The organism is Brevibacterium sanguinis, assembly GCF_039528855.1.
GTDB lineage: Bacteria > Actinomycetota > Actinomycetes > Actinomycetales > Brevibacteriaceae > Brevibacterium > Brevibacterium sanguinis.
Window position 1 is genome coordinate 353,925 of record NZ_BAAAMB010000005.1, and the last position, 50,980, is coordinate 404,904.

41 protein-coding genes and 1 tRNA gene are annotated in these 50,980 nt (G+C 69.7%); 11 read left to right on the forward strand and 31 right to left on the reverse strand.

Annotation, left to right across the window (positions count from 1 at the left end; all coding sequences use genetic code 11):
• Positions 1-44: 44 nt before the first annotated feature.
• The 17 genes from ABD154_RS06430 to mraZ form a co-directional block, all read right to left on the reverse strand.
• Positions 45-848 carry a DivIVA domain-containing protein gene (locus ABD154_RS06430; RefSeq protein ID WP_198498996.1) on the reverse strand — a complete coding sequence of 268 codons (804 nt, stop codon included), beginning with the start codon at positions 846-848 and terminating at the stop codon, positions 45-47.
• 203 nt (positions 849-1,051) lie between these two features.
• On the reverse strand, positions 1,052-1,351 hold the full coding sequence (locus ABD154_RS06435; RefSeq protein WP_137826374.1) for a YggT family protein: 300 nt from the start codon (positions 1,349-1,351) through the stop codon (positions 1,052-1,054).
• An 89-nt stretch (positions 1,352-1,440) separates the two neighbouring features.
• On the reverse strand, positions 1,441-1,959 hold the full coding sequence (locus tag ABD154_RS06440) for a cell division protein SepF (RefSeq protein ID WP_198498997.1): 519 nt from the start codon (positions 1,957-1,959) through the stop codon (positions 1,441-1,443).
• A 116-nt stretch (positions 1,960-2,075) separates the two neighbouring features.
• Positions 2,076-2,807, reverse strand: a complete 732-nt coding sequence (gene pgeF / locus ABD154_RS06445) for a peptidoglycan editing factor PgeF (protein WP_198498998.1) — start codon at positions 2,805-2,807, stop codon at positions 2,076-2,078.
• Between the two features lie 3 nt (positions 2,808-2,810).
• Positions 2,811-4,001 (reverse strand): cell division protein FtsZ, encoded by a 1,191-nt coding sequence (ftsZ, locus tag ABD154_RS06450; RefSeq protein ID WP_198498999.1) that lies wholly within the window; start codon positions 3,999-4,001, stop codon positions 2,811-2,813.
• A gap of 165 nt (positions 4,002-4,166) precedes the next feature.
• Entirely contained in the window at positions 4,167-4,913 is a 747-nt protein-coding gene (locus tag ABD154_RS06455) for a cell division protein FtsQ/DivIB (RefSeq protein ID WP_198499000.1), read from the reverse strand.
• A gap of 5 nt (positions 4,914-4,918) precedes the next feature.
• Entirely contained in the window at positions 4,919-6,319 is a 1,401-nt protein-coding gene (gene murC / locus ABD154_RS06460; protein ID WP_198499001.1) for a UDP-N-acetylmuramate--L-alanine ligase, read from the reverse strand.
• A gap of 2 nt (positions 6,320-6,321) precedes the next feature.
• Positions 6,322-7,425 carry a UDP-N-acetylglucosamine--N-acetylmuramyl-(pentapeptide) pyrophosphoryl-undecaprenol N-acetylglucosamine transferase gene (locus ABD154_RS06465; RefSeq protein ID WP_198499002.1) on the reverse strand — a complete coding sequence of 368 codons (1,104 nt, stop codon included), beginning with the start codon at positions 7,423-7,425 and terminating at the stop codon, positions 6,322-6,324.
• 1 nt (position 7,426) lies between these two features.
• The gene (gene ftsW, locus ABD154_RS06470) at positions 7,427-9,040 is read right to left on the reverse strand and encodes a putative lipid II flippase FtsW (RefSeq protein ID WP_198499003.1); all 1,614 of its coding nucleotides are present in this window, start codon (positions 9,038-9,040) and stop codon (positions 7,427-7,429) included.
• A 1-nt stretch (position 9,041) separates the two neighbouring features.
• Positions 9,042-10,577: a UDP-N-acetylmuramoyl-L-alanine--D-glutamate ligase gene (murD, locus tag ABD154_RS06475; protein WP_198499004.1), complete on the reverse strand. Its 1,536-nt coding sequence runs from the start codon at positions 10,575-10,577 to the stop codon at positions 9,042-9,044.
• Complete coding sequence (gene mraY / locus ABD154_RS06480) at positions 10,567-11,658, reverse strand: phospho-N-acetylmuramoyl-pentapeptide-transferase (protein WP_198499005.1); 1,092 nt, start codon at positions 11,656-11,658, stop codon at positions 10,567-10,569. The genes murD and mraY overlap by 11 nt, the downstream gene beginning before the upstream one ends.
• Positions 11,655-13,121: a UDP-N-acetylmuramoyl-tripeptide--D-alanyl-D-alanine ligase gene (locus ABD154_RS06485; RefSeq protein WP_198499006.1), complete on the reverse strand. Its 1,467-nt coding sequence runs from the start codon at positions 13,119-13,121 to the stop codon at positions 11,655-11,657. Before ABD154_RS06485 ends, mraY begins: the two co-directional genes overlap by 4 nt.
• 1 nt (position 13,122) lies before the next feature.
• Positions 13,123-14,664, reverse strand: coding sequence for a UDP-N-acetylmuramoyl-L-alanyl-D-glutamate--2,6-diaminopimelate ligase (locus ABD154_RS06490; protein ID WP_198499007.1), 1,542 nt, complete (start codon positions 14,662-14,664; stop codon positions 13,123-13,125).
• Positions 14,661-16,427, reverse strand: coding sequence for a peptidoglycan D,D-transpeptidase FtsI family protein (locus tag ABD154_RS06495; protein WP_198499008.1), 1,767 nt, complete (start codon positions 16,425-16,427; stop codon positions 14,661-14,663). Before ABD154_RS06495 ends, ABD154_RS06490 begins: the two co-directional genes overlap by 4 nt.
• A gap of 62 nt (positions 16,428-16,489) precedes the next feature.
• Positions 16,490-17,032, reverse strand: coding sequence for a cell division protein FtsL (gene ftsL / locus ABD154_RS06500; RefSeq protein WP_232623619.1), 543 nt, complete (start codon positions 17,030-17,032; stop codon positions 16,490-16,492).
• Positions 17,029-17,991: a 16S rRNA (cytosine(1402)-N(4))-methyltransferase RsmH gene (gene rsmH / locus ABD154_RS06505; protein WP_198499009.1), complete on the reverse strand. Its 963-nt coding sequence runs from the start codon at positions 17,989-17,991 to the stop codon at positions 17,029-17,031. The genes ftsL and rsmH overlap by 4 nt, the downstream gene beginning before the upstream one ends.
• A 205-nt stretch (positions 17,992-18,196) precedes the next feature.
• The gene (gene mraZ, locus ABD154_RS06510) at positions 18,197-18,628 is read right to left on the reverse strand and encodes a division/cell wall cluster transcriptional repressor MraZ (protein WP_040342214.1); all 432 of its coding nucleotides are present in this window, start codon (positions 18,626-18,628) and stop codon (positions 18,197-18,199) included.
• A 397-nt stretch (positions 18,629-19,025) separates the two neighbouring features.
• On the opposite strand from mraZ, the gene ABD154_RS06515 reads away from it, so the two are divergent.
• The 3 genes from ABD154_RS06515 to ABD154_RS06525 are packed head-to-tail and all read left to right on the forward strand — an operon-like array spanning position 19,026 to position 23,738.
• Positions 19,026-20,015, forward strand: a complete 990-nt coding sequence (locus ABD154_RS06515) for an AAA family ATPase (protein WP_198499010.1) — start codon at positions 19,026-19,028, stop codon at positions 20,013-20,015.
• Between the two features lie 4 nt (positions 20,016-20,019).
• The gene (locus tag ABD154_RS06520) at positions 20,020-21,168 is read left to right on the forward strand and encodes a DUF58 domain-containing protein (RefSeq protein ID WP_344250669.1); all 1,149 of its coding nucleotides are present in this window, start codon (positions 20,020-20,022) and stop codon (positions 21,166-21,168) included.
• On the forward strand, positions 21,165-23,738 hold the full coding sequence (locus ABD154_RS06525) for a transglutaminase TgpA family protein (protein ID WP_232623620.1): 2,574 nt from the start codon (positions 21,165-21,167) through the stop codon (positions 23,736-23,738). Before ABD154_RS06520 ends, ABD154_RS06525 begins: the two co-directional genes overlap by 4 nt.
• 816 nt (positions 23,739-24,554) lie before the next feature.
• Here the strand turns inward: ABD154_RS06525 and ABD154_RS06530 are convergent.
• Entirely contained in the window at positions 24,555-24,968 is a 414-nt protein-coding gene (locus ABD154_RS06530; protein WP_198499012.1) for a DUF3040 domain-containing protein, read from the reverse strand.
• A gap of 295 nt (positions 24,969-25,263) precedes the next feature.
• On the reverse strand, positions 25,264-26,499 hold the full coding sequence (dinB, locus tag ABD154_RS06535; protein WP_198499013.1) for a DNA polymerase IV: 1,236 nt from the start codon (positions 26,497-26,499) through the stop codon (positions 25,264-25,266).
• A gap of 58 nt (positions 26,500-26,557) precedes the next feature.
• Here dinB and ABD154_RS06540 point away from each other — a divergent pair, with 58 nt between their 5' ends.
• Positions 26,558-27,076, forward strand: coding sequence for a hypothetical protein (locus ABD154_RS06540; RefSeq protein ID WP_232623621.1), 519 nt, complete (start codon positions 26,558-26,560; stop codon positions 27,074-27,076).
• Complete coding sequence (locus ABD154_RS06545; RefSeq protein ID WP_198499014.1) at positions 27,073-28,251, forward strand: polyprenyl synthetase family protein; 1,179 nt, start codon at positions 27,073-27,075, stop codon at positions 28,249-28,251. The genes ABD154_RS06540 and ABD154_RS06545 overlap by 4 nt, the downstream gene beginning before the upstream one ends.
• Before the next feature lie 5 nt (positions 28,252-28,256).
• On the opposite strand, the gene ABD154_RS06550 is transcribed toward ABD154_RS06545, so the two are convergent.
• Positions 28,257-28,607, reverse strand: a complete 351-nt coding sequence (locus ABD154_RS06550) for an Rv2175c family DNA-binding protein (RefSeq protein ID WP_137826473.1) — start codon at positions 28,605-28,607, stop codon at positions 28,257-28,259.
• Positions 28,608-28,735: 128 nt separating this feature from the next.
• On the opposite strand from ABD154_RS06550, the gene ABD154_RS06555 reads away from it, so the two are divergent.
• Together ABD154_RS06555 and ABD154_RS06560 are read left to right on the forward strand one after the other, a co-directional pair.
• Positions 28,736-29,851 carry a lytic transglycosylase gene (locus ABD154_RS06555; protein ID WP_232623622.1) on the forward strand — a complete coding sequence of 372 codons (1,116 nt, stop codon included), beginning with the start codon at positions 28,736-28,738 and terminating at the stop codon, positions 29,849-29,851.
• The gene (locus ABD154_RS06560) at positions 29,848-32,067 is read left to right on the forward strand and encodes a protein kinase domain-containing protein (RefSeq protein WP_198499015.1); all 2,220 of its coding nucleotides are present in this window, start codon (positions 29,848-29,850) and stop codon (positions 32,065-32,067) included. Before ABD154_RS06555 ends, ABD154_RS06560 begins: the two co-directional genes overlap by 4 nt.
• A gap of 154 nt (positions 32,068-32,221) precedes the next feature.
• On the opposite strand, the gene ABD154_RS06565 is transcribed toward ABD154_RS06560, so the two are convergent.
• The 4 genes from ABD154_RS06565 to gcvH are packed head-to-tail and all read right to left on the reverse strand — an operon-like array spanning position 32,222 to position 35,399.
• Positions 32,222-33,616 carry a class II 3-deoxy-7-phosphoheptulonate synthase gene (locus ABD154_RS06565; protein ID WP_198499016.1) on the reverse strand — a complete coding sequence of 465 codons (1,395 nt, stop codon included), beginning with the start codon at positions 33,614-33,616 and terminating at the stop codon, positions 32,222-32,224.
• A 13-nt stretch (positions 33,617-33,629) separates the two neighbouring features.
• Entirely contained in the window at positions 33,630-34,082 is a 453-nt protein-coding gene (locus ABD154_RS06570) for a bifunctional nuclease family protein (protein WP_232623623.1), read from the reverse strand.
• A 40-nt stretch (positions 34,083-34,122) separates the two neighbouring features.
• Positions 34,123-34,995, reverse strand: a complete 873-nt coding sequence (locus ABD154_RS06575) for an FHA domain-containing protein (RefSeq protein ID WP_344250675.1) — start codon at positions 34,993-34,995, stop codon at positions 34,123-34,125.
• Positions 34,995-35,399: a glycine cleavage system protein GcvH gene (gcvH, locus tag ABD154_RS06580; protein WP_198499018.1), complete on the reverse strand. Its 405-nt coding sequence runs from the start codon at positions 35,397-35,399 to the stop codon at positions 34,995-34,997. Before gcvH ends, ABD154_RS06575 begins: the two co-directional genes overlap by 1 nt.
• A 232-nt stretch (positions 35,400-35,631) precedes the next feature.
• Here gcvH and ABD154_RS06585 point away from each other — a divergent pair.
• Positions 35,632-35,705 (forward strand) — tRNA-Pro (locus ABD154_RS06585).
• A gap of 182 nt (positions 35,706-35,887) precedes the next feature.
• Here the strand turns inward: ABD154_RS06585 and ABD154_RS06590 are convergent.
• The gene (locus tag ABD154_RS06590) at positions 35,888-37,090 is read right to left on the reverse strand and encodes an MFS transporter (RefSeq protein WP_198499019.1); all 1,203 of its coding nucleotides are present in this window, start codon (positions 37,088-37,090) and stop codon (positions 35,888-35,890) included.
• 338 nt (positions 37,091-37,428) lie between these two features.
• Here ABD154_RS06590 and ABD154_RS06595 point away from each other — a divergent pair, with 338 nt between their 5' ends.
• On the forward strand, positions 37,429-38,850 hold the full coding sequence (locus ABD154_RS06595) for a sugar porter family MFS transporter (protein ID WP_198500992.1): 1,422 nt from the start codon (positions 37,429-37,431) through the stop codon (positions 38,848-38,850).
• Between the two features lie 82 nt (positions 38,851-38,932).
• On the opposite strand, the gene ABD154_RS06600 is transcribed toward ABD154_RS06595, so the two are convergent.
• Both ABD154_RS06600 and ABD154_RS06605 read right to left on the reverse strand, forming a co-directional pair.
• Positions 38,933-39,616, reverse strand: a complete 684-nt coding sequence (locus tag ABD154_RS06600) for a DedA family protein (RefSeq protein WP_198499020.1) — start codon at positions 39,614-39,616, stop codon at positions 38,933-38,935.
• A gap of 119 nt (positions 39,617-39,735) precedes the next feature.
• Entirely contained in the window at positions 39,736-40,950 is a 1,215-nt protein-coding gene (locus ABD154_RS06605) for a metal-dependent hydrolase family protein (RefSeq protein ID WP_198499021.1), read from the reverse strand.
• A gap of 199 nt (positions 40,951-41,149) precedes the next feature.
• Here ABD154_RS06605 and ABD154_RS06610 point away from each other — a divergent pair, with 199 nt between their 5' ends.
• Together ABD154_RS06610 and ABD154_RS06615 are read left to right on the forward strand one after the other, a co-directional pair.
• Positions 41,150-45,085 (forward strand): Pls/PosA family non-ribosomal peptide synthetase, encoded by a 3,936-nt coding sequence (locus ABD154_RS06610; protein WP_198499022.1) that lies wholly within the window; start codon positions 41,150-41,152, stop codon positions 45,083-45,085.
• Complete coding sequence (locus ABD154_RS06615) at positions 45,033-46,403, forward strand: M1 family metallopeptidase (RefSeq protein ID WP_232623624.1); 1,371 nt, start codon at positions 45,033-45,035, stop codon at positions 46,401-46,403. The genes ABD154_RS06610 and ABD154_RS06615 overlap by 53 nt, the downstream gene beginning before the upstream one ends.
• Here the strand turns inward: ABD154_RS06615 and ABD154_RS06620 are convergent.
• From ABD154_RS06620 to ABD154_RS06635, 4 genes are all read right to left on the reverse strand, one after another.
• Complete coding sequence (locus ABD154_RS06620; protein WP_198499023.1) at positions 46,374-47,078, reverse strand: GNAT family N-acetyltransferase; 705 nt, start codon at positions 47,076-47,078, stop codon at positions 46,374-46,376. The genes ABD154_RS06615 and ABD154_RS06620 overlap by 30 nt on opposite strands.
• Entirely contained in the window at positions 47,075-48,391 is a 1,317-nt protein-coding gene (locus ABD154_RS06625) for an MATE family efflux transporter (protein WP_198499024.1), read from the reverse strand. The genes ABD154_RS06620 and ABD154_RS06625 overlap by 4 nt, the downstream gene beginning before the upstream one ends.
• Positions 48,392-48,441: 50 nt before the next feature.
• Entirely contained in the window at positions 48,442-49,641 is a 1,200-nt protein-coding gene (locus ABD154_RS06630) for an acetyl-CoA C-acyltransferase (RefSeq protein ID WP_137826483.1), read from the reverse strand.
• A gap of 90 nt (positions 49,642-49,731) precedes the next feature.
• The gene (locus ABD154_RS06635) at positions 49,732-50,475 is read right to left on the reverse strand and encodes an SDR family oxidoreductase (protein WP_198499025.1); all 744 of its coding nucleotides are present in this window, start codon (positions 50,473-50,475) and stop codon (positions 49,732-49,734) included.
• Positions 50,476-50,980: the final 505 nt, after the last annotated feature.

Sequence of the window (50,980 nt, forward strand, 5' to 3'; positions counted from 1 at the left end):
GACTCGAATGAGTCCTCCGGCCCCGTGGGACGCGGCGCGTCAGATCAGAGCTTGTTGCTCGAGGATCCGAACGAGTTGCCGTCGAGGGTCTCGGGGGCGAGGCTCGTCGAGTTCTCGAGGTCGCGGAGCTGATCGTTGAGGTAGCTCTTCAGGCGCGTGCGGTACTGGCGCTCGAAGTTCGAGAGCTGGTCGATCGAGCGCTCGAGCTGCGACTTCTGCGTCTCGAGGCTCGACAGGGTCTCGTCGCGCTTGGCCTCGGCCTTGCCGACGATGTCCTGAGCTTCCTTCTCGGCACCCTTGATGAGCTCGGCGCGCTTGCGCTCGCCTTCGGCGACGTGCTCGTCGTGGACGCGCTGGGCCAGCGCGATGAGTCCGTGCGAGTCGTTCTCGCCGGCCGAAGCCGCGGCAGCGCCGGCTCCGGCAGCGGGAACGGCAGCCGAGACGGCGGGAGCCGAGTCGTTCTGCTTCGGAGCGGGAGCCGCTTCCTTGACGACGGGAGCCTTGGGCTCCTCGGCGGCAGGGGCGGACGGGGCAGCGGGGGCCTGCTCGGCCTTCGGTGCAGGAGCGTCCTTCGAGGTGTCCGGCGCCGGCACGGCGGCGGGCATCGCCTGGGTGGCGTCGATGTCCTGGGCGGGGGCGGCCTTCGCGGCGCCACCGGATTCGAGCTCCTTGACCCGCTGTTCGGCAGCGGAGAGCTTCTGACGCAGTTCGTCGTTCTCCTGGTAGAGGCGTCGAAGTTCGACGACGACCTCGTCGAGGAAGTCATCGACCTCATCCTGGTCGTATCCGTCGCGGAACTTCACATGCTGGAACCGCTTGTTTACTACGTCTTCAGGCGTGAGCGCCATGAGGTCACCTTTGGTCGATCTGCATTCATTTCACTGCCGTCCGCACGGGACGGCTTCAACGTCACAATAGCGTAACACCAGAGCATTTGTCGTGCAGAAATGCTCCGCCACGCCGGGTCGAAGCGGAAATTCCGCGAGGCGTCCTCGCAGATCACGTCGCTGACCGACGGAGCGGCTGACCGTGACGGCCGGCCCCGGGAGTCTCAGACGGAGCTCTGCGAGAGGCTGAAGAGGACCGAGGCGAGGATCTGGATGCCGATGAGGAGGACGATGAAACCGAGATCGAGCGAGATCTGGCCCAGGCGCAGCGGCGGAATGACCTTCCGCAGGAGCTTGAGCGGCGGATCGGTGAGCGTGTAGACGATCTCGGCGAGCACGAGGAAGAAGCCCTTGGGCCTCCACTCGCGGGAGAACACCTGGACGAGGTCGAGCACGACCCGAGCCAGGAGCACGTACACATAGAGGCTGAGCGCCGTGCCGAGGATGTAGAAGATGATGGCCACGTGGGATCCTCGCGTCTTTCGTCGTTGCTGATCTGACTGCAGGCCCCAGCCTATACGCTCCAGCTGAGGAACCGCTCAGACCGGATCCGTCAGCTCTGGTTGAAGAAGCTCGCCTGCGAGTCTCCGTCGGCTTCGCTCTCACCGCTGACTTCGATGTTCTCCGGCGTGAGGAGGAACACCTTGTTCGTCACGCGCTCGATCGATCCGTGGAGTCCGAAGATCAGACCCGCGGAGAAGTCGACGAGGCGCTTCGAGTTGTTCTCGTCCATCTCGGAGAGGTTCATGATCACGGGCGTGCCGTCGCGGAACGCGGCGCCGATGACCATGGCGTCGTTGTAGCTGCGGGGATGGATGGTCTTGATGCGATTCATGGAGCTCCCTGGCGCCGGAGTGTCGACTGGACGAATCGGAGTCGGGTGAATGGGGGTCACCTGTGCCGGCGGCCGCTCCTCCCGGGCGACGGGCTCCTGCTCGGGCTGTTCGAAGGTCTCGATGACCTCGCGTCCGCGGCGCTCCTCACGACGGTCGTCCCGGGTCTGGCGCTCGACGGTCTCGTCGTCCTCTTCGACGAATCCCAGGTACTCGAGTGTTTTCTTGATTGCTGACATTCTCAACGCTCCTCGGCCTTCAGCGGTTCCACATCTGCGGCAAAACTATCGCACCGGAGGGCACGCGTCCCGGTGCCCCGCCGGTGTGTCGCCGGGAAATCTCCCCGACTTCCGGCTCACTGGAGCCAGATGACTCCCGCGAACCGACCGGTGCGCTGCTGGCGGCGGTAGGAGTAGAGGTCCTCGGATTCCTTCGTGCACGTCCGGGAGAAGTGGTCGATGACCGCTCCCTCCCGGCGCAGCTGCTCGGCGACCGCGCCGGCGACGTCGAGGGCGGGAGTCCCCGACACCGACACCGAGGCGGCCACGGGTTCGACGGCGGCCACCGCGTCGCGCAGCTCGGCGGGGACCTCGTAACAGCGCGGGCAGACCGAGGGCCCGATGATCGCATGGATGGTCTCGGCCCCGAGGGCGCGCATCCGCGCGAGCGTCTCCGGGACGACGCCGGCGGCCATGCCGGGGCGCCCGGCGTGGACGGCACCGATGACCCCTGCGTCGGTGTCGGCGAGGAGCACAGGTGTGCAGTCGGCGACCATGATGACGAGCCCGATTCCCGGCTGGGCGGTGACCTGGGCGTCCGCCTCGGCGCCGGCGCGGGCGTCGGCGAGTTCGGCGACCTCGTGGACGGCGGTGCCGTGGACCTGGGAGACGAAGCTCAGGCGCTCGGCGCTGAGGCCGAGCACCTGGGCGAGCGCCGACCGGTTGGCGGCGACGAGCTCCTCGCCGTCACCGACGTGCCGGGCGAGGTTGAAGGAGGAGAAGTCCCCGCTCGAATATCCGCCGTGCCGGTCGGTGAAGGCGACGTGAGCCGTCTGCCGACCGGGCACGACGAACCTCGAGTGCAGCATGGCTTACTTGAGGAAGTCGGGGATGTCGAGGTCGTTGTCGAGGCTCGAGGTGCTCCGCTCGTTCGGCAGCGACGTGGGGATCTGGTGCTCCTCACGACGCGGCTCGGGAGCGGCGGCGGGCTCGGGCTCGGTGACCTCGACGCTCTCGGATTCCGATTCGATGACCGGCGAGGACGACGCGGCACCGCCGGAGACGGCACCGACCCCGGCGGGCACGGCCTCGACGACGTTGCCGTCCTGGCCGGGCACGGTGTTGTCGAAGCCGGCGGCGATGACGGTGACACGGCACTCGTCGCCGATGTTGTCGTCGATGACGGCGCCGAAGATGATGTTCGCCTCGGGATGGGCGGCCTCCTGGACGAGGCGCGCAGCCTCGTTGACCTCGAAGAGGCCGAGGTCGGCGCCGCCCTGGATGCAGAAGAGCACACCGTGGGCGCCGTCGATGCTCGCTTCGAGCAGCGGCGAGGCGATCGCGGACTCCGCGGCCTGCACGGCGCGGTCGTCGCCGGTCGCGGCGCCGATGCCCATGAGCGCGGTGCCCGCGTCCTGCATGACGGACTTGACGTCGGCGAAGTCGAGGTTGATGAGTCCCGGCACGGAGATGAGGTCCGTGATGCCCTGGACACCGGAGCGCAGGACCTCGTCGGCGGAGCGGAAGGCCTCGACGACGGAGACGCTGCGGTCGGAGATCGAGAGCAGGCGGTCGTTGGGGATGACGATGAGGGTGTCGACCTCTTCGCGCAGCGCGGCGATGCCGGCTTCGGCCTGTGCCGAGCGGCGGCGGCCCTCGAACGTGAAGGGGCGGGTGACGACGCCGATCGTCAGGGCGCCGAGCGAGCGGGCGACCCGGGCGACGACGGGTGCCGCACCGGTTCCGGTGCCGCCGCCCTCACCGGCGGTGACGAAGACCATGTCCGCGCCCTCGAGGGCGTCGCGGATCGCGTCCTCACTCGATTCGGCGGCCTTGCGGCCGATCTCCGGGTCCGCGCCGGCGCCGAGCCCGCGGGTCTGGTCGCGGCCGATCTCGAGCTTGACGTCGGCATCGGAGAGGACGAGGGCCTGCGCATCGGTGTTGATCGCGATGAATTCCACGCCCCGCAGGCCGACGTCGATCATCCTCTGGACAGCGTTGACACCGCCGCCGCCTGTGCCGGCGACTTTGATATCCGCTCCGGATTGTGGGAATTCAGCCAAGTCGGTTCCTCTTCTCACGCGCATCGTCCACGCGGTCTCAAGCGTGCATTGTTCGACGTCTCTCATCCTTCAGGCTAGTGGCCCAAGGCGATGACACTGCAACCATTCTCCCCGGAGTGTCGGAGTTCGGCCAGTTTCCTCCCCGGTGTGTCGGAGCCAATCGGGTCAGTCGGTGACGGGCACCGAGGGCACGGAGACGTCGATCTCGGTGCGGCCCTCGGCGGCGAGCTGGAGCGCGGTGCGCATCTTCAGGCTCGCGTCCTCGCTGTCGCCGAAGACGACGGAGGCCTCGGTGTCTCCGGTGTCGATCGTCCCGGACAGCCCCTGCTCCCTGTCGGCCCGCACCGTCGTCAGGCTACCGCGCAGGTCAGCGCCGAGGGTCGACATGAAGCGAATGACCGCGCTCACGGTCTCCTCGTCGGGGGCATCGGCTTCGAGGACGGTGAGACCCTCAGGGGCCGTGTCGACGGACCCGAGGTCGACCGCCTCGGCGTCGTAGAGGACGAAGCCGCCGGCCGAGGAGATCGCGACGACCGGGGTCCGGTCGGTGATCGTGATCCGCAGGCTCCGCGGTCCCGCGTAGTGGACGGAGGCGTCCTCGGCGCGGGGGAACTGCGTCTCGACCTCGGTCTCGATCGTGCCCGGGCGCAGCTGCGGCAGCGGCGTGCCGCCGTGTTCGGTCAGGACGAAGTCCGAAACCTGCGCACCGGTGACGAGCTCGGTGTCCTCGACCTCAACGGTCGACAACGCGAGGACGGGCGAGAACCAGGCCACGGCCGCCAGCGCGAGCACCGCGACGACGATGCCGATCGCGGTCAGCCGTTTGGCCCACACCTTCCGGCGGCGGGCGCGGATGATCCCGGTGAGGTCGGCCGTCGAGTCGTCGCCGACTCGTGGGGGTGCGAGCGGCACGGGTCTCACTTCTCCAGGGCGGCGAGGATCTCGGGGCCGAGGATCGTCACATCGCCGGCGCCGACGGTGAGCACGAGGTCGCCGGGGCGCACCCGCTCGGCGACGAAGGGCACGGCGTCGGCGAAGGATTCGAGGAACGTGACATGCGAGTGGGGGACGCGTTCGGCGATGAGGTTGCCGGTCACCCCGGGCACCGGGTCCTCCCGGGCCGGGAAGACGTCGAGGACGACGACCTCGTCGGCGAGTCCGAGGGCCTCCCCGAACTCGGCCTTGAACTCCGCGGTGCGCGAGTAGAGATGGGGCTGAAACACCGCCCACACGCGTCCCTCGTCGGTGACGACCCCGCGGGCGGCGGTGAGCACCGCGCGCAGCTCGGTCGGGTGGTGGGCGTAGTCGTCGATGACCCGGACGCCGGCCGCGATCCCCCGCTCCTCGAAGCGGCGGCGGGTGCCGCCGTAGCCGGCGAGTCCGGCGGCGGCCTTCTCGACGTCGGCGCCGAGCGCGTGGGCGACGGCGACCGCGGCGGTCGCGTTGCGGGCGTTGTGGGCGCCGGGCTGGCGCAGGGTGATCGGCAGCGGAGTCCCCCGACCGGCGATGACGAGCCCGAACTCCGAGCCGAGGCCCGAGACGAGGTCGACGATGCGGATGTCGGCGTCGTCCGCGGTGCCGTAGAGGACGACGGCGGTGCCCTGCCGGCGGGCCTCCTCGGCGACGTCCCGGGAGCCGGGGTCGTCGGCGCAGGCGATGACGGTGCCGCCGCGGGCGCCGATGCCGGCGGTGAAGTCGACGAAGGCCTGCCGGACGTTCTCCGCGGTGCCGTAGTGGTCGAGGTGGTCGGCTTCGACGTTGGTGAGGATCCCGATCGCCGGTTCGTAGAGGAGGAACGAGCCGTCCGATTCGTCCGCCTCGGCGACGAAGACGTCACCGGTGCCGAGGTGGGCGTTCGTGCCCGTCGTCGAGAGCACCCCGCCGATGACGAACGAGGGGTCGAGCCCGCAGGCCTGGAGCGCAACGGTCGTCATCGACGTCGTCGTCGTCTTCCCGTGGGTGCCGGCCACGGCCACGGCGGTCCGCCCGGCCATGAGGGAGGCCAGTGCCCCGGAGCGGTGGAGGATCCGCAGGCCCCGCTGGCGGGCGGCGACGAGTTCGGGGTTGTCGGCCCGGATCGCCGAGGACACGACGAGGGTGTCGGCATCGCCGAGATGGTCGGCATCGTGGCCGATGTCGACGCGGGCGCCGAGGGCGCGGAGGATGTCGACGACGGCGGACTCCTTGGCGTCGGAGCCGGAGACCGCGACGCCGTTCATCGCCATGATCCGGGCGATCCCGGACATGCCCGACCCGCCGATGCCGATGAAGTGGACGGCTCCCAGTTCGGTGACGGGGACGATCTCGGTCTGGCTCATGGTCATCCTCTCAGGGCGGCGGTCGTGATGTCGGCCATCGTGGCCGCGGCGTCGGTGGGGTAATGGAGGCCTCTGGCGGCGCGGCTCATCTGCGTAAGGCGCGCCTCATCGGCGATGAGCGGAAGGACGACGTCGGTGACCGTCGCCGCCGTGAAGTCGGCGTTGTCGACGATCTGCGAACCGCCGGCGGCCGCGCTCGAGGCGGCGTTGAGCCGCTGTTCGCCGTTGCCGATCGGCAGCGGGACGTAGATCGCCGGGACCCCGACGACGGTCGTCTCGGCGACCGTGGCGGCCCCGGACCGGGCGACGAGGAGGTCGGCGGCCGCGTAGACCTTCTCCATGCCGTCGACGTAGTCGACGACGTGGTAGTCGGGCAGCTCGGCCGTGGCCTGCCGCAGGGCCTCGCCCTTGCCGGCGCCGGTGATGTGGAGGACCTGGATGCCGGCGGCCTGGCATGCCGCGGCCGCCTCCTCGAATGCCTCGTTGATCCGCTGGGCCCCCGAGGAGCCGCCGGTGACGACGAGGACGGGCAGGTCGGGCCGCAGGCCGAGCGCCGACCGGGCGGCGGCGCGGACGCCGGGGTCGCTGCGATCGAGGGTGGAGATCTGCGCGGGCATCGGCATCCCGACGAGTGCCGAGTTCCTCAGCGTCGTGTCGGGGAACGTCACCCCGACCCGTCCGGGCTTCGTCAGCATCGCGCCGAGGCGGTTCGCCATTCCCGGCTTCGCGTTCGCCTCGTGGATGATGATGGGCACCTTCGCCTGCTTCGCGGCGAGGTAGGCCGGCGGGCACACGTAGCCGCCGACGCCGACGACGGCGTCGACACCGCGCTCGGCGATGATCCGGCGCACGGCGGCGATGTTGTCGGCGAACGACTTCGGGAAGCGCAGGAGACCGGGGGTGAGCCGCCGCGGCATCGGCACCTTGTCGATCGTCAGCAGCTCGAACCCGGCGGCGGGCACGATCGAGGTCTCGAGTCCGTCGGCGGTGCCGAGGGCGAACACGTCGGCGCCGTCGAGGCGCTGCCGCAGTTCCTCGCCGATGGCCAGCATCGGCGAGATGTGGCCGGTGGTGCCGCCACCGGCCAGCAGGATGCTCGTCGTCATCTCACTCCTTCTTCTTCCGGCCGGGAGCTCTCCTGGCCAGGACGGCGAATGAGGACCGCACGCGGTCCTTGTGGGCGCGGATCGCCTCGGCGGCACCCTTCTCCGTGCGCGCGAAGGAGAGGATGACTCCGACGGCGAGCAGGGAGGCGATGATCGAGGATCCGCCGTAGGACACGAACGGCAGGGGCAGCCCGATGACGGGCAGGAGTCCGGCGACGACGCCGACGTTGATGGCCGCCTGGCCGATGAGCCATGCGAAGAGGCCTGCCGTGGTGATCTTCGCGAACAGGCTCTCAGCGCGCAGCATGACGCGGATGAGGCCGAAGGCGAGGACGGTGAAGACGAGGAGGACGAGAATCGTGCCGACGAGGCCGAGCTCCTCGCCGATGATGGCGAAGATGAAGTCGTTGTGCGCTTCGGGCAGCCACGACCACTTCTCCCGGCTCGCCCCGAGGCCGACGCCGAACCAGCCGCCGGAGGCGAGGGAGAAGAGCCCGTGGTTGGACTGCCATGCCTGACCCGTCGTGTCGATCGCCGCCTGGTCGGCGTGCCCGGTGATCGCAAGGGCGAGGCGATTGAGCCGGTTCTCGGAGCTGAGCACGTAGAACGCGGTGACCGCCCCGAGGCCGCCGATGAGGAGGAGGAAGTATTTCATCGGGAAGCCGCCGATGAAGAGGCAGGCCAGGGCGATGGCCATGAGGACGAGCGCGGTGCCGAGGTCGTTGCCGGCGACGACGAGGCCGATGGCCACGGCGATGCCGGGCACGACGGGGATCATCGCGTGCGTGAACGTCGTCATCTTCCCGAACTTGTTCGCGAGCACGCAGCCGAGCCACACGGCCAGGGCGATCTTGAGGAACTCGGAGGGCTGGAGCTGGAAGGAGCCGATCTGGATCCAGTTCGCGTTGCCCTTCGTCTCCTTGCCGAAGCCCGGGATGAACACGGCGGCCTGCATGAGCACCCCGAGCCCGATCGCCGGCCACGCGAGCTTCTTCCACAGGCTCAGCGGCACGAAGGACGCGGCGATGAGAAGGGCGAAGCCGACGGCCGCGAAGCCCGCCTGCTTGTTGAAGTACTCGAACGAGGAGCCCTCTCCCCCGTCGTACGACGTGATCGAGGAGGCCGAGAGCACCATGACGAGGCCGAGGCCGGTCAGCGCCACGACGGAGATGAGGATGAGGTAGTACGTCGCGAGCGGGTTCGCGGAGATCGTCCGGTATTCGGCGACGACGGCCCGCAGCAGCTGCTTGCCGGGGATCCCGCGTCGCCATGTCGTCTCCGCCGCCGAGGCGGTCCCGGAGACGGGTGCGCCCGTCACGTGTGCCTGCCCGCCGGTGGTCGTCTTCGCGCTGGACTTCTTCGCGCTCGACTTCTTCGCCCAGGGCATCGCCGCTCGGGGCTTCTTCGCGGCAGACTTCTTCGCGGCGGGCTTCTTGGCTGTGGGCTTCTTCGCGGCAGGTGTCTTCGCGGCAGGCGATTTCGCACGCGGTGTCCCGCTCGGCGCCGTCCCGCCCGCGGAGGTCGTCGGCGCGGACGTCGGGTCGGTCCTGGTCGGGGCGTCGACCGGAGCCGAAGCCGCGCTCGGCCGGCGTCGCGTCGTGCTCTGCCGTCCCATGTCAGCGTCCCGGCAGCTGCTCGACGGCGTGGGCGAAGAGCTCGCCTCGGGTGCTGTAGTTGAGGAACTGGTCCATGCTCGCCGCGGCGGGGGCGAGCAGGACGGTGTCACCGGGGACGGCGATCGTCGCGGCGGCGGCGACCGCGGCGTCCATGACGGCGGCGCCGCGCACGGCGGGGTCGGCCGCCGCGTCCTCGGGCAGCGGGTCGATGCGGACGATGTCGAGATCGGGGGCGCCTGCGGCGGCGGCCGCGCGGAACGCCGCGTCGTCGACGCCGATGAGGATGAGCGCCTTGAGCCGGTCGGCGTTGGCGGCGAAGAGCTCGGTGAAGTCCGCGCCCTTGGGCAGGCCGCCGGCGATCCACACGATGGGGTCGAAGCTCGCCAGCGACGCCGCGGCGGCGTGGGTGTTCGTCGCCTTCGAGTCATCGACCCAGCGGACGCCGTCGGTCTCGGCCACGGTGACCATGCGGTGGGCGCCGAGGGCATGGTTCTTAAGGCCCGCGGCGATCGCCTGGCCGGGCACGTCGATGCTGCGGGCGAGGGCGGCGGCGGCCAGCGCATTGGCGATCTGGTGGTCGGCGGGACGCTGTCCGGGGGTGCCTGCGGCCCGGGCGACGTCGGCGAGCGAGGCGATCTCGGCGGCAGCCGTGTAGCGCTGCGGGATGAACGCGCGGTCGACGAGGAGGTCGTCGACGACGCCGAGCTCGCCGGGAGCGGGGATCCCGGTGGTGAAGCCGATCGCCCGGGCCCCGGCGACCACCTCGGCGTTCTCGACCATCGTCTTCGTCGCCGCATCGGCGACGTTGTAGACGCAGGCATCGCGGACGTGCTCGTAGATCTTCGCCTTGTCGCGGGCGTAGGCATCGACGCTGCCGTGCCAGTCGACGTGGTCGGGGGCGAGGTTGAGGACGACCGCGGAGGTCGCCGACATCGAGAACTCCCAGTGGAGCTGGAAGCTCGAGAGCTCGATCGCGAGCACCTCGAGTCCGGGTTCGAGGACGGCTTCGAGCAGCGGGGCGCCGATGTTGCCGCATGCCTTCGCGCGCAGTCCCGCGGCGAGCAGCATCGATTCGAGCATCGTCGTCGTCGTGGTCTTCCCGTTCGTGCCGGTGATCGCCAGCCACGCCGCGTCGTTCGTCCCGCGGATCCGCCACGCGAGTTCGACCTCCCCGATGATGGGGATGCCGGCGGCGATCGCCGCGGCGAGCACCGGCTGGTCCGGGGTCCATCCGGGTGAGGTGACGACGAGGTCGAACGTGCCCTCGGGCAGTCCGGCCACGGCCTCGGGTCCGCGGCGGATGTCGACGTCGAAGACCTCGAGGATCGCGGTCTTCTCCGCCATGTCCTTCGTCGCGTCACCGTCGACCAGCACCACCTCGGCGCCGCGTTCGGCGAGGTGGACGGCGGCGGGGAACCCGGTGACGCCGAAGCCGGTGACGAGGATCCGCAGCCCGGCCAGCGACGACGTCGGTCCGCTCAGGGCCGCGGGGATCCGGTCGGCCAGCGGGTAGTCGGCTGCGAGGTCATCCGCCAATGCGCGCCACCCATTCGGCGTAGAAGAGGCAGACTCCGGCGATGACGAAGAGCGCGGCGATGATCCAGAACCGGACGACGATCGTCACCTCGGCCCAGCCCTTGAGCTCGAAGTGGTGCTGGAGGGGCGCCATGCGGAAGACGCGCTTGCCGGTGGTCTTGAACGAGGCGACCTGGATGATCACCGAGAGGGTGATGATGACGAAGAGGCCACCGAGGACGACGAGGAGCAGCTGGGTCCGGGACATGATCGCCAGGCCGGCGATGGCGCCGCCGATCGCCAGCGACCCGGTGTCGCCCATGAAGATCTTCGCGGGAGAGGTGTTCCACCACAGGAAGCCGAAGCAGGCCGCGGCCATGGCGCCGGCGACCATGGCGAGGTCGCGGGGGTCGCGCATGTAGTAGCACGCGTTCGTCGCCTCGGACATGAGATTGCAGTTCTGCGTCGACTGCCACGTGCCGATGACGACGTAGGCGGCGAAGACGACGGCCGAGGCGCCGGCAGCGAGGCCGTCGAGGCCGTCGGTGAGGTTGACGGCGTTCGACACGGCGGTGACGATGAGGTTCGCCCAGATGATGAAGAGGACGAGGCCGACGGCGCCGCCGGCGAAGGCGAGATCGAGGTTCGTGTCCCGGATGAAGGAGATCTTCGTCGACGCCGGGGTCTCCCCGAACGAGTTGGGGAACTGGAGGGCCATGACGGCGAACGAGATGCCGACGAAGGCCTGGCCGAGCAGCTTCGGCACGGGGCGCAGACCGAGGGAGCGCTGCTTCCTGATCTTGATGAAGTCGTCGAGGAAGCCGACGATCCCGAGGCCGGCGGCCAGCCACAGGACGAGGAGTCCCGAGGCGGTGGGCACCGAACCGGTGACCAGGTGGCCGAGCAGGTAGGCGATGATCGCGGCGCCGATGATGACGACACCGCCCATCGTCGGGGTTCCGCGCTTCGTCGCGTGCGTCGTCGGACCGTCGTCACGGACGAACTGACCATAGCCGCGCTTGACGAGGACCCGGATGAAGAGCGGGGTCCCGACGAGCGCGAGGACGAGTGCGACACAGGCCGCGAGCAGCACCGCGATCATTGGGCCCCCGAGACGCCGGCGATGTCGTCCCCGAGATACCGCAGGCCGGCATCACGTGAGGACTTGAACAGAACGATGTCGCCGGCGGCGAGCTCTGCGGTGAGCAGGTCCTTCGCCTCGGCGACCGTGGCCACCCACGTCGCCTCGTTGCCCCACGAGCCCTCGAGGTTCGCGGCGTTGAAGATCGGCTTGGCGCCCTCGCCGACGACGATGGTGCGGGTGATGTTGAGACGGACGACGAGTTCGCCGATGTCGGCGTGGGCGCTGATCGACTCGTCGCCGAGTTCGAGCATCTCCCCGAGCACGGCGAAGGTCCGCCGGGGGCGGGACTCCTCGTCGCCGCGGCCCATCGCCGCGAGCGCCTTGAGCGAGGCGCGCATCGATTCGGGGTTGGCGTTGTAGGCGTCGTTGAGCACGGTGACGCCGGTCGGCGAGTCGATGAGCTCCATCCGCCACCGGCTCGCTGCCGAGGAGGTCGCGAGCGTCGTGACGATCGACTTCACGCCGACGCCGCAGGCGGACGCGACGGCCGCAGCGGCCAGGGCGTTGCCGACGTGGTGTTCGCCGACGAGGGCCAGGCGCACCTCCTGCGGTTCCTCACCGGGCAGGTGGAGGAGGAACGAGGAGTGGCCGGAGGCGTCGGTGGAGACTCCCGTCGCCCGCACCACGGCGTCGTCGGTCCCGACCCAGTCGGGCAGCGACTCGCGCTGGGAGAACCACAGCGTCTCGACGTCAGCGGCGAGCACCTCGTGCATCGCCGCGACCCGGGGGTCATCGGCGTTGAGCACGGCCGTCCCGCCGGCGATGAGGGATTCGACGAGTTCGGCCTTCGCCCGGGCCGTGTTCTCGATCGACCCGAACACACCGGAGTGGGCGGTGCCCACGGCGAGCTCGACGGCGATGTCAGGACGGACGAGGCTCGTGAGGTAGGCGAGGTTGCCGATCGAGCGGGCGCCCATCTCGAGGACGAGGAAACGGGTCTCCTCATCGGCGCGCAGGGCCGTGAGCGGAACCCCGACCTCATTGTTGTACGAGTTCGGGGGCCACACGGTCGGGGCCTCACCGGCGAGGAGATCGGCGGCGAGGTCCTTGACCGTCGTCTTCCCGACGGAGCCGGTGATCGCGATGACGGTGAGCTCACCGGAGGCCCGCAGCGCCTCGACGCTCGCACTCGCGAGCCGCCCGAGCGCCTCGGTGGCGTCGGAGACGAGGACGGTGGGCAGGGGCTGGTCGTCGACGGTGGGCACGGATTCGCCGATGATCAGTGCGGAGCCGGCCTCGACGGCAGCGGCGGCGAACTCGATGCCGTCGACGTTCTCGCCGCGGCGGGCCACGTAGATGTCGCCGGGTCCGACTTCGCGGGAGTCGGTGACGACTCCGGCACTCAACAGGGATTCGGGGTCTACGCCGTACAACTCGCCGTTGACGGCGGTTGCGATGTCGGCTGCACTCAGTCGCTTCATATCAACTGTGAACTTTACCCGTTTCCGGACCGCCGAGTCGCGCAGTCAGCGCCGAGCGTGTCCGGGTGCGGTCGTCGAATTCGGTGACGACGGCGCCGATGGTCTGGCCGGTTTCATGCCCCTTGCCCGCGATGAGCACGGTCGTTGCAGGGTCTGCTGTCGCAATCGCCGAGTCGATGGCCTCGCCCCGATCGGCGATTTCGATGACCTTCTTCACACGCGCGTCGCCGGACGCGACAGCCGCATCGATTCCCTCCCGCACGGCCGCTCGGATCGCGGCGGGATCCTCGGTGCGCGGGTTGTCGTCGGTGAGAACGATCACATCGGCTCCGCGCGCCGCCGCCTCACCCATGCCGTAGCGCTTGCCGGGGTCGCGGTCGCCGCCGGCGCCGAAGACGAGGACGAGCTCATCGCTGTCGGCGTCGAGGGAGGCCAGGGCCTTCTCGATGGCATCGGGGGTGTGCGAGTAGTCGACGATCGCCCGGGGCAGCCCGGTCGCCGGTGCCTGGTTGACGTCGATGATCTCCATGCGCCCGGGCACGGCGGCGGTGAAGGTCCGGCCGATCTCCGCGATGTCGGCGGGGGCGAGACCGGCTTCGACGAGCATGGCCGCAGCCAACGCGGTGTTCGTCACGTTGAAGTCACCGGGCAGCGGTGAGCGCAGGGGGATCTGCGTCCCGTCGCCGAGGCGGAGGGTGAAGTCGGACTCCCCCGGCACGTGGTCGATGCGCAGTTCGCTGCGGTCGTCGCGGCCGAGCGTGCGCACGGGGATCTGCGCGGCCTCGGCCATCCGCTCCCCCCAGGCGTCCTCGATGACGATGACGGCACGGTCGGAGAAGGCGCGGGTGAAGAGCAGGGCCTTGGCCGCGAAGTACTCGTCCATCGAATGGTGGAAGTCGAGGTGGTCCTGGGAGAGGTTCGTGAAGCCGGCGACGGCGAAGTGGGCGCCGTCGACGCGGTGCTGGGTGAGCGCGTGCGAGGAGACCTCCATCGCGCACGTGTCGACGTCAGCGGCGCGCATCTTCGCGAACAGGGCGTGGAGTTCGGGAGCCTCGGGGGTCGTGCGGACGCTCGGCACCGCGGTGCCGGCGATGAGGGTCGCGACGGTGCCGATGACCCCGGTGCGCCGGCCGAGCGCCTCGAGCAGACCGGCGAGCAGGTACGTCGTCGTCGTCTTCCCGTTCGTCCCGGTGACGCCGAGGAGCTCCGGGGTCACCGAGGTGCCGTAGATCGCGGCGGAGACGTAGCCGAGCACGCCCCGGGGGTCATCGACGACGAGCCCGGTCACCTCGGCGAGCTGGTCGTCGGGCACGTCCGTGCCGATGATCTCCCAGCCGGCGGGGTCGGTGAGGATCGCCGTGACCCCGCGGGCGACGAGGTCGGCGGCGAACCGGGCGCCGTGGACGTTCGCGCCGGGCAGGGCGGCGTAGAGCTGGCCCGGGGCGACGGTGCGCGAGTCGTGGGAGACCCCGGCGACCTCGCGTTCCGGGTCGCCGTGGATCGTGCCGGGGGCTGCGGGGAGCAGCTGGGAGATGCGCATCATTTCCATTCTCGTGGCGGGAGCTGGGGCTGTTCCGTGGATGGGGGGATCTTGTAGTGCCGCATCGCGAAGCCGGCGACGTCGGAGAACACGGGCGCGGCGGCGGTACCACCGTAGTAGCCGTCGCGGGGACGCTGCAAAGTCACGGAGATCGCGAACTTCGGGTCCTCGGCGGGGATGACGCCGACGAACGAGGCCGTGTAGCCGTCGTAGCCGCTGCCGTCGGCGGCCGGTGCCTGGGCGGTGCCCGTCTTGCCGGCGACCCGGTAGCCGGACACGGCCGCCGACTTGCCGGTGCCCTCGGCGACGACGCCCTCGAGCATCGCCAGGGTCTGGTCGGCGGCCTTCTCGCTGACGACCCGCGTGGGCTCTCCGGCGGGCACCGGGATGGTCCTGCCCGACGGCGAGATCGTGCCGTCGACGAGGCGGGCGGGAACGCTCACTCCCCCGTTGGCGATCGTCGCGATCACCGAGGTGGTCTGCAGGGCGTTCGCGGCCATGCCCTGTCCGAACATCACCGTGTACTTCGTCCGTCCGTCCCAGTCCGCGTAGGGGTGGAGGATGCCGCCGGTCTCGCCCGGGAAGCCGACCGCGGACTTCGAGCCGAAGCCGAACTTCTTCAGGTACTCGTAGCGCTGGGCCTCGGTGAGCGCCTGACCGGCGAGGATCGTTCCCGTGTTCGAGGATTCGGCGAGGATGCCGGCGAACGTGAGCTTCTGATCGGGGTGCGGGGAGGAGTCGCGGAACTCCTCGTCGTTGGGCGCCTTCCACGTGTCGGGGACCGTGAACTCCTGGTCGGGAGTGACGAGTCCCTGGTCGAGGAGGGCAGCGGCGGTGACCATCTTCGCCGTCGACCCCGGCTCGAAGACGTCGGTGAAGATCCGCGAACCGCGATCATCCCCGTCGACCTTGCCGGGGTTGTTCGGGTCGACGGTCGGGGCGTCGGCGGCGGTGATGATCCTGCCGGTGCCGATCTCCTCGATGACGATCGAGCCGGATTCGGCCTTGCGGGCCTTGACCTGCTCCTCGATCGCCTGCTGGGCGTAGTACTGCACCGCGGGGTTGATCGTCGTGCGGATGCCGGAGCCGTCGACGGCGTTCTCGATGTTGTTGTCGCCGAGCGGGATGATCTCCCCGCGTGCGCCGCGCTCGTACTGCTGCTTGCCGTCGCGGCCGCTGAGCTCCTCGTCGAAGGAGAGCTCGAGTCCCGCCTGCGCCTGGCCGTCGGAGCTGAGGAACCCGACGAGGTTGCCGGCGATCGCCCCGGACGGGTACGAGCGCACCGCGTACTCCTCGGCGGAGATGCCGAGGATGCCGAGGTCGTCGATCTCCCGCCACGTCTCCGAGGTCAGGCCCTTGGCGACCGGGTTCCATCGTTTGTCCCCGACGAGTTCGGGATAGAGGAGACCCGGGTCGGTGTCGAGAGGGCCGGCGAGCGCCTCGGCGGCCCCCCACGCGCCGACGAGCTTGCCGTCGACCTTGTACTGGGCGACGTTCTGCTGATCGGCGACGACCTGGTAGCGGGAGACGCTGTCGGCGAGCACGGTGCCGTCGGAGGCGACGATCTGACCGCGGTCGGCGGGCAGGGTGCGGGTGACGAGGCGGTTGGCGAGTGCCTGTTCGGCGAGCTTCATCGAATCCATGCCCTGGATCGAGATGAGGCGCACGCCGGTGATGACGAGGACGAGAGCCGAGAAGGCTGCGATGACCGCGACACGGCGACGGAGGTTGGGAGTCTTCTTCGCCTTGCGTGTCCGCGGGGCCATACTTCGTCCTTACCTCATCGGCTCAAATCTCTGTCACTGCCGTCGCCTGCCGTACGTGCCGCTCACTTGGGAGCGACCTGCGCGGGAGGCGCGATGTCCTTGCTCGGGCTGCCGCCGACGACGGGCAACGTCTCATCCGATCGTAGATTGGGCCGGAGGTCATCCCTGGTATCGGCGCGCGGGCCGGGCACAACTGCCGGCTCCTTGTCTCCGCTCTCGTCGATCGGCGGGGCGTCGATGACCTTCCCGGTCTTCGCGTCGAGGAACTCCGGGGAGGTGTCGCGGACGAGTCCGAGCTCCTCGGCGGCCTTCGCGATGTTCTGCGGGGACTCGCGGTAGGAGTTGTCCTCGACGAGGCGGTCCTTCTCCTCGGCGAGCTGCTCCTTCTGCGCCCCCAGCTGATCGATCTGGTACGAGGTGTTGGAGATGTAGATATTGAGCAGGAGGACGGCGACGAGAGCGGTGACGAGGATGCCCAGGCACAGCAGCGAGAAGGGCAGCTTCGACTTCGGCAGCTCGAACTTCAGCAGCCGCAGGCGCGGGGCCGGCGTCGTCGTCGCCGGTGTGCGGTGCTGTGGCCGGGTGACGGCTGGGGCGTGACTCACGGCTGTGCCTCCCTGATCTTCTCGACGGCGCGCAGGCGCACGCTCTTGGCGCGGGGATTGCTCTCCGCCTCTTCCTCATCGGCGACTTCGGCGCCGCGCACGATCTCCCGCAGCCACGGCTGCATGTGCTCGGGCACGACGGGCAGGTCCGGTGGGGCCTGGGTGTGGGTGCCGGCGCGGAAGATCTTCTTGACGATCGTGTCCTCGAGCGACTGGTAGGACTCGATGACGGCAACGCCGCCGAGGTGGAGGGCCTCGAGCGCTGCCGGCAGCGCGGTGCGCAGCACCCCGAGTTCGTCGTTGACCTCGATCCGCAGCGCCTGGAACGTCCGCTTGGCCGGGTGGGAGCGCTTCTTCGTGTCGGGCAGGACGCGGGTGAGCATCGCCGCGAGCTGATCCGAGGTCGTCCACGGCGTCTCCGCGCGGTCGGCGACGATGATCTTCGCGATCTTCCCGGCCATCTTCTCCTCGCCGTAGTCCTTCAGGATGCGACGGAGGTCGGCTTCGGAGTAGGTCGCGAGCACCTCGGCGGCGGTCAGTGCCTGGGTCTGGTCCATCCGCATGTCCAGCGGCGCCGGACGGGAGTAGGAGAATCCGCGCTCGTCCTCGTCGAGCTGGAGGGAGGAGACGCCGAGGTCGAGGAGGATCGCGCTGATCGCCTCGATCCCGAGGTCGTCGAGGACGCTCGGGAGCTCGTCGTCGACGGCGTGGACGATGTCGGTGCGGTCGGCGAACGGCTGCAGGCGAGCACTCGCGATCGCGATGGCGTCCCGGTCGCGGTCGAGGCCGACGAGGTGGACGTCGGGGAAGGCCGTGAGCACCGCCTCGGCGTGACCGCCCATGCCGAGCGTGCCGTCGACGACGACGGGGGTGATGCCCTGTGCCCGGGCCGCCGCGACGCCGACGCCGATGAGCTCGACCACGCGGGCCAGGAGCACTGGCACATGCTGTGCGTTCATGGTCGGGCCCTTCGTGCGTGGTCGTCGGTGTGCGTCGGCGGCTGGCTGCGTCGACCGGCCTGCCGGCCGGGCGTCCTGCTGGAGCCGGAACCTTGTCCGCCGTGGCCCTGGCACCGGGGAAGTGTGTCAGGACTGGTGTGCTTCGGAACCGGGGAAGTGCCCCGAAACCCCATGCACGGCGGGCAAGGATCGAGCCCGAGCAGAATCAGATCACTCCGGGGATCACCTCGTTCTCGCGTTCGGCGAAGGCCTGCTGCGCGCCGACGAGGTACTCCTCCCATGTCGGGGCATCCCAGATCTCGACTCGGTTTCCCATGCCGATCACCGCGACTTCCCGGTCGAGTGATGCGTACTGCCGCAATATGTGCGGAACGGTGATCCGTCCCTGCTTGTCCGGCTGGTCTGCGAAGGCCGCTGACAGGAACACGCGCTGGTAGTCGCGTGCCTCCTTGTTCGTCTTCGGCGCGTTCTGGATCCGCTCGTGCTCGGCTTCGAACTCCGTGGTGGGGAACAGGGTGAGGCAGTTCTCCTGGCCACGTGTGAGAACGAGTCCGGGCGAGAGCTCGTCGCGGAACTTCGCGGGCAGGATGAGGCGACCCTTGTCGTCGAGCTTCTGCATATGAGTGCCCAAGAACATGTCGTCTCACCCCTTTCGAAACCAATCGGCTCCGATAGCAACCACAGTACTCCACTTCCCTCCACCCATTCCAGCACCTGACCCCACTTTCGCCTGTGAACCCTATAAAAGCCCAGGTCAGACCCGTGGAGGAAAGTGGAAGAAATCTCCCGTCCGCGCGTCTCCGGGGGTCCTGAACTGGGCGATCTCGGACTCGGACGACCGCCTCGGCGCGCACCTCTGCCCCGAGAATCCGGGGATCGTCGCCGAGGTGGGGCGACGTGGGGAGGAATGTGGGGAATCCGGTGGGGCGAAGTGGAGGAGGTGGTGGAGGGCGGTGGGGAGGGAAGTGGGGAGGCCGGAGATCCTGAGAGGCGCCCGTGTGCGGACCGGGCCCCTAATAAGGGACAATGGACGCATGTCGACGAGCCAGGAAGCCACACAGACCAATTCAGTCATCGGTGCCGAGCACATCGAGTGGGTACAGCAGCTGACATCACGGGCGCGCACTGCGATGAACTCAGTGCTCGAGGGCAAGGACGAGGCCGTGGGCCTCTCCCTCATCGCCCTCCTCGCCGGCGGCCACGTGCTGCTCGAGGATGTGCCGGGCGTCGGCAAGACCCTGCTCGCGCGGGCGATGGGCAAGGTCGTCGACGGCTCGGTGCGCCGCATCCAGTTCACTCCGGACCTGCTGCCCACCGATGTCGTCGGCGTCAACCTCTTCAATCAGGAGACCCGGCACTTCGAGTTCCGCCGCGGTCCCGTGTTCGCCAACATCATCATCGCCGACGAGATCAACCGCGCGTCCCCGAAGACGCAGTCGGCGATGCTAGAGTGCATGGCCGAGGGCCAGGCGACGATCGACGGCGAGACGCACATGATGCCCTCGCCGTTCATCGTCGTCGCCACTCAGAACCCCATCGACATGGAGGGCACGTACGCTCTGCCCGAGGCCCAGCGCGACCGCTTCATGACGCGCATCTCGCTCGGCTACCCGTCGACGGCCGATGAGGTCGACCTGCTCGACAACCAGATCGAGCACGATCCGCTCACCGCGGCGCAGGCGGTGACGAGCCTCGAGCAGATCAAGCAGGCCCGCGACATCGTCCGCCACGTCTCGGCGAGCCCGGCGCTGCGCGAGTACATCGTCGCGATCCTCCAGGCGACGCGCAATGACCAGGCGATCGTGCTCGGCTCCTCGCCGCGCGGCGGCGTCCACCTGCTGCGCGCCGCGAAGGCCAGGGCCGCCCTGTCGGGTCGAACCTTCGTCACGCCCGACGACATCCAGGCGCTCGCGCCCTTCATCCTCGCCCACCGCATCATCCCGCGCGACGGCGACGACTCGGAACTCGCGGCCGACCTCATCGCCCGCGTGCTCGCGCGAGTGCCCGTCTCGACGAATCAGTGACGGCATGCGGCTTTCGACCTCGGGAATCATCTTCATCATCGCCGGAGCCGCGCTCATCGTCGGCGCCTACCGGTTCGCTCTGCCCGGCCTTCTCCCGGCGGGACTGCTCCTCATCGGGCTCGTCGGCCTCTCCGCCGCCCTCATCGGCTGGGGCACGCGCCGGATCTCGGTGACCCTGCACACTCCCCTGCCCGAGGTCCGGCTCCAACCCGGAGACGAGCGCTACCCGCTGGCGCCCGAGGGCAAGGAGGTCGAGATCGACGCCGTCGTCCGCAACACCGGTCACCTCGCGGTGCCTGCGTCGACGATCGACTTCGTCGCCGCCGACGGCTTCGGCGACTCGACCGTCGGCGAGGTGCCGCCGCTGGCCGGGGGCCGCTCGCAGAACGTCGTCACCTCCTTCACCCCGAACCGTCGCGGCCTCAGCGGCATCGAGGCGGTGCTCGTCACCGTCGCCGGTCCCTTCAGCCTCGTCACGGCGAAGAAGAAGGTGCTCGGCGCGCAGCCGATCGCCGTGGCCGTGCCCTCCCTCGGCGCCCGGATCCCCGGGGACACCGCGAACCGACCGGCGCGCCTCGACGAGGGCAAGATCCGCTCGGGCCACACGACCCGCGACTTCCACACCCGGGAGTACGTGCCCGGCGACGATCTGCGCCACGTCCACTGGCCGACGACGGCGAAGTCGGGTGAGCTCATGGTCCGCCACGAAGCCGAGGAGGAGACGCTCCACGCGCTCATCGTCGTCGATCTCGTCGGCGCCGAGGAGCCCCCGGACGACCTCGAGCAGGAGTTCCTCCTCGCCGAGGCGGCCGCCGCCGGTGTCGCCTTCCTCCGCGCGGACTACGAGGTCTGCATGATCACCCCCGGCCATGAGCTCCGGTTCCGGGGCCCGCGCGACGTCGACCGCCTGCGCCTGCTCACCGCGCTCGTCGAACCGGGACCGGCCCACCTGCCCTCCCACGACAACCCCAACCACGTCGTCATCTGCGCCGCCGATGACGCCCGCGCCCAGGCGATGGCCGCGCAGTTCACGCGCCGGATCCCCATCACCGTCCGCAGCCTCTCGGAGATCGATGACATGACGATGCTCGGTTTGAGCGAAGACCTGCCCGAATCCTGGACGACCTTCGACTCGAAGCGGGTCGTGCGATGAGCGCCGACGTCATGCAGCCCGACGTCGGGCAGCCCGGTGCTGTGCAGGAGGAGCGGCAGCGCTCCTCGACGTGGCTCGAGTCGCTGTCGGTGTTCGTCGCCATGGTGCTCACCGCCATCGGGCTCTCCGCGGTCTTCTCCGACTTCGACTGGCTGCTGCCGGTCCTCGTCGCCGTCTTCCTCATCGTCCTCGTCGGGGCGGTCTTCCGCAGCATCCCGGGGCTCAAGGCCACCGGCACCGCGGTCATCGCGCAGTGCATCGTCGGCGTCATCGCCGTCCTCGTCCTCTGCGCGCCCGACACACTGCTCGCAGGGATCATCCCGACCGGTGAGTCGTTCGTCGCCGTCATCGACCTCCTCTCGGCCGGGGTGAGCGACCTCTACGCCTCGACCCCGCCGGCGGAGAGCACGCCCGGCTTCACGGCGATGCTGACGATCGCGTTCACGCTCATCACGATCCTCATCGACGGACTCGTCTCCGACCTCGGCGCCCCGAAGGTCAGCGGCGTCCTCCTCCTCGTGCTGTGGATGATCCCGGTGTTCTTCGCCCCCGCCCAGGTGCGGTGGTGGCACATCGCGGCGATCCTCGCCGCGTTCCTCCTCCTCATGCTCAGCCCCTACTTCCCGCAGGCGAAGTGGCGGGGTGGGCTGACCGCCGTCGTCGCCGGCGCGGTCGCGATCATCCTCGGGATCGCCCTGCCGATGCTCCTGCCGCAGGTCCCGACGCTGCCCAACCGCGCGTCGAACAACCAGGGCGACCTCACGGTGACGAATCCGTTCCTCGACCTGCGCGCCGACCTCGGCGCCCGGGACGATTCGACGCTGTTCACGTACACGACGACGGCGGAGAACCCCGAGCCGATCCGCCTGACGTCGATCAACTCCTTCGACGGGCAGACCTGGGCGCCGACGCCGTTCGGGCTCGACCAGTTCGCGATCGCCGCCGAGGGCCTGCCGTGGCCGCAGGGTCTGCCGCGCAACCAGGGCTACTCCGAGCAGCGCATCGACTTCTCGATCGGCCAGTACGATCAGCAGTACCTGCCGACGCCCTACGCCCCGCAGCAGCCGGAGGGACTCGACCGCCGGTGGATCTACGACGAGTCCTCGCTGACGATCGTCGGCAACGGGGAACGCTCGGGCGGGCTCGACTACTCGATGGACTACCTGTCGATCGAACCCGATGTCAGCGTCATGCAGTCGGCGACCCCGGTCAACTCCGCGGAGTTCGAGACCGAGCTCGAAGTGCCCGAGACCCTGCCGCAGAGCGTGCGCGACACCGCCGACGAGGTCACCGCCGGGGCGAGCAACCAGTGGGAGGCGGCCGTGCTGCTCCAGGCGTACTTCCGCAGCGGCGAGTTCGAGTACTCGCTCGACGCCCCGGAGGAGGCCAGCGGGGACGCGATCTCCGACTTCCTCGTCGACAAGCGCGGGTACTGCGTGCAGTTCTCCTCGGCGATGACGATCATGGCCCGGACCCTGGGCATTCCCGCCCGGATCGGCGTCGGCTTCGCCTCCGGCACGGAGAACGGCGGCGAGTACCAGGTCTCGATGCAGGATTCCCACGCGTGGCCCGAGCTCTACTTCGACGGTGTCGGCTGGGTGCGCTTCGAGCCCACTCCGGGCGGACCGGCCGGGGCTCCCCCGGCGTGGACCGTCGCCGACGGCAGCGCCGATGAGGCGAACGAGGAGACCACCGAATCCGCCACCCCGACCGCGGAGCCGACGGAGAGCGCGTCCGAGGCCGCCCCGGCGACCGAGGAGGGACAGACCACCGAGGCGACGGATGCGGCGGCGGAGCCGGCGAACTCGAATCTCGGCACCGTGATGTGGGCCGTCATCATCGCCGTCCTCATCCTCCTGCTGCTCGCGATTCCCGCGCTGTGGCGGGTGCTCCAGCGCCGTCGCCGCACCGGTTCTCCGGTCGACCTCGAGAACGTGTGGACGGAGATCAGGGCACTGGCGACCGATTACGGTCAGAGCCTCGATCCGAGCCGCACCCTCCGCCACAACGAACTCGTCCTCGCCGGCGGTCCTGCCGTCGCCGAGGCGGGTGCTCGCGCCGCCCGCGGCGAGACGGGTGCCGGGACTTCCGGTGGGGCTGGGGACACCGGGTTTGACCGGGCCGGGGTTGCCGGGGTCTCGAGCGCCGGTGCTGCAGGCGCCGGTGCCGATGTCGGAGCCGGTGCCGGGACGCTGGGACCGTCTGGTCCGGGTCACGGCCGCACCGAGGACGGGCGCGTGCCTGCAAGTCAGGCGGCGGCCGGTTCGGACAGCGCAGGCGCGCCCGGCGGCTCGGCTGCGGGACGGCCCCCGTCGGCGCTCGGCCTCGACGCTCTGCGCAGCCCGGTTCCGTCAGCTTCCGGCATCCGCCGCCACGACGACACGGCGCTGTCGGCGTTCATCGACGCCCTCGAGGCGCAGCGCTACGGGGCGCAGGCCACGGACCTCTCCCCCGCCGAGGCGCAGGCCGTCATCGACGAGGTGCAGACGGATCTGTCCGAGCATGCGACGCCCGGCAGCCGGATCACCGCGAAGATCTGGCCGGCGAGCATCTTCACTCCCCCGAAGTGACCGCCCGCCGCGCGTCGACCGACCATAACGGCGATCGACCACTACCCGGAGCGCCGAATCATCCCTGTGCACGGCGATGATTCGGCGCTCCGCGGAGGTCAAGCGCAGCCGCGCGGAGTCCACGACGCTCCGCAGCGGACAAGCCGCTCCGCGTAGGGGTCAGCGCTTCCGCGCCGCCGCCCGCCTCCCCGCCGTTCGGCCTGCCCCGTCCGGCTTCCCGCCACCGTTTGGGCTCACCTGCGTTTCGAGGGCTCAGTTCTTTACCTGAGCCCTCCGGCCCGGACAGAGCTGCCGACGAAAGTCAGCGTGTCGGACCAGCGGCATCTGTGCGCGGAGTCGGCGGCATCTCTCCGAGACCTCCCCGCAGCCACTCGACTCGCCCACCTCGACTTTGCGCCAGGCCAAACCGAGATGGCCATGACAAGGACTGGCCATTTCAGCCTCAACTGGCGCACACCGCGGTTCGGCCTGACCCGTCCGGCTTCCCGCCACCGTTTGGGCTCACCTGCGTTTCGAGAGCTCAGTTCTTTACCTGAGCCCTCCGGCCCGGACAGAGCCCGAGTCCGCCGGGACCTGCATGAGGGCGGTGAGTATTCGTGCGCGCCGGGCGACGGAACGCACTGTGCGCTGGCGGCGGTGCGTTCCACCGCGGGCGGGTCGGGTAGGTCCATCTGCCCACGGGCGGCGACACGTCAAACTGCATGCGAGAGGGCAGGCGACGGCGAGTGGGGGCATGCGAAAGGGCACCGGGATGATTGCTCATCCGCAGTGCCCTTCGAAACTCAGAGGCTCACGACACTCACTGGTGCCGGACGCTCATTCCCCGCGCTGGCGCTTCTCCCAGCGGTCCTCCATGCGACTCATGAAGCCACCGGAGCTCTTGCCGTTCGACTTCGGCGCCGCCCCCGATCCCGAGGAGCTCTTCGCGCCATCGCCGACGCGTCCGGGACGGCTGAACGCCCAGTACATTCCCGCGACCATGAGGCCGAAACCGACGACGCCGAGGGCGATCCACGCGACCGCCTGATTGACCATCGAGATCGCGAAGATCGTCGCGGCGAGGCCGGCGAGGGCGACGAGGATGCCGACGACGAAGCGCTTCGCCGAGAAGCCCGGACCGCTCACGGCCGCCTGGGATTCCGAGATGTTGCGTGCGAATCGGGGGTCTTCGCTGCGCAGCTGCTTCTCCAGCTGATCGAGAAGCTGCTGTTCGTGATCGGAGAGTGGCATGTCGAACCCCCGTTTCCTTACTCTGGCCTATTGCCCCAATCATAGTCTCTGAACACTGAAAAAACATCTTCGGAACGGGGCAGGCGGGGGTATTCCCACCCCGTCCTCAGACTCACTGAGCGCGGCTGAACGCGCGCCCTGTGCGCAGTCCGTGACGCAGCCTCCGACTCCCGTCCCTCCGGGCGAACAACGGCCCTGGCCAGAGCCCCCGCGAGGGGCGATGACCTCCCTCTCACGCCATGTCCGAAACCCGCTGGTCGCGCCTCGGCGCCCCCGTCCCGGGCTCCCGTGAACGTCAGCGCTTGGGGTGCCGGCGCAGGAGGGAGGCCTGTGAGATCGCCTCGGTGCCGAACCGGCGCCGCACATCATCGAGGGCCACCTCTGCTTCGCGTCCGGCGTGCTCGGGTTCGTCCAACCGGGCTTGCCGGCCGCTGACGGCGAAGTCCATGAGCCCGGCAGCGCGGACTCCGAGCAGCCGGACGCCCTTGGTCCGCTGCGCCCGCAGTCCGCGCAGCGCCGGGCCGAGCGCCTCGTACATCTCCCGGGCCAGATCGGTGGGAGCTTCGAGGGTGATCGACCGGGACAGCGTCGTGAAGTCGTCGAGTCGGTACTTGAGCCCGAGCGTCGTCGCGACCTTCCCCTCGGCCCGCACCCGGTGCGCGACCTTGTCGCAGAGCCGCAGCAGCTCATGCTCGAGCTCCGAGAGGTCCCAGACGTCAGCGCCGAACGTGTGCTCGGCGCTGATCGACCGGTCCTTGACCTGCCGATCCATGCCGTGGGAGTCGAGTCCGTGCGCGCTGCGCCACAGGTGGTGCCCATGCGCCCCGAACACGCGCCCGACCCATGCTTCGTCCATCGCCGCGAGATCGCCGATGAGGCGGATGCCGTACTTCGCGAACCCCGCCTGCGTCTTCTCCCCCACGCCGGGCAGCGCCTCGATCGGCATCGGGTCGAGGAAGTCCCGGGTCGCGGCGAGCGGAACGAGCAGCTGGCCGTGCGGTTTCGCCCGCGCCGAGGCGAGCTTGGCGACGACCCGCGACCCGGCGATCCCGACGGATGCGCTCAGTCCCGTGCGCTCCTCGATCTCCGCGCGCAGCTGTGTCGTGATGTGGACCGGGGACCCGAGCCTGCGCACCGCCCCGGAGACGTCGATGTACGCCTCGTCGACGCTGACCTGGAGGACATCGGGGGTGACCTCGGCGACGAGGTCGAAGACCTGCTTCGAATACGCGGAGTACAGGCCATGGGAGGAGGGGATCACCTCGGCGATCGGACACAGACCGATGGCCCGGGACATCGGCATCGCGGCGTGGACCCCGAACTCACGGGCCTCGTAGCTGGCGGAGACGACGACGCCGCGACCGGCCCTGCCGCCGACGATGACGGGCCTGCCGACGAGTTCGGGACGCGAGAGCAGCTCGACGGAGACGAAGAACGAATCCATGTCGAGATGGAGCATCGTCGCTCCCGTGTCATCCGTTCCCAGGTGCTCGAGGTCACCGCCGGAACGGGCCAGCTGCTTGCGGCTCATGTCCCACCCACGGATCGAACTTTTCGGCTCCCGCACGGTCTGCGGGTAATCTGTGACCATGGTATCGCGCAGCACTGTCACGACGATGACGCTTGCCCTCGGCCTTGTCCTCGCCGGATGTTCGGGACCCAGCGACCCGACGTCCCAGTCGACGTCGACCCCATCGGAGTCCGCGACGCAGACCGACGCCACTGCCGCTCCCAGCGATGCGGGAACCGAGAGCCCGACCCCCACCGAGGCGGCCCCCACGCAGGCCGAGCTCCCCGACTTCATGGCCCCCTATGAGGGCGCCGAGGTGATCTCGAGTTCGCGCGCGCAGGCGGAGTCCGGCACGCTCGACCAGGTGAGCATCGTCATGCGGGCGGAGGCCGAACCCGACGACATCGTCAAGTCCTACACCGAGAAGCTGGAGCAGGCCGGGTTCGAGACGTTCGGCGACGGGTCGCTGACGAAGGCAGCCCAGGTCGTGAACTTCCGTCACAAGGACAACGACGGCATGCTCGTCCTCACCGTCAGCGACGACCCCGCCGACCCGAAGGCCTCGATCGTGTCGCTCGGCGGGACCATCGCTCCGTGACCTCGCCCGACCGCGTCGAGTCCCTCGACGCTCCCGCGGACATCGCCGCCGAGGTGGCGGCCGGCATCTCCTCCTTCCTCACCGCGAAGGCGGCTGAGTTCGAGGCGATCTCGCCCGATACGGCGGAGATCGGCACCGCGCTCATAGACTTCACCCGGGGCGGCAAGCGGATCCGCCCGGTCCTCCTGTGGTGGGGCTATCAGCTCGCCACCGGAGGCGGGCGCCGTCTCGGTGACGGGACGGACACCACGCGTTCGGCACTCGCCGAGGCGGCCGCCTCCCTCGAGCTCCTCCACGCCGCGGCCCTCATCCACGACGATGTCATCGACCACTCGGACACCCGGCGCGGCGAGCCGGCCCTCCACCGCCGCTTCGAGTCCCTCCACGCGGCGCTGGGCTATCAGGGCGAGGCGGAGCCGTTCGGGGTCGCCGCGGCGATCGTCATCGGCGACATCTGCCTGGCCCTGAGCGAGGAGATCTACGAGACCGCGTGCGACGCCCTCTCCGGGTCGGTCACGGCGCAGGCTCTGCGCGCGCAGATGCGCCGGGACGTCATGGTCGGACAGTTCCTCGACGTCCGCGCCGAGGTGATCCCCCTCGACGATGACCGCATCAGCGAACGGGCGTGGGAGGTGCTGAGCTTCAAGTCGGCGAAGTACTCCGTCGAACAGCCGCTCCTCCTCGGCGCGGCTCTCGGCGGGGCGAGCGACGAGCAGCTCGCCGCGCTCTCCCGCTTCGGCCTGCCGCTGGGACAGGCGTTCCAGCTGCGCGACGACGTCCTCGGCATCTTCGGCGACCCGGCAGCGACCGGCAAGCCCGCCGGCGACGACATCCGTGAGGGCAAGCGCACCGTGCTCATCGCCGAGAGCCTGCGCAGGATGCCCGCCGAACGGCGGGAGATCCTCGCCGCGCGCCTCGGGGTCGGCGACCTCAGCGACGCCGAGGTGGCCGAGACCGTGACGATGCTCGCCGAGGCGGGCGGACTCGCCGCCGTCGAGGAGCTCATCGCGATCAAGCACGGGGAGGCGCTGAGCGAGCTGCGCCGGTGGTCCGACGATGGGCAGGCGCTCGACGCCGCAGGGTCAACCGGTGCCGGGACGGCGTTCCGCCTCGGCGAGGGTGCCGTCGAACGGCTCGAGGACTTCGCGACGAAGCTGAGCTATCGGCAGCGCTGAGGCAGTCAGAACGCGAGCGCCTGGGCGCGGCGGCGGACTTCCTTGCGGTTGCCGGCGCGGAGCAGGTCGATCGGGCGTCCCGGCAGGGAGTCGTCGGGGGTGAAGAGCCATTTGATCGACTCCTCGGCGTCGAAACCGGCGTCCTTGAGAGTGCTCAGCGTGCCCTTGAGCGGGGTGAGCACCGCGCCGTCGACGAAGAACGCGGACGGCACCCGCAGCACCTTGGGGTCGCCGTGCTTGTACCCGCAGATCGCGCCGTCTTCGAGGAGTCTGCGCACCTGGGAGATGCCGAGACCGGTTGATTCCGCGATGTCCGGCAGGGTTTCCCAGTCCTGGACGAGTTCTTCCGTATTCACCCCTCAAGCCTAGCAAAATCGGGAAGAAACACGCCGCCATGCGGGCGGCAATCCCGGGTCCGGAGCGGGGTACTCGATACGCTGGTGGTTGAAACTTCCCCAGAGAAATGAAGCCGAACAGGTGACAGATGACTAGCACGCGACGGAAATCGCAGATTCCCATCACCGCCGCCCCTGACATCCGTGCTGCCTCACGCGTGAGTTCGACCGGCCCGATCCCCCGCCCTGCGGGAGCGGATGCCGACACCGCCGAGGCGGCCCCGACGCCTGCCCCGGAAGCGCCGTCCCAGCGGGGTGCGTCCCAGACGGGCACCGCAGCACAGGCTTCGACAGCGCCGACTTCGGGACCGCAGTGGACCGCGGGCACGCAGAGCGAGACCGTGCCCGTCACCCACGGCGGTCGCACCTACAAGGTCAAGCAGGGCGACACGCTCTACGCGGTCGCGAGCCGTCACGGCGTCTCCGTGCCCGCCCTGGCCGACCTCAACCGGATCTCGCCGCGGCAGAATCTCAGCCAAGGGCAGGTCCTCTCCCTGCCGGAGAAGAACGAACTGCCCGACACCGACCCGTCCCACGTCGTCACCCCGGGCGAGACGCTTGCCGGGATCGCCGCGACCCACGGGATCTCCCCGGGCACGCTGCGCCGCGCGAACGCGATGAGCGATGACTCGCTCATCCGCGTCGGCGAACTGCTCCTCCTGCGCGACGGCGCAGCGCGTCCGCGCCGCCACGCACCGGACGTCCCCAAGGCGCTGCCGCAGGTCGCCGGTGCCGAGGGCATCCGCCCGAGCGTCGTCCATGCCGCCCGCCTCAACAAGGCCACTCTGCTCGCCCGCACCCATCCGACCCCGGAGCAGGCGCGGTTCCTCGTCGCGCAGATCGCCGAGGAGCTCGGCGCCGACCCGGCCCTCATGCAGTCCGTCGCCGCCCAGGAGTCCGGTTTCCAGCACGCCACGGTCTCGGCCGGGAACGCGATCGGGATCATGCAGGTCACGCCCCGCTCCGGCCGGTGGGCCAGCGACATCGTCGGACGCAGCCTCGACCTGCTCGACATCGCCGACAACATCGTCGCGGGAACCGTCATCCTCGGCTGGCTCGTCGAGACCGCCGAATCCGAGACCGAAGCACTCGCCGGCTACTACCAGGACCTGCGGACGGTGCGCGAGGACGGACTGCTGCCGGAGACGAAGGCCTTCGTCCGCGCCGTGCAGATGCAGCGGGGCCGCTGGGAGGAGGCACGATGAACGCGCTGCCCGATCCGCTCATCGGCGTGGTCCTCAACGACCGCTACCGGATCGACGCGAAGATCGCCCGCGGCGGCATGGCGATGGTCTACCGCGGAACCGACCTGCGCCTCGACCGCGAGATCGCGATCAAGGTCATGCACGAGCACCTCATCTCCGATGAGACGTTCGTCGAGCGGTTCCGCCGGGAGGCGATCAACGCCGGTCGCCTCACCCACCCCAACCTCGTGGCCATCCACGATCAGTCACGCGACGGCGACATCGTCTACCTCGTCATGGAGCACCTGCCCTCGGTGACGCTGCGCCGGGAGCTCAAGCACCGCGGATCGTTCACCCCGCGGCAGGCGATCGTCGTCCTCGACGCGATCCTCGCCGCCCTCGAGGCGGTCCACTCCACGGGCATCATCCACCGCGACCTCAAACCCGACAACGTCCTGCTCGGCACCGACGGCCAGGTCAAGCTCGCCGATTTCGGGCTCGCCCGCGCCGTCACCTCGGCGACGACGACGAAGACCCTCATCGGCACCGTCGGCTACGTCGCCCCCGAGCTCGTCACCCGCGCCGGTGCCGACGCCCGCACCGACCTCTACACCGTCGGCATCATGTTCTACGAGATGCTCACCGGGACGCAGCCCTACACCGACGACGTGCCCATCCAGGTCGCCTACCGGCACGTCCACGACACGGTGCCGCCGCCGTCGGAACGGGTGCCGGGGCTGAGCCCCCGCCTCGACGCCCTCGTCCTCTGGGCGACGTCGAAGGACCCCGACGACCGGCCCGCGGATGCCGCTGAGTTCCGCAGCGCCCTCGCCGAGGCACGAGCCCACATGAGCGATGCCGAGCTCGATTTCGGTGACCCCGAGGCGGTCGCCGGGGAGCACTCCCCCGCCCTGACCGCGAGCATCGACCTCGGCTCGGATGTGCCGAAGGAGAAGAAGTCCCGCACCGACGAGATCCCCTACCTCGAAGACGACGAAGCCGACGAGGCCGCCGAAGAGGAGACACCCGACGAGGCGAGGGCCGGATTCGACGAGACCGCGAACCGACGCACTGCCGTCGGTGCCGGAGTCGCAGCCGGTGCCGTCGCCGCATCCGGCAGCGCAGGATCGGCCGGTGCCGGCGGTACCGCCACCGCACTGCGCGATGAATCGCCGACCGGTGGCGACGAGGCCTCCGGGGAGTCGTCCGCTGGGGACTCCTCCGATACGCCCGACCACGAGACTTCCGACGCCGACACCCCTGACCGCGACGCTGAGTCGACGGCGGCTCCTGTCCGCACGTCGAAGACGAAGAAGTCGAAGACCGGCGCGAGAACTGCGGTCGCCGCTGTGGCCGGATCCGGGTCCGGCACCGGCACCGCGTCTGCGCAGGCCGATCCGTCCGGGGGCGACGCGGACGAGGCGGGTGCCCCCGTCACGGCGGCGGCCGCCTCGACGGATCCGAAGCGCCGCAGGCGCCGTCGCCTGGCCACGACCCTCGTCGCCGTCGCAGCGGTCATCGTCCTCGTGGCCTGGCTCGTCATCGCCAACCTGCCGACCCCGACGTCGATCGTTCCCGGTCAGCTAGCCGGCAAACCCGTCGCCGAGGCGACCGCAGCCGTCGAGGACAGCGGGCTGACGACGGAGCGGCAGGAGGTCTTCGACGACCAGGTCCCGGCCGGCACCGTCGTCGGGTCCGAACCGGTCGGAGGCACGGAGCTCTCCCCCGAATCGACGGTGACGCTCGTCGTCTCGAAAGGCGTGGAGATGTTCGCGGTCCCCGAACTCGTCGGCCAGACCGGCGATGAGGCGAAGTCGGCGCTCGAGGACACCGGCCTCGCCGTCGGCGACGTCAGCGAGGAGTACAGCGACTCGGTCGACAAGGGGCGCGTCATCAGCGCCTCGGAGGACCAGGGCAAGGAGCTCACGCACGACACGGCCGTCGACCTCGTCGTCTCGAAGGGCCCCGAACCGATCGCCGTGCCCAACGTCGAGGGCCTGTCTTACGATGCGGCCTTCGCCACGCTGACGAAGCGCGGATTCCGCGTCGGCAAGGAAGAGGTCTTCTCCGACACCGTCCCCAAGGGCGACGTCGTCTTCCAGTGGCCCAAGAGCACCGAGGCGAAACCGTACAACTCCCTCGTCATCGTCCGCGTCTCGAAGGGCAAGGAGGAGAAGCCCGCCGACGAGAACAAGGACGAGAAGCCGCAGGACGAAGCCGACAAGGACGGCAAGTGACCGAAGCCCTGGCACAGCTCACGGGCTGATCCGGCGGCGACACAACAAGGGCGCCCCTCGCAGATGGTGATTGCGAGGGGCGCCCTTGTGTCCCGCAACCTGAGGTTGGGACGGGCCCGCGTCGGCTGGGCCCCGCGGTCGAGACCGCGCGGACTCAGCCCCGGCGCGTGAGGTACTCCGCGACCTGGAACGCCATCTCGAGCGACTGGTCGTGGTTGAGGCGCGGGTCGACGAGCGTCTCGTAGCGGCGGCGCAGGCCTTCGTCGTCGATCTCCGTCGCCCCGCCCATGATCTCGGTGACGTCGTCACCGGTGAGTTCGATGTGGAGACCGCCGGGGACCGTGCCGGCTTCCTGGTGAGCGGCGAAGAAGCCCTCGACCTCGGCCATGACGTCTTCGAAGCGCCGGGTCTTGTATCCCGTGCTCGAGGTGATCGTGTTCCCGTGCATCGGGTCGCTGACCCAGGTGACGTGCGGCAGCTGGTCGCCGATGCCGGCGAGGAGCTCGGGGAGGACGTCGTTGATCTTGCCGGCGCCCATGCGGGTGACGAAGGTGAGGCGTCCGGGCTCTGCGTCGGGGTCGAGCTTCTCGGCCAGCGCCATGGCGTCGGCGGCGGTCGCCGTCGGGCCGAGCTTGACGCCGATCGGGTTCTGCACCTTCGAGAGGAAGTCGACGTGGGCGCCGTCGATCTCCCGGGTCCGCTCCCCGATCCACAGGAAGTGGCCGGAGACGTCGTAGGGCAGTCCGGTGCGCGAGTCGATGCGGGTCAGTGCCCGTTCGTACTCGAGCAGGAGCGCCTCGTGGGCGGAGTAGAACTCCGTGGTGCGCAGCGCATCGAAGTCGGCGCCGCAGGCGTCCATGAACCGGATCGCCCGATCGATCTCCCGCGCGGTCTGCTCGTAGCGCTGGTAGCCGGGGTTCGACGTGAGGAAGCCGCGATTCCATTCGTGGACGAGCCGCAGATCGGCGAAGCCGCCCTGCGTGAAGGCGCGGATGAGATTGAGCGTCGAGGAGGAGACGTGGTAGCCCTGGAGCAGGCGGTTCGGGTCGTGCCGGCGCGACTCCTCGGTGAACTCGTAGCCGTTGACGATGTCGCCGCGGAACGACGGCAGCGTGACGCCGTCGCGGGTCTCCATGTCCGCGGACCGCGGCTTGGCGAACTGTCCGGCCATGCGGCCGATCTTGACGACTGGCATCGAGCCGCCGTACGTGAGCACGGCCGCCATCTGAAGCACGGTCTGGACGCGGGCACGGATCTTGTCGGCCTGGGCACCGGCGAAGGATTCGGCGCAGTCGCCGCCGGCGAGGACGAACGCCTCACCACGGGAGGCCGCGGCGATCCGCTGCTTGAGCACGTCGGCTTCTCCGGCGAAGATGAGCGGCGGGTAGCTGCGCAGCTTCTCAAGGGAGTCTTCGAGCGCTTCGGCATCGAGATACGTCGGCTGCTGCTTCGCATCCATCGTCCGCCAGTCGTCGAGACCGCTGAGGTCGTCGGTGCCGGCTGCGGCGATGTCGGTGTGGGCGAAGACCGGATCGATATGAAGGCTCACTGCAGTTCTTTCGTTACGTTTCTTCACCGGTCTCGAAGTCCTCCGCGGAGACGTTGTCGAGGAAGTCGCGGAACTGGGCGACTTCCTCTTCGTCTGCTTCGGGAGCTTCGATGCCGGCGTCTTTGAGGAGATCGGAGTCGACGTAGACCGGGCACTCTGCCGTCAGGGCCAGGGTCACGGCGTCCGAGGGGCGCGCGGAGATCGTCTTGCCGTCCTCGGTGTGGAGTTCGGCGAGGAAGATCTGTCCGTCGCGACCGGTGATGGTCACATCGGCGAGTTCGTCGTCATGGGCGGCGAGCACGTCGAGGAGCAGAGCATGGGCCATCGGCCGCGGCGGGGTCAGGCCCCGCTGCGCGATCGAGAGCGCATTCGCTTCGATCGCACCCACCCAGATCGGCAGGTAGTAGGCGGGCTCATTGGCCTTGAGCAAAAGGATCGGTTGGTTGGCGGGCATTTCGATGCGCACACCGACAACCTCAACTTCGACGTTTGACATTATCCCCCGGTCAGGAGCGCGGGCGCTGCTGGAAGATCATTCTGAACTTCCCGATCTGCACGTCCGCGCCGTTCTGCAGTTCGATGGAGTCGATGAGCTGACGACCGACATAAGTGCCGTTGAGCGACCCGGTGTCGCGCAGGGTGAATCCGCTCGGGGTGCGAATGAACTCAGCGTGCTTGCGCGACACGGTGACGTCGTCGAGGAAGATGTCGGCGTTCGGGCTGCGGCCCACCGTGACGACATCCGTGTCGAGGAGGATCTGCGAACCGGAGTCCGGTCCCGACACAACGACGAGGAGGGCGTCGGTGTCCTGGAGTCCGTCGAGGTCCGGCACGGGGTGGATCTCACCGGTGTGCGGGTCGAGGATTCCCTGGAACGGCTGCTGACCCGAGTCGCCGGCATTCTGCGCGCCCGGATACTGCTGGCCGCCCTGGTACTGCTGACCACCCTGGTTCTGCTGGTCATAGCCCTGCTGGCCGCCGGACTGCTGGCTGTAGCCCTGCTGATCGTAACCCTGCTGAGCGTACTGACCCTGCTGGTCATAGCCCTGCGGCTGATACTGACCCTGCTGGGTGTAGTCGTCCTGCTGGCCGTATCGGCCGGGAGGCTGCTCACCTGTGGGGTGATCGGCGTGCCGGCCGTGTCCGCCGTCGCCCTGGTTCTGCTGCGGCTGGTTCTGTCCGAAGTTCGGCGCGGCAGGCGCATCCTCAACCGGCGGCTGCCCGTAGGCAGGCGTGTTGCCACGACCGTCACGGCCCTGATCCTGGTCGGCGCCATCGTTTCCGGTGCCGAAGGGGAACTTCTTCGACTGCGGAACTTCTCCGTTGTCGTACCACGGCTGCGAGGGATTCCGGCGCCCTTGGTCATTGTTCTGCGACATTATGCCTCCTCGCTCTGCACGAGCTTATGGTACTGCTCCTCGTCCAACAGGCCCATCACCTGTTCGGGATCGCTCGCCTCGACGAGGTACATCCAGCCGTCCTCATAGGGAGAGGAGTTGACGGTCTCAGGTTTGTCGGAGAGCGCCTCGTTGATCTCGGTGACGGTGCCGGACAGAGGCGCGATGAGATCGGAGACGCTCTTCGTGCTCTCCACCTCTCCGCAGGAGTCGCCCTGGGTGATCGAATCTCCGACTGCGGGCAGGTCGACATAGACGACGTCGCCCAGCTGGGACTGGGCGAAATCGGTGATACCCACACGGTAGACGACGTTGTTCTCCGTGGTGTGGACCCACTCGTGGTCCCGTGAGTATAGGTAAGAGACTGGAAAATCCAGTTCCGCCATGTCGACTCCTCCAGCTTGTCGGTGTTCCAAGCATAGCCGCCTGGAGTGCTTACATAACAATCACGAAACAGAAATGTTACTGACCCTCTGACGACAAGTCAGCAGACCCCTGTCTCTCAGGTGACTACCTGGGATGATACTAGTTTGTCGAAGGTCACGAACCGCAATTTTGGAAGTTCGGGAGCGATCGTTATAGGCTTGACCACGTTGCCCCGGCACGGGTGCTGAGCAACGGGCTATGGCGCAGCTTGGTAGCGCGCTTCACTGGGGGTGAAGAGGTCGTGGGTTCAAATCCCGCTAGCCCGACCGATCGAATGTGTCGCGACTGATGTCGCGGCACATTTTTCATTTCCTTTCGATTCCCGCAGCACCCTCGCCGCCTGGTGCGCCCTCGGTGCGCCGCCCGGTGCCCCCTCGGCGCCGTGTGCGCAGCGATGCCGGGTCCGTTCTCGGCGTCGCCGGAACCGCGAACGAGCTCTCCTGCGCGGTCAGTCCTCCCGCTGCCGCTCACCGTCGAAGCGGCCGGCGAAGACGACGGTCGCCGCCCCGATGACCACGAGCAGCCCGAGGCCCCAGCGCAGGTTGGTCGCGGTGGCGATGACCCCGACGAGCGGACTCGTCGCCATGAACCCGATGCGCATGATCCAGTTGACGAGCGTCACTCCGGCCGCCCGCCCGGCACCGGGAAGGCGCGAGGCGGCACTGAGCGCCCCGGGCACGAGCGTCGCCGAGCCGTATCCGAGCGCGGCGAGCGAGACCAGCAGCTGCACCGGCTCGACCGCGGTCGCCGCCCCGAGACCTCCGAGAGCGATGAGGACGCCGCCGAGGCGGGCGATCCGTCCCGCCCCGAACCGGCCGACGAGGACATCGCCGGTGAAGCGGCCGACGCACTGGCTGCCGATGACGATGCTGAATCCGATCCCGGCCATCGTCACCGGCAGACCCGCGATGTCGACGGCGGCGAGCGCCGCCCAGTTGTTCGCGATGTCCTCGACCGCGGTCCCGCAGACCGCGACGATCGCCAGCGGCAGCGCGGCGATGAGGATCCGGCGCTTGCGCCCGGGTCCCGGGGCCGGTGCACGGGCCGCCTCGGCGTCGTCGATGATGTGCCTGCCCCACTGCCGGCCCTCTCCCCCGATGAGCCACCGCCCGACGATGACGAGGACGAGGCAGCCGACCGCGACGAGGAGGAGATGCAGCCGGATGTCCATGCCCGCCGCCGCGGCCGCTGTGGCCAGGGCACCGCTGAGCAGACCGCCGAGGCTCCACAGCGCATGCATCGAGGAGAGGATGATCCGCGACCGGTTCTCCTGGACGCCGATACCGACGACGTTCTGTGCGACATCGACGATGGCGTCGCAGACTCCGACGAGGAAGAGGCAGCCGGCCATCATCCAGCCGCTCGTCGACCATCCGGTGAGCGCGACGAACGCGACGAGGAGGACGGTGCCGCCGACGACGACCGCGTTCGCGCCGAAGCGGCCGATGAGCCGGGCCGGCAGGATGGAGGAGGCGATGGCCCCGACGGCGAAGGAGGCGACGACGAGCCCGAACTCCCACGCGCTCAGACCCAGCCGGGTGATGAGGAGCGGGTACCACGGCAGGAGGGCGGCGAACGCGGCGCCGTTGGACGAGAAGTAGATTCCCGCTCCCGCAACGCCCGCGAATCCCGGCGTGCTCCGCTGTCCCATCGTCTCTCCCTCCCGTGCTCTCCGGACTGCTGCGCCTCGGCCTGCTGTGCCTCGGCACGCTGTCCTCCGGGACCTCGGCGGTGCCGGGCGAGTCGCTGCGGTCCGTCACCGGCCGGCACAATGGTCCCCACCCTATCGATCCTGTCCGCCCGCGATCGCGAGCCACGCGTGCGGCCAGGTCGGCGGACACGGCAGCGCGGCAGTCGCCCGTGCCCGCCGACCTGGCGTACCCTGGGTGACGCACAGCACCCGGGATGATCGGTTCCGGGCGACCGAATCACCCAAGGAGACCTCCCGTGTCCACGTCTCAGAACCCAGCCGACAACCGGCTGCACGGAATGGAGCGGGTGTCCTCCCGCATCATCGGCATCTCGATCGCCGCCGCCCTCGGCGGGTTCCTCTTCGGTTTCGACACGGCGGTCATCAACGGCGCCGTCGACGCCCTGGCCACCGACTTCGGTCTCGACGCGTTCCTCAAGGGCTTCGCCGTCTCCTCGGCGCTCATCGCCTGCGCCGTCGGTGCATGGTTTGCGGGATCGCTCGCCAACCGCTTCGGTCGCCTTCCCGTCATGGTCGTCGCCGCGATCCTCTTCTTCATCTCCGCGATCGGCTCGGGACTCGCCTTCGGCGTCACCGACCTCATCATCTGGCGCATGGTCGGCGGCCTCGGCGTCGGCGCGGCCTCCGTCATCGCTCCCGCCTACATCGCCGAGGTCTCCCCCGCCCGTGTGCGCGGACGCCTCGGATCCCTCCAGCAGCTCGCGATCGTCTCCGGCATCTTCGCCGCACTGCTGTCCAATGCGCTGCTCGCCACGGTCTCCGGTGGCGCCTCGGCCCCGTTCTGGTTCGGCATCGACACGTGGCGGTGGATGTTCATGGTCGAGGCGATCCCGGCCCTCATCTACGGTCTCTCCGCCCTCGGACTGCCGGAGTCCCCGCGCTTCCTCGTCGCCCGTGGCCGCGAGGAGGAGGCGGCGAAGGTGCTCCGCGACTTCACCGGCGTCGTCGACACCGACGCCCTCATCGACCGCATCCGCCAATCGCTCAAGCGCGAGGAGCGCGAGTCGTTCCGCGACCTCATCGGCAAGCGGTTCGGCCTCAAGCCGATCGTGTGGATCGGCATCCTGCTGTCGGTCTTCCAGCAGTTCGTCGGCATCAACGTCATCTTCTACTACTCGACGACCCTGTGGAGGTCCGTCGGCTTCGACGAGTCGAGCGCCCTGCTCACCTCCGTCATCACCTCGGTGACGAACATCGTCGTGACGATCGTCGCGATCCTCCTCGTCGACAGGGTCGGGCGCCGCAAGATGCTCCTCGCCGGCTCCCTGCTCATGGGCGTCTCACTGGCGATGATGGCGATCGCGTTCTCCTTCGCCGAACTCGTCACCGCCGCCGACGGCACGACGAGCGCCGAGCTCGGTGCCCCCTGGTCGGTCATCGCCCTCATCTCCGCGAACGTCTTCGTCGTCGGCTTCGGTGCGACGTGGGGTCCGCTGACCTGGGTCCTCCTCGGCGAGATGTTCCCCAACCGGATCCGCGCCGCCGCCCTCGCCGTCGCCGCGGCAGCGCAGTGGGTCGCGAACTTCGCGATCTCGACGACGTTCCCGATCTTCGCCGACATCAGCCTCACCTTCGCGTACGGCTTCTACGCGTTCTTCGCCGTCCTCTCCTTCTTCTTCGTGTGGTGGAAGGTTCCGGAGACGAAGGGCATCGAACTCGAGGACATGAGCGAGGACGTCTCCCCCACCCACAAGCCCTGACCCGACCGCTCTCACCTCTCGCCGTAGGCGGTCGGTGGTCACCCGCGCCGAGGCGGTCGGAGCGTCACCTGCACCGAGGCGGTCAGGCGTTGTCGTCGGAGGCGCGGGACGACCGTGCCTGCCCGGCGCGCGCCTCACCGGAGCTGCCGGAGTCACTGAAGTCGCCGACGTCACCGGCGCCGGCGGCACCGGCATCAGCATCGCCGACGTCACCAGTGTCGGCGTCGGCACCGTCGGCGTCCGCGGCATCACCGGAGTCGGCCGCGTCAGGGTCGCTGGCATAGTCCATCTGAGCAGGGTCGTCCTTGCGCTTGAGGCCGATGATGAGACCGGCGACCGCGAGCGCGAAGCACGCGACGAGTCCGACCGTCAGGCCGGGGGCGAGCGCGTAGGCCTTCGCCAGCGCCTGGAAGCCGAGGAAGCCGACGGTCGAGTAGACGAGCGCCCACGCCGAGCCGCCGATGATGAGCGCCGGAATGTATCGGCGCGCGCTCATCCCCGAGGTGCCCGCAGCGAGGTTGAGGACCGTCTGGAGCCCGACCGTGAGGAAGCTCAGCGCGATGACGGGAGAGCCGTAGCGGTTGATCATCGCCTCCGCCTTGCGGTACTTGCGTCCCGACATGAGCCGGTCGACGCGGTCAATGCGGCGGATGCCGTTGCGGGCGAGACGCCCGAGCAGGTAGGTGCCCCCGGCGCGCGCGAGGATGATGCCGAAGAGGATGAGCCACGTGACGGCGACGGGGAACGACCAGTCGAGGGGGTTCATCGGCGCTGCGCCTCACCGTTCCGGGTGCTCTTCGTGCTCACCCTTCGAGTCTACGGCATCCCAGGTTAGTCCGCCCTAACCTGGGATGCGGCGAGACGAGGAATCTCAGCCGCACCCGCTCACACGCGCACGCCGCCGAGCCACACCTGGCTGACCCGGTCCTCGATGCCGCGGACGTCGTCGGTGCTGAGGTCCCCGTCGATGAGGACGAGGTCGGCGAGGAGGTCGGGAGCGATGCGCCCGCGGTCCTCGTGGCCGAGGAGGTCGGCGGCCACCGAGGTGCCGGCGGCGAGCGCCTCGGCCCCGGAGAGCCCGGCCCCGGCGAGCAGGCTGATCTCCTCGAGGTTCTCCCCGTGCGGGCCGACTCCGGCGTCGGTGCCCATCGCGATCCGCACCCCCGCCTCGTGGGCGCGCACGATCGAATCGTGGTGGGCGTCGATGACGGTCTTCGCCTTGTCGATGACCGACTGCGGCATGTTCGCCCCCGCCTCGGCGGCCTTGATGACGGCCCGCGGCGCCTGCAGGGTGGGGACGAGGAACGTGCCGTGCTCGAGCATGAGGTCGATCGCCTCGTCGTCGAGGTAGATGCCGTGCTCGATCGAGCGGACACCGGCGCGCACCGCGGCCTTGATGCCCGGTGCGCCCTGCGCATGGGACATGACGTGCGCTCCCTGGGCGGCCGCCTCGGCGACGATCATCGCGATCTCAGCGTCGGAGAACTGGGAGTGGCGCGGATCGTCCCGCGGGGAGAGGACCCCGCCGGTCGAGCAGATCTTGATGTGGTCGGCCCCGGCCCGGAGCAGCTCACGAGCCTTCCTCTGCACCCCCTCGACACCGTCGGCGACGCCCGAGGGGCGACCGGGGTGGGCGGCGAGGAACGGGGACTCGGCGCCGGAGACGAGGTGGTTGTCCCCGTGCCCGCCGGTCTGGGACATGATGTTGACCGCGATCGTCAGCCGCGGCCCGGGCACGACCCCGGTCTCGACGGCCGTCTTCGTCCCGAGGTCGGTGCCCCCGGCGTCGCGGACCGTCGTCACCCCGCCGGCGAGCGTGTCGGCCATGTGCCGCACGGAGTTGTAGAACTGGAGGGAGAACGGGTCGTGGAATGCCGAGACATTCGCCGCGCCCGCGCTCATGAGATGGACGTGGCAGTCGATGATGCCGGGCACGAGCGTGCGGTCGGTGGCGTCGACGAACTCGTCGCCGGCGTTGTGGGACCCCTGCCCCTCCTCGGTGATCGCGGTGATCCGATCGCCGTCGACGACGACATCGCGCCGTCCGGGGACGAACCGGGTGCCGTCGAAGACCTTCGCGTTCGTGAAAACCGTGACCATGGGCGCTCTCCTCAGCATCGTGGATGGGTGTCGCAGCGGGACCGGCCGACCGATCCCCGTGATCCTTCACATCTATCACGTCACCGTGTGCCACGTCATACCGGCGTTCACGTGCCCGACACCTTCTCCGGCTAAGATCATCAGCGAATACTCAGTCGGCGCTCACGGCGTCGACCTGGCAGCTCGATCCGGAAGTACTGTGACAGAACACGCCGCGCAATTCCCTGCCCAGCCCCGCCCCCGCGAGGATCGCACCCTCATCGATGTGCTCCTGGAGACCGCGGGCGCCCACGGCGACCAGCCCGCGATCGACGACGGCAGGACCGTGCTCAGCTACTCCGAGCTCATCACCGACATTCGCGACCTCGCCCTCAGCCTCGCCGAGGCGGGCATCGGTCCCGGTGACAAGGTCGGGGTGCGCGTGCCGTCGGGCTCCGTCGATCTCTACGTCGCGATCCTCGCGACGATGATGCTCGGTGCCGCCTACGTCCCCGTCGACGTCGACGATCCCGATGAGCGGGCCCGCACCGTGTTCGCCGAGGCGGCCGTGACCGGAGTGATCACCGAGGGCCGGGCGATCGAGGCCCGCACCGCGCGGGGGCCGCTCGAGCGCTCCGAGATGCGCGGGCCGACCCCCGACGACGACTGCTGGGTGATCTTCACCTCCGGGTCGACAGGCACCCCGAAGGGCGTGGCCGTCTCCCACCGCTCGGCTGCCGCGTTCGTCGACGCCGAGGCGGCCCTCTTCCTCACCGAGGAGCCGCTCGGTCCCGGCGACCGCGTGCTCGCCGGCCTCTCCGTCGCCTTCGATGCCAGCTGTGAGGAGATGTGGCTGGCGTGGCGGCACGGCGCCTGCCTCGTCCCCGCCCCGCGCGCGCTCGTCAAGTCCGGCATGGACCTCGGGCCGTGGCTGTCCTCGCGCGGCATCACCGTCGTCTCGACGGTGCCCACCTTGGCCGCCCTGTGGCCGGCCGAAAGCCTCGACGCCGTGCGCCTCCTCATCTTCGGCGGCGAGGCCTGTCCCCCCGAACTCGCCCGCCGCCTCAGCGACGAGGGCCGCGAGGTGTGGAACACGTACGGCCCCACCGAGGCGACCGTCGTCGCCTGCGCCGCCCTCCTCGACGGGACCGAGCCGATCCGCATCGGCCTGCCGCTCGACGGCTGGTCGCTCGCCGTCGTCGACGCCGCCGGCACCCCCGTGGCCGAGGGTGAGACCGGCGAGCTCATCATCGGCGGCGTCGGCCTGGCCCGCTACCTCGATCCGGCCAAGGACGCGGAGAAGTACGCGCCCATGCCGAGCCTCGGCTGGGAGCGGGCCTACCGGTCCGGCGACCTCGTCGTCAACGATCCCGCCGGCCTCATCTTCGTCGGCCGCGCCGACGAGCAGATCAAACTCGGCGGTCGCCGCATCGAACTCGGTGAGATCGACGCCGCCCTCCAGGCGCTGGCCGGCGTCGAGGGCGCGGCGGCCGCGGTGAAGACGACCCCGGCCGGCACGGACATCCTCGTCGGCTACCTCGCGAGCGCCGCCCCCGACGCGCAGGATCGGATCCCGGCATGGGAGGAGGCTCTGCGCGTCGAACTGCCGGCCGCTCTCGTCCCCCGCCTCGCCCTCATCGACGAGCTGCCGACGAAGACCTCGGGCAAGGTCGACCGCGCCGCCCTGCCGTGGCCGATGGGCGGGGAAGCGGAGACCGCGGACAGCACCGAGGTGTTCGACCCCGCCACCGAATGGATCGCCGACCAGTGGACGGCGGTCCTCGGGTCCCGCCCGGGTGCGGACACGGACTTCTTCACCGTCGGCGGCGGCAGCCTCGCCGCCGCCCAGCTCGTCTCCCGGCTGCGCGGCCAGCACCCGAGCGTCACCGTCGGCGACATCTACGCCCACCCGCGCTTCGGTGCGCTGGCCACCCTCTGCCTCGGCGATGACGGGGCCGCCGCCCCCGGACCGATCCGGGAGATCGGGCGGACGTCGAAGGGCATGCAGGCATTCCAGACGCTGCTCGCGATCCCCGTCCACATCCTCGGCGGGGTGCGGTGGGTCGTCATCGCCATGGTCCTCGCCAACCTCGCGAACCTCCTCGGGGCCGACGTGCCGCTGACGCCGTGGCCGGTCGTCATCACGCTCTTCCTCGTCTTCGTCACCGCGTGGGGGCGGATGCTCATCTCCGCCGGTGCCGCCAGGCTGCTCCTCGCCGGGCTGAAACCGGGCGTCTATCCGCGGTCGGGCTGGGTGCACAAGCGGCTGTGGCTCGCCGAGCACATCGCCGACCTCGCCGCGGCCGTCTCCGTCGCCAGCGCCCCCTGGGTGGGGTGGTATGCGAAGCTGCTCGGCAACCGCATCGGACCCGACGCCGACCTCCACTCCGCCCCGCCGGTCACCGGGTTCCTCACCCTCGAAGGGGGTGCGGCGATCGAACCCGAGGTCGACCTCAAGGGCTGGTGGGTCGACGGTGACCTCCTGCGCATCGGCACGATCGTCGTCGGGGAGAATGCAACTGTCGGTGCTCGGTCGACGCTCATGCCCGGCACGCAGATCGGCGCCGGGGCGCTCGTCGAGGCTGGGTCCGCGGTGACGGGCAAGGTGCGCCGCAACCAGATCTACTCGGGCTCCCCGGCCGTGCGCATCGGCAAGGCGAAGAAGACGTGGCCTGCCCCGCCGCAGCGCCGTCGCCTGCCGTTCCTCTTCTACGCCGCCGGCTCCCAGTTCAACGCCGCCCTGCCCTACCTCGCCGCGGTGCCCGGGCTCCTTCTCATGGTCGCCGTCTCCGGGATCGCCGTCGTCGAGAACCCGTGGCTCGTCCTCGCGTGGTCACCGCTGCTGGCGTGCGTGTGGTTCGTCTGCACCGCCCTGTTCATCCTCATCTCCGTGCGCGTGCTCGCCATCGGCATGGAGGAGGGCGAGTTCCCCGTCCGGTCGGCCCGCGGCTACCGGGTGTGGGCGACCGAGCGGCTCCTCGACCTCGCCCGCGATCTCCTCTTCCCCCTCTACGCCTCGATGCTCACCCCGTGGTGGCTGCGGGCGCTCGGGGCCAAGGTCGGTCCCGGCACGGAGATCTCCACCGTCGTCTTCGTTCCGAAGATGACGACGATCGCCGCCGGCGCGTTCCTCGCCGATGACACGATGGTCGCGAGCTACGAACTCGGCCACGGGTGGATGCGCGCGGGCCGGGCGAAGGTCGGCAAGCGGGCGTTCCTCGGCAACTCGGGCATCGCCTCACCGGGCAGGCGGGTGCCGAAGAATGCGCTCGTCGCCGTGCTCTCGGCGGCCCCGGCGAAGGCGAAGAAGGGCTCCTCGTGGCTCGGGTCTCCCCCGGTGCAGCTGCGCCGGGCCGCCGTCGACGCCGACGAGTCGCTCACCTACGCCCCGAAGCTCGGCGTGAAGATCGCCCGCGGCATCTTCGAGACGCTGCGGATCACCTCGGTGATGGTCGGCGGCGCGCTCGTCGCCGCGGTCATCCTCACGATCATCGCCCTCCTCGGCGTCCCCGGCGGACCGGCCTCCCCGGCCGGCGGCTTCCTCGCCTCCGTCGGGCTCGCCCTGCTCACGTCCGGGGTCGTCATGATGGTCGCCGGCGCCGTCGCCGCGGGCCTGGCGGTCATCGCGAAATGGGTCTTCGTCGGCCGCATCAGCCCCGGGGACCACCCGCTGTGGTCGTCGTTCATCTGGCGCGGAGAGGTCGCCGACTGCTTCGTCGAACTCGTCGCCGCCCCCTGGTTCACCCGCAACGCCGTGGGCACCCCGGCGATCGTGTGGTACCTGCGCGCGATGGGGGCGTGGATCGGGCACGGCGTGTGGTGCGAGTCCTACTGGCTGCCCGAGGCCGACCTCGTGCGCCTCGACGACAATTCGACGGTCAACCGCGGCTGCGTCGTCCAGACCCACCTCTTCCACGACCGGGTGATGAGCCTCGACGAGGTCACCCTCGAGGCCGGGGCGACGCTCGGACCCAACAGCGTCATCCTGCCCGCGGCGACCCTCGGGGAGAACGCGACGGTGGGGGCGACCTCGCTCGTCATGCGCGGCGAGTTCGTGCCGCCCCATGCGTACTTCAGCGGCAATCCTGTCATACCCTGGGTGGATGCACCTGAACTCCCTGAGCGCGCCCCGGTCGAGCACCCCGTCGATGCTTGATCCCTATACGCCGGGCGTCGGCAGTGCGGATCTGCTCATCGACCACTACGACATCGACCTCGACTACCGGATCGGGCCCAACCGGCTGGCCGGGAAGGCGCGGCTGACCGGCCGGGTGCTCACGGAGACGTCGACGATCGTCCTCGACCTCACGGGGATGCGTGTGACGAAGGCGAGCGTCAACGGCCGCAAGGTCCGCTACTCGCTGCGCGGGAAGAAGCTGCGGCTGAGCACCGAGGCGCTGGGGAAGAACCAGCCGGTGCGCATCGACATCGCCTACGAGGGCAACCCGCAGCCGGCGATCGGCACGTGGGGCGACATCGGCTGGGAGGAGCTCGAGGACGGCGTCCTCGTCGCCGGTCAGCCCGTCGGCGCCTCGACGTGGTTCCCCTGCAACGACCATCCCTCGAACAAGGCGAAGTTCCGGATCAGGGTGCTCACGGAGTCCGAGTACACCGTCGTGTCCAACGGCGACCTCGTCGAGAAGGTCCGCAAGGCCGGGCGCACGGCGTGGACGTTCCAGTCGACGACGCCGCTGGCGACCTACCTGGCGACCGTGCAGATCGGCCGGTACCGCAGCGCCGAGCTGCCCGCCCCGCCAGGGGTCGCCCCGAGTCCCGTTCCGCTGACGGTCTTCGCCGGTGAGGCCTGGCACACCGCCGTCGCGCGCCTGCCCGTCCAGCACGCGATGATGACCCTCTTCGTCGATCGCTTCGGGCCCTACCCGTTCGACCGCTACGACGTCGTCGTGACGAACGAGGAGCTCGAGATCCCGCTCGAGTCGCAGCCGCTGTCCGTGCTCGGGCCCAATCACCTCGGCCCCGAATGGGAGGCCGAACGGCTCGTCGCCCACGAGATGGCCCACCAGTGGTTCGGCAATTCGCTCACCCCCGGCAGCTGGTCCGACATCTGGCTCAACGAGGGCTTCGCGTGCTACGCCGAGTGGCTGTGGTCGGAGGAGACGGGGCTGATGAGCGCCGACGAGTGGGCCCGGACGTGGCATCGGGCGCTCAGCGCTTCCCCGCAGGACATCGTCCTCGCCGATCCCGGCGGCCCCGACATGTTCGACGATCGCGTCTACAAGCGCGGGGCGCTCACCCTCCACGCCCTGCGGCTGACCCTCGGCGACGACGTGTTCTTCGCGTGCGTGCGCGAATGGACGACGCGGCACCGGCACGGCAACGTCACGACGCGGGACTTCATCGACAGCGTCTCGCGCACCTCCGGTCGTGACATCGCCGAGGTGGTCCGTCCCTGGCTGACCGAGACCGCGCTGCCCCCGCTGCCGCTACCCCAGCTGCCGCACGAGCAGGTCTGAGTCGCCGCTGCGGCCGACGGGTTCGAATCCGCGGCCGCGGTAGAGGTGGGCGGCCCCGTTGCCGTCCTCGACGGCGAGGCTGACCGCGCGGACCCCGGAGAGCCGGGCGAGCGTGAGGAGGACGTCGAGGAGGGCCCCGCCGATCCCCTGCCCCTGGTAGGCGGGGAGCACGGCGATCGCGAGCTCCGGGATGTCGGCGGAGACCCACCCGTAGCCGGCGAAGGGGGCGGGCGCCTCGTCACCGGCCTCGGCGACGAAGTCAGCCTCCCCGGATTCGTCCTCGACCACCTCGGCGACGATCTCCCCGTCAGCGGACTCCTCGTCGACGACGGTCGAGGCGATGACGGTGGAGTGCGGTTCGAGCCCGGCGATGAACGTCGCGTCAGCGGGTTCCTCCTCGTCGCCGGTGATCGCGGCGGGGTCGGCATAGCGCAGCCACGCGAGGCCGACGATCTCCTCCCCGGCTTCGTCGTAGCAGGCCACGGCGAGGTCGCCTCGGCGCCCCCAGTCCGCGAAGTACGCCCGCGCATCGGGCCGGTCGACGAGGTCGGCGCGGGGAATCGTCGGCTTGTCCATCGACCAGTTGAAGGCGAGGTCGACGAAGGGGACGAACACCTCGTCGGGGGTGTCGGCCGGCAGGGGCCGGATGCGGGTGGCCAGATCGTGCTCGCTCATGTCAGTCCCTTCTCTACCGCGGTGCGGATCCAGGTGTGGTTGCGCACGCGCCAGCCCAGGGTGAGTGCGCGCAGGCCGATGAAGCCGAGGCAGAAGGTCGCCCACAGTCCCAGCGCACCGGGCCACAGCGCGGTGACGGGGATGAGGAGGAGGGCGTAGCCGATGACGGCGAGGAGCTGGGCCAGGGCGAGGTAGCGGGCGTCCTCGGCGCCCATGAGGACCCCGTCGAGGACGAAGACGTACCCGGCGATCGGCATGCCGAGGGCGAGGATCGGCAGGAGCCCGGTCAGCGTCGCGATGACGGCGGGGTCGGAGGAGAAGACGCGCGGGATGAGGCCGGAGCCGGCGAAGAGGACGAGCCCGACGATGATCCCGAAGACGATGCCCCAGAGGATGAGGCGGCGGTTGATCGCGGCGACGGCGTCGACGTTCCGCGCTCCGAGTTGGAGGCCGATGAGGGCCTGCCCGGCGATCGCGAGGGAGTCGAGGGCGAGCGCGAGGGCGAAGAAGAGGCTCTGGGCGACCTGGATCGCCGCGAGCTCCGTCGTACCGGCCGCGGTGGCGAGGACGACGAGGACGATGAGGGAGGCGCGCAGGCTCGCGTTGCGCACGAGCAGCCAGCCGGAGGTCTTCGCCGAGGAGAGGACGCCTGCCCAGTGGGGGCGGAAGCTCGCGTGGAAGCGGCGGGCCGCGCGCAGGCTGATGAGGAGGTAGACGGCGCACATGCCCGCCTGTGCGACGACGGTGCCGAGCGCAGAGCCGGCGACGCCGAGGCCGAGGCCGTAGATGAAGAGGGCGTTGAGGCCGATGTTCGCAATGCAGCCGACGGCGGCGACGACGAGTGGGGTGCGGGTGTCCTGGAGTCCGCGCAGCAGCCCGGTCGCGGCGATGACGACGAGCATGAACGGCAGCCCCCACCACGAGATCGCCAGATACGTCTGCGCTCCGGCCGCGACCGCGGCTCCCGGTCCGAACGCGGCGATCGCGGTCGACAGCAGCGGCAGTCCGGCGACGAGGAGGAGCACCGAGGTGACGAGGGCGAGCCAGATGCCGTCGAAGCCGGCGCCGACGGCACCGCGGGTGTCGCCGGCGCCCATCCGCTTGGCGACCCGCGGAGTCGTCGCATAGGCGAGGAAGATCATCAGTCCGAGCACGGTCTGGAGGATCGTCGAGGCGATCGCGAGCGACCCGAGGGCATCGGCGCCGAGGTGGCCGACCATGGCCGTGTCGGTGAGCAGGAAGATCGGTTCGGCGATGAGCGCGCCGAGAGCCGGCAGCGCCAGCCGAAGTATGTCCCTGTCGATCGCTGCCACGCCTGCGAGTCTATCCAATCGCAGGCGCGGCGGCGATGAACGGGGCGGCCTCAGACGACTTCGAAGAGACCGGCGGCGCCCTGCCCGCCGCCGATGCACATCGTCACGACGACGTACTTGACGCCGCGGCGCTTGCCTTCGATGAGGGCATGGCCGACGAGGCGGGCCCCGGTCATCCCGTAGGGGTGGCCGACGGAGATGCCGCCGCCGTCGACGTTGTAGCGCTCCGGGTCGATGCCGAGCCTGTCCCGGCAGTAGAGGGCCTGGACGGCGAAGGCCTCGTTGAGCTCCCAGAGGCCGATGTCGTCGATCGTCAGACCGTGACGCTCGAGGAGCTTCGGCACGGCGAAGACGGGACCGATGCCCATCTCGTCCGGGGCCACCCCGGCCACGGCCATGCCCCGGTAGATGCCGAGCGGGCTGAGTCCGCGCCGGGACGCCTCGGTGTCGGACATGAGGACGGCCGCCGAGGCGCCGTCGGAGAGCTGGGAGGCGTTGCCGGCGGTGACGCTCGGATGCTGCGAGGCAACTCCCGGATCGAGGACGGGCTTGAGTCCGGCGAGCCCTTCGAGGGTGGTCTCGGGGCGGTTGCCCTCGTCCTGGGTGAGCGTGACCTCCTCGGTCGAGGTCTCCCCCGTCGCCTTGTCGACGACGACCTTCGTCGTCGGCAGCGGCACGATCTCCGCGTCGAAGCGCCCGGCGGCCTGCGCAGCGGCGGTGCGCTTCTGCGATTCGAGGGAGTAGGCGTCCTGCTCCTCACGGCTGACCCCGTAGCGTTCGGCGACGATCTCCGCGGTCGCGAGCATCGGGTAGTAGATGCCGGGGACGTTCTCCTCGAGCCACGGATCCTTCGCCCGGAAGGTGTTCATGTGCTCGTTCTGGACGAGCGAGATCGATTCGACGCCGCCGCCGACGGCGATCGACTGCCCGTCGACGATGATCTGCTTGGCCGCGGTCGCGATCGCCATGAGCCCGGAGGCGCACTGGCGGTCGACGGACATCCCGGCCACGGTGACGGGCAGGCCCGCGCGCAGGGCGGCCTGGCGTCCGATGTTCGTGCTCTGGCTGCCCTGCTGGAGGGCCGAGCCCATGATGACGTCGTCGACCTCCGCGCCGTCGACGCCGGCGCGCTCGACGGCGTGGGCGATCGCGTGGCCGGCGAGCTCCTGGGCCTGCGTGTCGTTGAAGGCGCCGCGGTAGGCGCGTCCGATCGGGGTTCTGGCGGTGGAGACGATGACGGCGTCGACCATGACTGTCCTGCTTCCCTCGTGGCGATGGATGGTGGGGTGGTGCGGTTGCTGTGCGAGTGCTCTGACTGCCGGGCGGTGGCGGGTGCCCGCTCAGTTCCGGGGGCCGCCGGCGACGTAGATGACCTGGCCCGAGACGAATCCCGCACCCTCGGAGACGAGGAACGACGCGGTGTTCGCGATGTCGTCGGGGGTGCCGGCGCGGCCGACGGGGATCTGGCTGATCGCCGCCTTCTTGAAGTCGGCGAAGTCGACGCCCACCCGCTCTGCCGTGGCCTTCGTCATGTCGGTCTCGATGAAGCCGGGCGCGATCGCGTTGGCGGTGACGCCGAACTTCCCGAGCTCGATCGCCCACGTCTTCGTCATGCCCTGGATGCCGGCCTTCGCCGCGGAGTAGTTCGTCTGGCCGCGGTTGCCGAGCGCCGAGGTCGACGACATCGACACGATCCGCCCGAACTTCTCGGCGACCATGTGCTCCTGAACCGCCTTGGCCATGAGGAACGCCCCGCCGAGGTGGACGGAGAGCACCTTCTGAAACTCCTCGTAGCTCATCTTGAACAGGAGGTTGTCGCGGAGGATGCCGGCGTTGTTGATGAGCACGGTGGGTGCGCCGAGGCGGTCGGCCACCTCGGCGACGGCGGAGTTCACGGACGCTTCGTCCGAGACGTCGGCGGCGAGTCCGATCGCCTCGCCCCCGGCTGCGGTGATCGCGTCGACGGTCTCGTCGGTCGGCCCCATGTCGAGGACGGCGACCTTGAGTCCGTCGGCGCTGAGCTTCTTCGCGATCGCGGCGCCGATGCCGCGTCCGCCGCCGGTGACGATTGCTGTGCGTGCCATGGATGACTCCTTCAGTGACGGAACATGGGACGGTCAGTGGCGCAGCGTGAGGCGATCGTGCGCTGTGATGCACACCTCACTGCCGCTTCCTCCCACTCTAGACCATCACTGAACGAATGATTGCTCACCGGTGGACCACCTCGGCGCATACAGGGTCGTGGAGGACGTCGACGCGAGCCCACCGCTCACCTGTCCCACCGACGCCCTGGACCGGCAATTACGCCGCCACCCGACAGCCGACAGCCGCCACGCCATCGACGCCCCGAACCGACAAATACGCCGTCACCCGACGGCCGCCACGCCATCGACGCCCCGAACCGGCAAATACGCGCTGAGCAGAGGGCGTATTTGTCGGTTCACCGCGTCGAAGCCCAGTACTGGCCCGCACCTCGCACCGAGGCGGCCGGACCGACGCACCGAACCGCCACCAACTCCCCGACCCGGCAATTACGCCGTCACCCGACAGCAGCCACGCCATCGACGCCCTCGACCGACAAATACGCCG

What these genes read in the sequence shown, in the direction of transcription:
- ABD154_RS06430 (WP_198498996.1), bottom strand. Translation starts at nt 848, where the DNA reads ATGGCGCTCACGCCTGAAGACGTAGTAAACAAGCGGTTCCAGCATGTG.
- ABD154_RS06440 (WP_198498997.1), bottom strand. Translation starts at nt 1,959, where the DNA reads ATGTCAGCAATCAAGAAAACACTCGAGTACCTGGGATTCGTCGAAGAG.
- pgeF (WP_198498998.1), bottom strand. Translation starts at nt 2,807, where the DNA reads ATGCTGCACTCGAGGTTCGTCGTGCCCGGTCGGCAGACGGCTCACGTC.
- murC (WP_198499001.1), bottom strand. Translation starts at nt 6,319, where the DNA reads ATGAGCCAGACCGAGATCGTCCCCGTCACCGAACTGGGAGCCGTCCAC.
- ABD154_RS06465 (WP_198499002.1), bottom strand. Translation starts at nt 7,425, where the DNA reads ATGACGACGAGCATCCTGCTGGCCGGTGGCGGCACCACCGGCCACATC.
- ftsW (WP_198499003.1), bottom strand. Translation starts at nt 9,040, where the DNA reads ATGGGACGGCAGAGCACGACGCGACGCCGGCCGAGCGCGGCTTCGGCT.
- mraY (WP_198499005.1), bottom strand. Translation starts at nt 11,658, where the DNA reads ATGATCGCGGTGCTGCTCGCGGCCTGTGTCGCACTCGTCCTCGCGCTC.
- ABD154_RS06485 (WP_198499006.1), bottom strand. Translation starts at nt 13,121, where the DNA reads ATGAAGCGACTGAGTGCAGCCGACATCGCAACCGCCGTCAACGGCGAG.
- ABD154_RS06490 (WP_198499007.1), bottom strand. Translation starts at nt 14,664, where the DNA reads ATGATGCGCATCTCCCAGCTGCTCCCCGCAGCCCCCGGCACGATCCAC.
- ABD154_RS06495 (WP_198499008.1), bottom strand. Translation starts at nt 16,427, where the DNA reads ATGGCCCCGCGGACACGCAAGGCGAAGAAGACTCCCAACCTCCGTCGC.
- rsmH (WP_198499009.1), bottom strand. Translation starts at nt 17,991, where the DNA reads ATGAACGCACAGCATGTGCCAGTGCTCCTGGCCCGCGTGGTCGAGCTC.
- mraZ (WP_040342214.1), bottom strand. Translation starts at nt 18,628, where the DNA reads ATGTTCTTGGGCACTCATATGCAGAAGCTCGACGACAAGGGTCGCCTC.
- ABD154_RS06515 (WP_198499010.1), top strand. Translation starts at nt 19,026, where the DNA reads ATGTCGACGAGCCAGGAAGCCACACAGACCAATTCAGTCATCGGTGCC.
- ABD154_RS06520 (WP_344250669.1), top strand. Translation starts at nt 20,020, where the DNA reads ATGCGGCTTTCGACCTCGGGAATCATCTTCATCATCGCCGGAGCCGCG.
- ABD154_RS06525 (WP_232623620.1), top strand. Translation starts at nt 21,165, where the DNA reads ATGAGCGCCGACGTCATGCAGCCCGACGTCGGGCAGCCCGGTGCTGTG.
- ABD154_RS06530 (WP_198499012.1), bottom strand. Translation starts at nt 24,968, where the DNA reads ATGCCACTCTCCGATCACGAACAGCAGCTTCTCGATCAGCTGGAGAAG.
- dinB (WP_198499013.1), bottom strand. Translation starts at nt 26,499, where the DNA reads ATGAGCCGCAAGCAGCTGGCCCGTTCCGGCGGTGACCTCGAGCACCTG.
- ABD154_RS06540 (WP_232623621.1), top strand. Translation starts at nt 26,558, where the DNA reads ATGGTATCGCGCAGCACTGTCACGACGATGACGCTTGCCCTCGGCCTT.
- ABD154_RS06555 (WP_232623622.1), top strand. Translation starts at nt 28,736, where the DNA reads ATGACTAGCACGCGACGGAAATCGCAGATTCCCATCACCGCCGCCCCT.
- ABD154_RS06560 (WP_198499015.1), top strand. Translation starts at nt 29,848, where the DNA reads ATGAACGCGCTGCCCGATCCGCTCATCGGCGTGGTCCTCAACGACCGC.
- ABD154_RS06575 (WP_344250675.1), bottom strand. Translation starts at nt 34,995, where the DNA reads ATGTCGCAGAACAATGACCAAGGGCGCCGGAATCCCTCGCAGCCGTGG.
- gcvH (WP_198499018.1), bottom strand. Translation starts at nt 35,399, where the DNA reads ATGGCGGAACTGGATTTTCCAGTCTCTTACCTATACTCACGGGACCAC.
- ABD154_RS06590 (WP_198499019.1), bottom strand. Translation starts at nt 37,090, where the DNA reads ATGGGACAGCGGAGCACGCCGGGATTCGCGGGCGTTGCGGGAGCGGGA.
- ABD154_RS06595 (WP_198500992.1), top strand. Translation starts at nt 37,429, where the DNA reads ATGGAGCGGGTGTCCTCCCGCATCATCGGCATCTCGATCGCCGCCGCC.
- ABD154_RS06600 (WP_198499020.1), bottom strand. Translation starts at nt 39,616, where the DNA reads ATGAACCCCCTCGACTGGTCGTTCCCCGTCGCCGTCACGTGGCTCATC.
- ABD154_RS06605 (WP_198499021.1), bottom strand. Translation starts at nt 40,950, where the DNA reads ATGGTCACGGTTTTCACGAACGCGAAGGTCTTCGACGGCACCCGGTTC.
- ABD154_RS06615 (WP_232623624.1), top strand. Translation starts at nt 45,033, where the DNA reads ATGCACCTGAACTCCCTGAGCGCGCCCCGGTCGAGCACCCCGTCGATG.
- ABD154_RS06620 (WP_198499023.1), bottom strand. Translation starts at nt 47,078, where the DNA reads ATGAGCGAGCACGATCTGGCCACCCGCATCCGGCCCCTGCCGGCCGAC.
- ABD154_RS06630 (WP_137826483.1), bottom strand. Translation starts at nt 49,641, where the DNA reads ATGGTCGACGCCGTCATCGTCTCCACCGCCAGAACCCCGATCGGACGC.
- ABD154_RS06635 (WP_198499025.1), bottom strand. Translation starts at nt 50,475, where the DNA reads ATGGCACGCACAGCAATCGTCACCGGCGGCGGACGCGGCATCGGCGCC.